The sequence below is a fragment of the Amycolatopsis pretoriensis genome (assembly GCF_900107925.1).
GTDB lineage: Bacteria > Actinomycetota > Actinomycetes > Mycobacteriales > Pseudonocardiaceae > Amycolatopsis > Amycolatopsis pretoriensis.
Window position 1 is genome coordinate 1 of record NZ_FNUJ01000007.1, and the last position, 55808, is coordinate 55808.

At 72.7% G+C, this 55808-nt stretch carries 54 protein-coding genes and 1 pseudogene (1 of these 55 running past the window's edge); 36 read left to right on the forward strand and 19 right to left on the reverse strand.

Features of this window, described 5'->3' with window-relative positions:
• The coding region (locus BLV96_RS29710) for a cytochrome b family protein (protein WP_482746377.1) at nt 1-894 on the forward strand (894 nt) is incomplete at its 5' end.
• A gap of 51 nt (nt 895-945) precedes the next feature.
• Here the strand turns inward: BLV96_RS29710 and BLV96_RS29715 are convergent.
• The 3 genes from BLV96_RS29715 to BLV96_RS29725 are packed head-to-tail and all read right to left on the reverse strand — an operon-like array spanning nt 946 to nt 2179.
• The gene (locus BLV96_RS29715; RefSeq protein WP_086684652.1) at nt 946-1131 is read right to left on the reverse strand and encodes a YdeI/OmpD-associated family protein; all 186 of its coding nucleotides are present in this window, start codon (nt 1129-1131) and stop codon (nt 946-948) included.
• The gene (locus BLV96_RS29720) at nt 1128-1409 is read right to left on the reverse strand and encodes an Lrp/AsnC family transcriptional regulator (protein ID WP_086684649.1); all 282 of its coding nucleotides are present in this window, start codon (nt 1407-1409) and stop codon (nt 1128-1130) included. Before BLV96_RS29720 ends, BLV96_RS29715 begins: the two co-directional genes overlap by 4 nt.
• A 41-nt stretch (nt 1410-1450) precedes the next feature.
• The gene (locus BLV96_RS29725; protein ID WP_086684646.1) at nt 1451-2179 is read right to left on the reverse strand and encodes a maleylpyruvate isomerase family mycothiol-dependent enzyme; all 729 of its coding nucleotides are present in this window, start codon (nt 2177-2179) and stop codon (nt 1451-1453) included.
• Between the two features lie 45 nt (nt 2180-2224).
• On the opposite strand from BLV96_RS29725, the gene BLV96_RS51290 reads away from it, so the two are divergent.
• Nucleotides 2225-3112, forward strand: coding sequence for a MerR family transcriptional regulator (locus tag BLV96_RS51290; protein WP_091389669.1), 888 nt, complete (start codon nt 2225-2227; stop codon nt 3110-3112).
• Between the two features lie 506 nt (nt 3113-3618).
• Here the strand turns inward: BLV96_RS51290 and BLV96_RS29735 are convergent.
• Nucleotides 3619-5322 (reverse strand): DEDD exonuclease domain-containing protein, encoded by a 1704-nt coding sequence (locus tag BLV96_RS29735; RefSeq protein ID WP_091389672.1) that lies wholly within the window; start codon nt 5320-5322, stop codon nt 3619-3621.
• Between the two features lie 97 nt (nt 5323-5419).
• Between BLV96_RS29735 and BLV96_RS29740 the strand changes: the two genes are divergently transcribed.
• From BLV96_RS29740 to BLV96_RS29755, 4 genes are all read left to right on the forward strand, one after another.
• Nucleotides 5420-6820, forward strand: a complete 1401-nt coding sequence (locus BLV96_RS29740; RefSeq protein WP_091389675.1) for an NYN domain-containing protein — start codon at nt 5420-5422, stop codon at nt 6818-6820.
• A 68-nt stretch (nt 6821-6888) separates the two neighbouring features.
• Nucleotides 6889-7143: a hypothetical protein gene (locus tag BLV96_RS29745; protein ID WP_086681350.1), complete on the forward strand. Its 255-nt coding sequence runs from the start codon at nt 6889-6891 to the stop codon at nt 7141-7143.
• 423 nt (nt 7144-7566) lie between these two features.
• On the forward strand, nt 7567-8619 hold the full coding sequence (locus BLV96_RS29750; RefSeq protein WP_167379780.1) for a C40 family peptidase: 1053 nt from the start codon (nt 7567-7569) through the stop codon (nt 8617-8619).
• A gap of 78 nt (nt 8620-8697) precedes the next feature.
• The gene (locus BLV96_RS29755) at nt 8698-9855 is read left to right on the forward strand and encodes a glycosyltransferase family 4 protein (protein ID WP_086681344.1); all 1158 of its coding nucleotides are present in this window, start codon (nt 8698-8700) and stop codon (nt 9853-9855) included.
• On the opposite strand, the gene BLV96_RS29760 is transcribed toward BLV96_RS29755, so the two are convergent.
• Nucleotides 9852-10475, reverse strand: coding sequence for a nucleoside/nucleotide kinase family protein (locus tag BLV96_RS29760; RefSeq protein WP_086681341.1), 624 nt, complete (start codon nt 10473-10475; stop codon nt 9852-9854). The two genes, BLV96_RS29755 and BLV96_RS29760, sit on opposite strands and share 4 nt — an antisense overlap.
• Nucleotides 10476-10539: 64 nt before the next feature.
• Here BLV96_RS29760 and BLV96_RS29765 point away from each other — a divergent pair, with 64 nt between their 5' ends.
• The 11 genes from BLV96_RS29765 to BLV96_RS29815 all read left to right on the forward strand — a co-directional run bounded on the left by BLV96_RS29765 (nt 10540) and on the right by BLV96_RS29815 (nt 23713).
• Nucleotides 10540-10956, forward strand: a complete 417-nt coding sequence (locus tag BLV96_RS29765) for an SRPBCC family protein (protein ID WP_208608359.1) — start codon at nt 10540-10542, stop codon at nt 10954-10956.
• A 19-nt stretch (nt 10957-10975) separates the two neighbouring features.
• Nucleotides 10976-12175, forward strand: a complete 1200-nt coding sequence (locus BLV96_RS29770) for a cytochrome P450 family protein (protein WP_086681335.1) — start codon at nt 10976-10978, stop codon at nt 12173-12175.
• Nucleotides 12176-12291: 116 nt separating this feature from the next.
• Entirely contained in the window at nt 12292-13614 is a 1323-nt protein-coding gene (locus BLV96_RS29775) for an SdrD B-like domain-containing protein (RefSeq protein ID WP_086681332.1), read from the forward strand.
• 18 nt (nt 13615-13632) lie between these two features.
• Nucleotides 13633-14913: an adenosylmethionine--8-amino-7-oxononanoate transaminase gene (locus BLV96_RS29780; protein WP_086681329.1), complete on the forward strand. Its 1281-nt coding sequence runs from the start codon at nt 13633-13635 to the stop codon at nt 14911-14913.
• 217 nt (nt 14914-15130) lie between these two features.
• Nucleotides 15131-17362, forward strand: coding sequence for a bifunctional SulP family inorganic anion transporter/carbonic anhydrase (locus BLV96_RS29785; RefSeq protein WP_086681327.1), 2232 nt, complete (start codon nt 15131-15133; stop codon nt 17360-17362).
• A gap of 201 nt (nt 17363-17563) precedes the next feature.
• Entirely contained in the window at nt 17564-19738 is a 2175-nt protein-coding gene (locus BLV96_RS29790; RefSeq protein ID WP_086681324.1) for a SulP family inorganic anion transporter, read from the forward strand.
• Nucleotides 19739-19961: 223 nt separating this feature from the next.
• Nucleotides 19962-20681, forward strand: coding sequence for a dethiobiotin synthase (gene bioD, locus BLV96_RS29795; protein ID WP_208608383.1), 720 nt, complete (start codon nt 19962-19964; stop codon nt 20679-20681).
• 72 nt (nt 20682-20753) lie between these two features.
• On the forward strand, nt 20754-21767 hold the full coding sequence (gene bioB, locus BLV96_RS29800; RefSeq protein ID WP_086681319.1) for a biotin synthase BioB: 1014 nt from the start codon (nt 20754-20756) through the stop codon (nt 21765-21767).
• A complete protein-coding gene (gene bsaP / locus BLV96_RS29805) occupies nt 21754-21960 on the forward strand; it encodes a biotin synthase auxiliary protein BsaP (RefSeq protein ID WP_086681317.1) in 207 nt (68 codons plus the stop codon). Before bioB ends, bsaP begins: the two co-directional genes overlap by 14 nt.
• A 56-nt stretch (nt 21961-22016) precedes the next feature.
• On the forward strand, nt 22017-22613 hold the full coding sequence (locus tag BLV96_RS29810) for a DUF2567 domain-containing protein (protein ID WP_086681315.1): 597 nt from the start codon (nt 22017-22019) through the stop codon (nt 22611-22613).
• A gap of 65 nt (nt 22614-22678) precedes the next feature.
• Nucleotides 22679-23713, forward strand: coding sequence for a M48 family metallopeptidase (locus tag BLV96_RS29815; RefSeq protein WP_091389679.1), 1035 nt, complete (start codon nt 22679-22681; stop codon nt 23711-23713).
• Between the two features lies 1 nt (nt 23714).
• Here BLV96_RS29815 and BLV96_RS29820 read toward each other — a convergent pair whose 3' ends face one another.
• Both BLV96_RS29820 and BLV96_RS29825 read right to left on the reverse strand, forming a co-directional pair.
• Nucleotides 23715-24431: an LON peptidase substrate-binding domain-containing protein gene (locus BLV96_RS29820; protein ID WP_086685005.1), complete on the reverse strand. Its 717-nt coding sequence runs from the start codon at nt 24429-24431 to the stop codon at nt 23715-23717.
• Nucleotides 24432-24471: 40 nt separating this feature from the next.
• On the reverse strand, nt 24472-25104 hold the full coding sequence (locus tag BLV96_RS29825) for an NUDIX hydrolase (protein ID WP_086685008.1): 633 nt from the start codon (nt 25102-25104) through the stop codon (nt 24472-24474).
• A gap of 113 nt (nt 25105-25217) precedes the next feature.
• Between BLV96_RS29825 and nadA the strand changes: the two genes are divergently transcribed.
• The 4 genes from nadA (at nt 25218) to BLV96_RS29845 (ending at nt 29992) form a co-directional block, all read left to right on the forward strand.
• Nucleotides 25218-26228, forward strand: coding sequence for a quinolinate synthase NadA (gene nadA, locus BLV96_RS29830; RefSeq protein WP_086685011.1), 1011 nt, complete (start codon nt 25218-25220; stop codon nt 26226-26228).
• Complete coding sequence (locus BLV96_RS29835) at nt 26225-27868, forward strand: L-aspartate oxidase (RefSeq protein ID WP_086685015.1); 1644 nt, start codon at nt 26225-26227, stop codon at nt 27866-27868. The genes nadA and BLV96_RS29835 overlap by 4 nt, the downstream gene beginning before the upstream one ends.
• On the forward strand, nt 27865-28758 hold the full coding sequence (gene nadC, locus BLV96_RS29840; protein ID WP_086685018.1) for a carboxylating nicotinate-nucleotide diphosphorylase: 894 nt from the start codon (nt 27865-27867) through the stop codon (nt 28756-28758). The genes BLV96_RS29835 and nadC overlap by 4 nt, the downstream gene beginning before the upstream one ends.
• 73 nt (nt 28759-28831) lie before the next feature.
• The gene (locus tag BLV96_RS29845) at nt 28832-29992 is read left to right on the forward strand and encodes a S8 family serine peptidase (RefSeq protein ID WP_091389683.1); all 1161 of its coding nucleotides are present in this window, start codon (nt 28832-28834) and stop codon (nt 29990-29992) included.
• Nucleotides 29993-30071: 79 nt separating this feature from the next.
• Here the strand turns inward: BLV96_RS29845 and BLV96_RS29850 are convergent, their stop codons facing one another.
• The 6 genes from BLV96_RS29850 to BLV96_RS29875 all read right to left on the reverse strand — a co-directional run bounded on the left by BLV96_RS29850 (nt 30072) and on the right by BLV96_RS29875 (nt 34274).
• Nucleotides 30072-30449, reverse strand: a complete 378-nt coding sequence (locus BLV96_RS29850) for a hypothetical protein (RefSeq protein WP_091389686.1) — start codon at nt 30447-30449, stop codon at nt 30072-30074.
• Nucleotides 30446-31786 carry an alpha/beta hydrolase gene (locus BLV96_RS29855; protein WP_086678246.1) on the reverse strand — a complete coding sequence of 447 codons (1341 nt, stop codon included), beginning with the start codon at nt 31784-31786 and terminating at the stop codon, nt 30446-30448. The genes BLV96_RS29850 and BLV96_RS29855 overlap by 4 nt, the downstream gene beginning before the upstream one ends.
• 25 nt (nt 31787-31811) lie before the next feature.
• Nucleotides 31812-33125, reverse strand: a complete 1314-nt coding sequence (locus BLV96_RS29860) for a WXG100 family type VII secretion target (RefSeq protein ID WP_086678247.1) — start codon at nt 33123-33125, stop codon at nt 31812-31814.
• A complete protein-coding gene (locus BLV96_RS29865) occupies nt 33122-33508 on the reverse strand; it encodes a hypothetical protein (RefSeq protein ID WP_086678248.1) in 387 nt (128 codons plus the stop codon). The genes BLV96_RS29860 and BLV96_RS29865 overlap by 4 nt, the downstream gene beginning before the upstream one ends.
• Before the next feature lie 100 nt (nt 33509-33608).
• Nucleotides 33609-33911, reverse strand: coding sequence for a hypothetical protein (locus tag BLV96_RS29870; protein ID WP_020644701.1), 303 nt, complete (start codon nt 33909-33911; stop codon nt 33609-33611).
• Nucleotides 33912-33929: 18 nt separating this feature from the next.
• Nucleotides 33930-34274 (reverse strand): WXG100 family type VII secretion target, encoded by a 345-nt coding sequence (locus tag BLV96_RS29875; protein ID WP_086856673.1) that lies wholly within the window; start codon nt 34272-34274, stop codon nt 33930-33932.
• Nucleotides 34275-34490: 216 nt separating this feature from the next.
• Between BLV96_RS29875 and BLV96_RS29880 the strand changes: the two are divergent.
• A pseudogene (locus tag BLV96_RS29880) lies at nt 34491-35191 on the forward strand (hypothetical protein).
• Nucleotides 35192-35221: 30 nt separating this feature from the next.
• On the forward strand, nt 35222-36652 hold the full coding sequence (locus BLV96_RS29885; RefSeq protein ID WP_086678249.1) for a class I adenylate-forming enzyme family protein: 1431 nt from the start codon (nt 35222-35224) through the stop codon (nt 36650-36652).
• Here the strand turns inward: BLV96_RS29885 and BLV96_RS29890 are convergent.
• From BLV96_RS29890 to BLV96_RS29900, 3 genes are read right to left on the reverse strand one after another with little or no spacing between them, the layout of a single operon-like run.
• Nucleotides 36649-37134 (reverse strand): nucleotidyltransferase domain-containing protein, encoded by a 486-nt coding sequence (locus BLV96_RS29890; RefSeq protein WP_086678250.1) that lies wholly within the window; start codon nt 37132-37134, stop codon nt 36649-36651. The two genes, BLV96_RS29885 and BLV96_RS29890, sit on opposite strands and share 4 nt — an antisense overlap.
• The gene (locus BLV96_RS29895) at nt 37131-37574 is read right to left on the reverse strand and encodes a YdeI/OmpD-associated family protein (RefSeq protein WP_086678251.1); all 444 of its coding nucleotides are present in this window, start codon (nt 37572-37574) and stop codon (nt 37131-37133) included. Before BLV96_RS29895 ends, BLV96_RS29890 begins: the two co-directional genes overlap by 4 nt.
• A gap of 55 nt (nt 37575-37629) precedes the next feature.
• A complete protein-coding gene (locus BLV96_RS29900; RefSeq protein WP_425266202.1) occupies nt 37630-38334 on the reverse strand; it encodes a S1 family peptidase in 705 nt (234 codons plus the stop codon).
• 173 nt (nt 38335-38507) lie between these two features.
• On the opposite strand from BLV96_RS29900, the gene BLV96_RS29905 reads away from it, so the two are divergent.
• Nucleotides 38508-38981, forward strand: a complete 474-nt coding sequence (locus BLV96_RS29905) for a hypothetical protein (protein ID WP_086678253.1) — start codon at nt 38508-38510, stop codon at nt 38979-38981.
• On the opposite strand, the gene eccCa is transcribed toward BLV96_RS29905, so the two are convergent.
• On the reverse strand, nt 38982-42908 hold the full coding sequence (gene eccCa, locus BLV96_RS29910; RefSeq protein ID WP_091389690.1) for a type VII secretion protein EccCa: 3927 nt from the start codon (nt 42906-42908) through the stop codon (nt 38982-38984).
• A gap of 143 nt (nt 42909-43051) precedes the next feature.
• On the opposite strand from eccCa, the gene BLV96_RS29915 reads away from it, so the two are divergent.
• The 7 genes from BLV96_RS29915 to BLV96_RS29945 are packed head-to-tail and all read left to right on the forward strand — an operon-like array spanning nt 43052 to nt 49070.
• A complete protein-coding gene (locus tag BLV96_RS29915) occupies nt 43052-43828 on the forward strand; it encodes a hypothetical protein (protein WP_086684478.1) in 777 nt (258 codons plus the stop codon).
• Between the two features lie 30 nt (nt 43829-43858).
• The gene (locus tag BLV96_RS29920) at nt 43859-44935 is read left to right on the forward strand and encodes a hypothetical protein (protein ID WP_091389693.1); all 1077 of its coding nucleotides are present in this window, start codon (nt 43859-43861) and stop codon (nt 44933-44935) included.
• Between the two features lie 2 nt (nt 44936-44937).
• Nucleotides 44938-46299, forward strand: a complete 1362-nt coding sequence (locus BLV96_RS29925) for a WXG100 family type VII secretion target (protein WP_086674667.1) — start codon at nt 44938-44940, stop codon at nt 46297-46299.
• Nucleotides 46299-46769, forward strand: coding sequence for a hypothetical protein (locus tag BLV96_RS29930; RefSeq protein WP_208608360.1), 471 nt, complete (start codon nt 46299-46301; stop codon nt 46767-46769). The genes BLV96_RS29925 and BLV96_RS29930 overlap by 1 nt, the downstream gene beginning before the upstream one ends.
• Nucleotides 46766-47086, forward strand: coding sequence for a YbaB/EbfC family nucleoid-associated protein (locus BLV96_RS29935; protein ID WP_086674669.1), 321 nt, complete (start codon nt 46766-46768; stop codon nt 47084-47086). The genes BLV96_RS29930 and BLV96_RS29935 overlap by 4 nt, the downstream gene beginning before the upstream one ends.
• A complete protein-coding gene (gene eccD, locus BLV96_RS29940; RefSeq protein ID WP_086674670.1) occupies nt 47086-48456 on the forward strand; it encodes a type VII secretion integral membrane protein EccD in 1371 nt (456 codons plus the stop codon). The genes BLV96_RS29935 and eccD overlap by 1 nt, the downstream gene beginning before the upstream one ends.
• A 14-nt stretch (nt 48457-48470) precedes the next feature.
• Nucleotides 48471-49070 (forward strand): DinB family protein, encoded by a 600-nt coding sequence (locus tag BLV96_RS29945; protein WP_086674671.1) that lies wholly within the window; start codon nt 48471-48473, stop codon nt 49068-49070.
• Between the two features lie 90 nt (nt 49071-49160).
• Here the strand turns inward: BLV96_RS29945 and BLV96_RS29950 are convergent, their stop codons facing one another.
• Nucleotides 49161-50207 carry a type VII secretion protein EccE gene (locus BLV96_RS29950; protein WP_086674672.1) on the reverse strand — a complete coding sequence of 349 codons (1047 nt, stop codon included), beginning with the start codon at nt 50205-50207 and terminating at the stop codon, nt 49161-49163.
• Between the two features lie 140 nt (nt 50208-50347).
• Here BLV96_RS29950 and eccB point away from each other — a divergent pair, with 140 nt between their 5' ends.
• From eccB to BLV96_RS29965, 3 genes are read left to right on the forward strand one after another with little or no spacing between them, the layout of a single operon-like run.
• Nucleotides 50348-51769: a type VII secretion protein EccB gene (gene eccB, locus BLV96_RS29955; RefSeq protein WP_086674673.1), complete on the forward strand. Its 1422-nt coding sequence runs from the start codon at nt 50348-50350 to the stop codon at nt 51767-51769.
• Between the two features lie 11 nt (nt 51770-51780).
• On the forward strand, nt 51781-52473 hold the full coding sequence (locus BLV96_RS29960) for a response regulator transcription factor (RefSeq protein ID WP_208608361.1): 693 nt from the start codon (nt 51781-51783) through the stop codon (nt 52471-52473).
• Nucleotides 52470-53126 carry a response regulator gene (locus BLV96_RS29965; RefSeq protein ID WP_086674675.1) on the forward strand — a complete coding sequence of 219 codons (657 nt, stop codon included), beginning with the start codon at nt 52470-52472 and terminating at the stop codon, nt 53124-53126. The genes BLV96_RS29960 and BLV96_RS29965 overlap by 4 nt, the downstream gene beginning before the upstream one ends.
• A gap of 76 nt (nt 53127-53202) precedes the next feature.
• Here BLV96_RS29965 and BLV96_RS29970 read toward each other — a convergent pair whose 3' ends face one another.
• Nucleotides 53203-53997, reverse strand: a complete 795-nt coding sequence (locus BLV96_RS29970) for a carbon-nitrogen hydrolase family protein (RefSeq protein WP_086674676.1) — start codon at nt 53995-53997, stop codon at nt 53203-53205.
• Between the two features lie 83 nt (nt 53998-54080).
• Between BLV96_RS29970 and hisD the strand changes: the two genes are divergently transcribed.
• Both hisD and BLV96_RS29980 read left to right on the forward strand, forming a co-directional pair.
• Entirely contained in the window at nt 54081-55403 is a 1323-nt protein-coding gene (hisD, locus tag BLV96_RS29975) for a histidinol dehydrogenase (protein WP_086674677.1), read from the forward strand.
• On the forward strand, nt 55403-55808 hold the 5' portion of the coding sequence (locus BLV96_RS29980; RefSeq protein ID WP_086674678.1) for a histidinol-phosphate transaminase. Its footprint extends 695 nt past the window's final position; the window shows 406 of its 1101 coding nt (coding positions 1-406); its start codon is at nt 55403-55405; its stop codon lies beyond the right edge, outside the window. The genes hisD and BLV96_RS29980 overlap by 1 nt, the downstream gene beginning before the upstream one ends.

Here is a 55808-nt window from a genome sequence, read left to right on the forward strand (position 1 = left end):
CGGATCATGCCGTACTTCGCGTTGAAGGGCGGGGCGTTCTTCACCCTGGTCATCGGGGTGCTGGCGCTGATGTCGGGGCTGTTCCAGATCAACCCCGTGTGGAACTTCGGCCCGTACAACCCGGCGCAGGTGTCGGCGGGCTCGCAGCCCGACTGGTACATGGCCTGGGCGGACGGCATGCTCCGGATCTGGCCCGCCTGGGAGGTCTACCTCGGGAACTACACGATCCCGGCGGTGTTCTTCCCCGGCGCGATCGGCATGCCGGTCCTGATCGGCCTGTTGCTGGCCTACCCGTTCCTCGAGCGGAAGCTGTCCAAGGACACCGCCCACCACAACCTGCTCCAGCGGCCGCGGGACGCACCGGTCCGCACGGCGCTGGGCGCGATGGCGCTGGGCTTCTTCATGGTGATCGAGCTGTCGGGCTTCAACGACATCCTCGCCGACCAGTTCGACATCTCGCTGAACGCGACGACGTGGGCGGGCCGCATCGGCGTGCTGCTCGTGCCGCCGGTGGCGTACTACCTGACCTACCGGCTTTGCCTGGGCCTGCAGCGGGCCGACCGCGAGGTGCTGGAGCACGGCGTCGAGACGGGCATCATCAAGCGGCTGCCGCACGGTGAGTTCATCGAGATCCACCAGCCGCTGGCCGGCGTCGACAGCCACGGCCACGCGATCCCGCTCGAGTACCAGGGCGCTTCGGTGCCGAAGAAGATGAACAAGCTGGGCTCGGCCGGTGCGGCCGTCCCGGGCACGTTCTGGTCGCCGGACCCGGCCGAGGAGACCGCCGCGCTGCAGCGGGCCCACGGCAACGGGCACGGCAACGGCCACTCGGTCACCCAGGGCGAGCCGGGCGAGTTCGAGAGCATCGAGAGCGCCAAGCGCTCGGAGCACTGAGTTCCGCACACGACGAAGGCCACCTCCCGCGGGAGGTGGCCTTCGGTCGTTTCAGGAGTGGTCGCGCAGGCGCTGTACGGCCTTCTCCGCCCTCGAGAGGCGCGTCGCGGGCTTCTTGGCCTCGGCCACCCACTGGACGTACTCGCGCCGGTGTGACGGGGGCAGGGCCTCGAACGCGGCCTCGGCGTCCGGGGCAGCGGCGAGGGCGGCGGCCAGCTCCTCCGGGAGCTCGCTCAATCCTCGGCGCCGATGGCGAAGGCCTGCTCGGTGTCGGCGCGCGAGTACGACCGGAACGCGATGTGCGTGACGGTGTCCAGCACGCCCGGCACCTTCCCGATCCGGCCCGGGATCAGGTCGGCCAGCTCCTCGTGCGCGGACACCTTGACGGTGGCGATGAGGTCGACGTCCCCGGCGCACGAGTAGACCTCGCCGACGCCGTCGATGTCGGCGATCGCCTGCGCCGCGTCCGGGATAGCTTCCGCCTCTACCTGGATCAACACGATCGCGGTGATCACCTGGGGTCCTCCAAGGCTCGTCGTCGGGTTCGCCCGCGATCCTAGGCCGCGGTGTGCGCCAGCCAGTGTTCGGCCAGGGCCCGGTCACCGGTCAGCGTGACGTCGTCCAGGGGCCGGCGCCGGGTGAGGACGAGCAGCAGGTCCCGGACCGGCCCGGCCAGCGTGACGTCGGCGTCGGCGCCGTCGCGGGTCCAGGTGATGCCGTCGGGTTCGCGGGTGATGCGCCAGGTCCGGTCGCCGTCGGTCAGCCGGAGCGTCTGGCCGGTGCCGTGCAGCTGGGCGAAGTCCGGTTTGAGGCCGGCCGTGATGGGGTTCGCGAGCATCTCCAGCCACTCGGTGATCACGTCTTCGGCCAGGTCGGGGACCACTTCGAAGGCGGTGCCGGTGGCCAGCGCGGCGTCGGCGTGGTGGACGGTGGTGTCGTTGAGCATCCGGCGGAGCCAGAACCTCGCGTGCTGCTCGCCGAAGAAGGTCCACACCGGCGTCTCGCCCGCGTCGAGGACCGTCTTGGCGAGGTCTTCGGCGCCTTGGCGGAGCCAGTCGGCCCAGTTCTCGGGCGCGTCGGCGTCGTGGGGGTCGGGAACCGGCGACGGGCCCGACCGGACGATGCCGGCGGACCAGCGGTGGGCCTGGCCGATGTGGCCGACGAGCACCCGCAGCGGCCAGTCCGGGCAGGTGGGGACGCGGGTGGCGGGGTCGGCACCGGTGACGGTGGTGGCGAAGGCGGCGGTGCGGTCGAGCAGCGCCTCGGCGAGCCTGGTGGTGTCCATGGGCCGTACCGTAGGAATTCCACCCGGCTGGAGGTTCGACCGAAGGTGACCGAAGACACACTCGGGATCGGCGACCTGGCGCGGCGGACCGGGGTGCCGGTCCGCACGATCCGCTTCTACTGCGACGAGGGGCTGCTGGAGCCCGCCCGCAGCGTCGGCGGCCACCGGCGGTTCGACACCGGGACGGTCGAGCGCCTGACGCTGGTCCGCCGCCTGCGTGCGCTGGGGCTGGGGCTGCGGTCGATCACGGAGGTGGTGACCGGGGCGCGGTCGCTGGACGAGGCCGTGGCCGCCGAGCGCGTGGCTCTGGACCGCGAGGTGGCGACGCTGGCGTGGCGGCGTTCGGTGCTGCGCGCGGTGGAGGAGGCGTCGCCGGCCGACCGGGCGGCCCGGCTGGAGCTGTTGACGGCGGTGCAGGACGGGTTCGCGGCGCACGAGACGCTGGTCCGCTTGTGGCACCCGATGACGACGGGCCCTATCCCGGGGGAGACGGCTCGGATGTTCCTGGACATCAGCGCGCCTCGGCCGCCGGAGCGGCCGTCGACGGGGCAGGTGGTGGCGTACGCGTCGCTGGTGGTGCTGGCGGCGGACCGCACTTTGGCGGCGCACGTGCGGGCGAGCACGCTGGCGGGGCATTCGCGGGTGGCGGATCTGGGGGAGCTGCACGCTGCGGTGGGGGCGGCGTGCGCGCTGGTTTCGCCGGGGACCTCGCCGGCGCCGGGGGAGGCGCTGGACCGGTTTGTGGCTGCGCACGCGGCGGCGTGGGGGGCGGGGGATACGCCGGAGTTCCGGCGGGCGTTGAACGTGCGGACGGCTCCGGACCGGGATGTGCGGCTGCGGCGGTATTGGCGGTTGGCGGGGGAGGTTTCGGGGGAGCCGATGGGGGTTGCGCACACGTGGTTGCTGGATGCTTTGGACCGCTCGGTGGTTTGAGTTTGCCGCTGGGGTGCGGTGCGGTCTGGTGGGTTCTCGCCACCCCGATGCCCGATTGTGACTACGGCCGGCGGTACCGCGTCAAGGCGGGAAAGCGTGCCTTGACCCGGCACCGCCGGCCGTGTTCGGGCTTCGGATCGGGGTTGCGGGGAGGTCTGGTCTCGATGATCCTCCGTTGCGCTTCCGGCTTGCGGTTTTTGGCCTTGCCTCACAAACTTCTGGCCCTCTGACGCCCGCCTTCAGCCGTCTCTCGTCCGGCTCCCCGCCCGCAGCCTTCGGCCCTCTGGCCCCGGCTCTGCGGGTCGCCGCTTCCGGCTTTCCGGCCCCTGGCTTTGTGGGTCGCCGCTTCCGGCCCTCTGGCCCCTGGCTCTGTGGCTCCCCGCCCCGGCCTTCCGGCCCCCTGGCTCTGCGGCTCCCCGCCCCCGGCCCTCCGGCTCCCCGCGCCTCCGGCCCCGGCCAGACTCCCGGCCCCAGCCCTCCCTGCCCCCGACCCCGCACCCGGCTTCTCACCCCACGTGCTCCAGCGAGTGCGCGCTCGACACCAGGTCCAGCCATCCCCGCCACCCGGCCACCGCCGCCGGTTCCGCCCATGGTCTCGTCGTTCGGACCAACCGGACCCCCGGCCGGGCCAGCCACCTCAACAGCACCCCCACCTCCTCCGGTGGTGCTCCGTTCAACGGGCCCGGGTCCGGCAGCACCGTCTCCGCCGAGGCCACCAGCGCCTCCACCACCGGCATCGGTGGCACCCCGCGCCGTGCCACCCCCGCCGAAGCCAGGCGGCCGTAGCGGATCACCGACAGTTCCCAGCCGCCCGCTCCGTCTGGGCTCGCCGCGATCAGCTCCGCTATCGAGGCCAGTGCCGTCTGGCGGTGCGCTCGCCCCAACGCTCGGATCAGCCCCGCCAGCTCGTCGCGGTGGCGGGCCGCCTGCTCGTAGTGCTGCCCCTCCGCCAAGCGCTCCACCTGGGCCGCCGCCACGTGCAACGCGCCGCCGTCCAGGCCCGCGATCAGGCCCGATGCCGACTCCACCGCCGGCACGTACGCCTCCACGCTCTGCCGGCCCGCGCACGGCGCTCCGCACCTCCCCAGCTCCGCCAGCACGCACGGTGTCCCGTTCGCGGTCCGCGGCGAGATCCGCTGGGTGCACGTGCGCAGTCCCGATGCCCCCGCCAGGGTGTCCGCCGTCGCGCGGGCGTCCGCCTGGTTGCGGAACGGGCCCAGCACCCCCGGCCGCGGCAGGCGGACCACCGACAGCCGCGGGAACGCCTCCTCCGTCAGGCCGATCCACCAGCCCTGGTGCCGGTTCTTCGACCGCCGGTTGTACGCCGGCTTGTGCGCCGCGATCAGCCGCAGCTCGCGCACCTCCGCCTCGAGCGCGTGCGCGCACACGACGTGGTCCACGCGCTCGGCCAGCCCGACCATCTCGCGGATCCGGCTGCGCCCCTCCGAACCCGTGAAGTACGTCCGCACGCGCCGCCGGAGGTCCTTCGCCGTGCCGACGTACAGGACCTCCTCCTTCGGCCCCCTGAAGAGGTAGACGCCCGGTGCCGACGGCAGGTCCGCCGCCAGGTGCCGCTTCGCGCGCTGCGCCACCGTGACCTCGGGCAGGTACCCCATCAGCTCCTCGAGCGAATGGACGCCCAGGTTGCCGACGCGCTCCAGCAGCCCGTGCAGCACGTCGACGGTCGCGCGGGCGTCGTCGAGCGCCCGGTGCGTCGGCCGCGTCCGGGCGCCGAACAGCAACGCCAGCGCCGTCAGGTTGTACCGGCCGACCTCGTCGCGGGGGACGACCCGCCGCGCCAGGCGGACCGTGCAGACGACCGTCAGCTTCGGCCATACATAACCGTGTCCTTCGCACGCCGCCCGCATGTGGGACGTGTCGAACCCCGAGTTGTGCGCCACCAGCACCGAACCGCCGATGAACTCGAGGAACGCCGGCAGCACCTCCTCGATCGGCGGCGCGTTGTAGACCATCGCCTGGGTGATGCCCGTCAGCGAGACGATCTGCGGCGGGATCACCATCCCCGGGTTGACCAGCGTCCCGAACTCGCCCAGCACCTCGCCGCCGCGCACCTTCACCGCGCCGATCTCCGTGATGCCCGACGGGCCGGGGGCCGCGCCGGTCGTCTCGAGGTCGAACACCACGAAAGTCGTGTCCCGCAAGGGGGTTCCGAGCTCGTCGAACGCGAGCTGGGCCTGGATCGAACGCATGTGCGGAAGAGTAAGGGCAGGCACCGACAGTTTCGGGTCGTGCCCGGTCCGTGTGCCGCGCGGGGCACGATGCGGGGGCGGGGCCTACCCTGGACCAATGCACCCGCAGCCGCTCGTGCCGGAGCCGCCCGAGGACCCCGCCGGTCCGTCGGGTGTCGCGTCGCGCCCGGAGCAGGCTCCGGAGCAGGTCGAGGAGGCCGTCGAACGGCCCGAGCCGGCCACCTGGCCCGCGCTGCCGGAGCCGGTGCGCGACCGGATCGCCGAGCTCTCGGCCGCCGCCGTCGCCAAGCTGCCCGCCACGGACGTGCCCCGCCAGCTGCGGCCGGTCGCGAAGTTCGCCCCGGCCAAGCGGGCGAAACTGGGTGGCGCCGCGCTGCTCACCGCGCTCGGGGAGTCGGCGCAGTTCCGCACCGCCGTCATCGAGTGGCTGCGCGAGCACCGCACCGACGCGCTCGACCCCAACGCGGCCGATTCGGTCGCCGCGGCGGCCGCCGCCGTGTTGCTGGGGGAGTCCGGTGCGGCCGGACGTGTCCGGCTCGTCGCGAAGAACGCCGAGGAAAACGCCCTGCGCGCCGAACGCGACGCCGCGCTGGCCCGCAATCAGCGCCTCGAAGCCGAACTCGCGCAGTTGCGGGTCGAGCTCGCCGAAGCCAAGAGCGCCGCCGAGAACGCGCGTGGCGAGCGCGAGGGCGAAGTCGAGAAGCTCTTGAAGCGCCTTCGCGAGCAAGGTGTCCAGCTTCGCCAGGCCAAGGACGCGGCCGAAACGGCATCGGCGGACGCCCAGCGCGGAGCCGGCGCCCGCGCGGAAGAAGTCGCCGCCCTCAACGCCCAGCTCGAACGCGAACGCCAGCGCGTCGCCAACGAACGCGCGCGGGCCGAACGCGCGGCCGCGGACGCCGACATCGCCCGCCAGTCCGCGCGCGAAGCCCGCGAAGCCGACGAAGTGCGGCTGGCGCTGCTCATCGACACGATCGACGGCGCGGTCACGGGGTTGCGCCGCGAGCTGGCCCTCGGCGCGCGCGGCGCCCGGCCGGCCGACATGGTCCGCGGCGCCAGCACCGGCACCGGCCAGGGCGGCAAGATCGCCGACGTGTCCACGTTGGACCGCTACCTGGCGCTGCCGAACGTGCACCTGATCGTCGACGGCTACAACGTCACGAAGACCGGTTACCCCGAACTGGCGCTGGCCGACCAGCGCGACCGGCTGATCCACCAGCTGTCCGCCCTGGCGGCGCGCACGTCGGCCGAGGTGACGGTGGTGTTCGACGGCGCGGGCGTGCTGTCGGTCCCGGCGTCGGTGCCGCGCGGGGTCCGGGTGCTGTTCTCCGACCGCGGGGTCCTGGCCGACGACGTGATCCGCAACATCGTGGCGGCCGAACCCGCGGGCCGGCCGATGGTGGTGGCGACGTCCGACCGGGCGGTCGCGGACTCCGTGCGCGGCGGCGGGGCCCACCCGACGCCGTCCGCGGTGCTGGTCAGCCGCCTGTCGAGGGTCTGATCCCCCGAAATTGTCGGTGGTGGCGCCTACCGTCCTCCCCAAGTCAGTTCCGACGTGAGGAGGATCCCGTGCACGACACCCCCGAGCTGTCCGAAGTGGACGTCTCGCACATTTCGGTTTCCGACATCGAGAACACCGTCGTCGTCGACTGCGACCGCTGCGTCGTGCGCGGGATTTCCTGCCACGACTGCGTCGTGAGCGTCCTGCTCGGCGCGCCGCCCGCGGTCGTCTGGGACGCCGATGAACGGCGGGCCATCGACGCTCTCGCGGACGCCGGGATGGTGCCGCGGCTGCGGCTCGTCGAGGAACGGTGGAGCGCCTGACAGGCCCGTTTCGTGTCGGCGCGCCGAGTGGTCGATCGGGTCCGATGAACGGTCGGTGACCGAAATGCCCGCGGAGAAACCCCAGCGTGTAACGCCCATCACAGGTTTTCTCCCGCCCAGGTCCGATCGGGTTTCGGGGCGCTACGGAGAGTTTTTGCCGAAGAGGTGGTGGACGAGCAGGCGGTCTTTTCGTAACCTGTCCGAGATCTCGTGGCCCCTGGCCGTCGATAAGGGCGGCGACACGGGATCGCCGCCGGACGCAGCTTTGTCGGGAAGCTGGGAACCGGAACCACCACCGCGGTCGCAGCTGTTGCGGAAGAAGACGGCTCGCGCGCGGTGCGGGACAGCGGCGAAGAGGAACCCCCGACCTCTTCGCGCCCCGGTCCCCACGGCGGCCGAGACGCAAAGGAGACCCGCGCGACCGTGCAGTCGCATCCAGTTAGGCGCGTGGTTTCAGGTGCCCTCGCAGCGGCTTCGGTGATCACCCTCGTCACCCTCGCCCAGCCGACGGCCACCGCCGCCCCAGTCCCCGTCCTCCAGGCCCCGCCCACCGGTTCGGACGCCCTCGCCCAGTACCGCGACCTCGCGGCCCAGGCCGAAAAGCTCAACGAAGACCTGCTCAAGGCCCAGGACGACCTGAAGGCCAAGCAGGGCGAGCTCGACAAGGCCACCGGCGACGTCACCGCGGCGAAGGACCAGGCCGCCGTGGCGGCCGGGAACCAGAAGAAGTACCAGACCGAGGTCGACAAGTTCGCCGGCGCGTCGTTCACCAGCGGTGTCCAGCTGAACAAGCTGTCCGCGCTGCTGGCCGGCACGTCCACTCAGGACTTCCTGGACCGCTCCTCCGCCCTCGAGGTCATCGCGACCGAGAAGAACGGCGCGATGGGCAACCTCAGCGGTGCCGTCCAGCAGGCCACCGACGCCACGAACAAGGCCTCGGACGCCGCCAAGCGCGCGACCGACGCCCGGGACGCCGCGGCCAAGCTGACCGACGACATCAAGGCCAAGCAGAAGACGCTGAACGACCAGATCGAGCAGCTCAAGGCGGCCAACAAGAGCCTGAGCGCGCTCGACAAGGCCCAGCAGAAGGACACCGGCGGCTCGCCGACCGGGCTCAAGGCCCCCACCGCGGCCGCCCAGACCGCGCTGGACGCGGCGCTGAGCAAGCTCGGCCGCCCGTACGGCTGGGGCGACACCGGGCCGAGCTCGTTCGACTGCTCGGGCCTGATGCTGTGGGCCTACAAGCAGGCGGGCATCACGCTGCCCCGGTCGAGCCGCGAGCAGTCCACCTTCGGCGCCGCGGTGCCGCGGGACCAGCTCCAGCCGGGCGACCTCGTGTTCTACTACTCGCCCGTTTCGCACGTCGGCATGTACATCGGTGACGGCAAGATGGTCCACGCGCCCGACACGGGCGACGTGGTGAAGATCTCGCCGCTGCAGAGCCAGTACGCGGGCGCCCGGCGCCCGACGTCCTGACCCGAGCACACGAAGGGGCGGTACCGCACACGCGGTGCCGCCCCTTCGCCGTGTCTGAGGGCCGCTAGCCTCTGAAGCGTGCTCAAGACCCTCCTCGTGACCAACGACTTCCCGCCGCGGCCCGGGGGGATCCAGAACTACCTGAACTCCCTCGCCACCCGGCTGCCGTCGGACGACCTGGTCGTCTACGCGCCTTCGTGGGAGTCGCGGACCGGGTCGCACGAGGAGTTCGACGCCGAGGCGCCGTTCGAGGTCGTCCGGCACCCGACGTCGCTGATGCTGCCGACGCCGGACGTCCTTCGCCGCGCGAAGCAGATCATGCGCGCGAGGGACTGCGAAGCCGTCTGGTTCGGCGCTGCCGCACCGCTCGCGCTGCTGGGGCACTCCCTGCGACAGTCCGGCGCGCGGCGGATCGTGGCGTCCACGCACGGCCACGAGGTCGGCTGGTCCATGCTCCCCGGGAGCCGGCAGGCGTTGCGGCGCATCGGCGACACCGTGGACGTCGTCACCTACGTCAGCCGCTACACCCGCGGCCGGTTCGCCGCCGCGTTCGGCGCGCTGGCCGGGCTGGAGCTGCTGCCGTCCGGAGTGGACACCGAGCTGTACAAACCGGACGCGGGCGGGCGCGCCGAAATCCGGGCCCGCCACGGCCTTTCCGACCGCCCGACCGTCGTGTGCGTGTCGCGGCTCGTCCCGCGCAAGGGCCAGGACCAGCTGATCCGCGCGCTCCCGAAGATCCGTGACCGCGTCCCGGACGCCGCCCTGCTGATCGTCGGCGGCGGCCCGTACCGCAAGGCGCTGACCGGGCTGGTCACCGAACTCGGCCTCGAGCGCGACGTCGTGCTCACCGGGTCCGTGCCGTGGGCGGAGCTGCCGGCGCACTACGCCGCGGGCGACGTCTTCGCCATGCCGGCCCGCACCCGCGGCAAGGGCCTCGACGTCGAGGGGCTGGGCATCGTCTACCTGGAAGCCTCGGCGACCGGCCTGCCGGTGGTCGCGGGCAACTCCGGCGGCGCGCCCGAAGCGGTGCTCGACGAGGTCACCGGGCACGTCGTCGAAGGCCGGGACGTCGACCAGCTCGCCGAGACCGTGGCCAGCCTGCTGGCCGACCCGGTGCGCGCGCGGCGGATGGGCGAGGCCGGGCGGGCCTGGGTGACGGAGAACTGGCGCTGGGACACCATGGCCGGGCGGCTGGCCGGGCTGCTGGACGGCGACCCGGTGGCCGTCGTCCGCTAAGGCGTGTAGAGCGCGGGGTGCCGCGGGTCGTCGACGCGCACGACGACGTCGGCCAGCGCGCTCGGGTCCACCTCCTCCTCGTACCGCTCGTACGTGGGCACCGCCCAGGCGTCCGGCACGCGGCGGCGCAGGGCCGCCGGGGAGAGCCACAGGTGCACGGCCAGGTCGAAGGCCAGGCCGGCGCCGAGCAGCAGTTCGCCGTCGACGAGCACGACCCCGCCCTCGGGCACCGGCACGCGCGCGGCACGGGTCGCGCGGTCGCGTTCGGCGTCCCACAGCGACGGCAGGACCTCGCCCGAGCCGTTCTCGCCCAGCGGGTCGAGGACCTCCCGGCGCAGGGCGCCCACGTCGAGCCAGTCGGTGTAGCGGGCGTCGGGGTCGGTGCGGCCGTGCTCGAAGCGCAGCGACGCCGGCCGCAGGAAGTCGCGCGCGGACACGCGCAGGGCCGCGCGGCCGCGCAGCCGCAGGAGGTCGACCAGGGCGTCGGCGAGTTCGGTGGTTTCCGTCGCACCCGCCGCGCCGTCGACGGCGACGGCGATCCGCCGGCGGCCGGTGAGCGTGTCGACGCGGTCGGTCAGTTCTTCGGCCAGGACGGCGGGGGAAATGGGGCGGTAGCGCACGGTTGACGATCCTGCACCCGTACCGGGGACCGGTTTTGTCGTACCCCGGTGGGAGGATGGCGGCATGACTTCTTCAGTGGGGAAGACCGCCGATGTGGGGTGGAACATCGGCGTTTCGCGCGTCTTGCCGTACCCGGCCGAAACGATCTGGGACTTCCTGGTGAGCCGGGAAGGCGTCGAGATCTGGCTGGGCCCGGGCGTCGACCTGCCGCGGGAGCCGGGGGCGGAGTACGAGACGGCGAACGGCACGGTCGGGGAGATCCGCGGCTACGTCGAGAACGACCGGGTGCGGCTGACCTGGCGCCCGGGCGACTGGGACCACGACTCGACGGTCCAGGTGCGGCTGAGCGGCGCGACGGGCACCAAGACCACGCTGCGGTTCCACCAGGAATGGCTTTCGGGCGCGGAGGAACGCGAAGAACAGCGGGCATACTGGCAGGACGTGACCGAGCGCGTGGTGGCGGCACTCGCCGAGCGCTGAGGCGGACCCAGGGGGCGGAATGACGACCGTGGAAGTGGCCGAGGACTTCGCGCAGGACGCGCACCTGTTCGCGGAGATGCTGCGCGCCGGCGGGCCGGTGCGCCGCGTGCGGATGCCGCGCGGCCTGGACTGCTACGTCGTGACGGACTTCGCGCAGGCGCGGGCCCTGCTGGCGGATTCCCGGCTGCACAAGGACAACCGGCGCGCGTACGAGCTGTTCGAGGCCAAGTTCCCGGCCGGGGCGACCAACCAGGGCGGCTTCGGCGAAGCGCTCGGGCGGCACATGCTCAACACCGACCCGCCGGACCACTCGCGGCTGCGCAAGCTGGTGAACAAGGCGTTCACCGGCCGCACGGTCGCCCGGCTGCGGCCGCGGATCGAGGAGATCACCACCGAGCTGCTCGACGCGCTGGCCGGCCAGGAGCGGGCCGACCTGCTCCCGTCGTTCGCCGCGCCCCTGCCGATCACCGTCATCTGCGAGCTGCTGGGCGTCGCCCCGGAGGACCGCACGGAGTTCGCCGCCTGGTCGAAGACGCTGCTGAGCGCGTCGTCGCCGGAGGACGCGCAGCACGCGGCGCAGAGCATGCACGCCTACCTCACCGGCCTGGTCGAGCAGAAGCGCGCCGAGCCGGCCGAAGACCTGCTGTCGGACCTGGTGCACGCGAGCGACGACGGCGACTCGCTGTCCGGCGACGAGCTCATCTCGATGGCGTTCCTGCTGCTGGTCGCCGGGCACGAGACCACGGTCAACCTGATCGCGAACAGCGTCCTGGCGCTGCTGCGCGAGCCGGAGCAGCTGGCGCTGCTGCGCGCCGACCCGTCCCTGATGCCGGGCGCGGTCGAGGAGTTCCTCCGCTTCGACGGCCCGATCCACCTGGCCACGCTGCGGTTCACCGCCGCGCCGGTCGAAGTGGGCGAACTGACCATCCCGCAGGGCGAGTTCGTGCTGATCTCCCTGCTGGGCGCGAACCGCGACGGCGAGCGGTTCCCGGAGCCGGACCGCCTCGACGTCACGCGCGCCGCGGGCGGCCACCTGGCGTTCGGCCACGGCATCCACTACTGCGTCGGCGCGCCGCTGGCCCGCCTGGAGGCCGAGATCGCCCTGGCTGGTTTGCTGGCGCGGTTCCCGGACCTCGCGCTGGACGCGAAGGAGAGCGACCTGGTCTACCGGTACAGCTCGCTGGTGCACGGATTGGAGGCGCTGCCCGTTCGCTTGTGACGTGCGTCACCCGGCATAGGCCGCAAGGCCCCTTCGCGCGTGAAAGCGCCGAAGCCCGCGCGGGAGGTGCGGGCCGAAGGTGAAGGGGAGTCACCTTGAAGGCCAGATTTTTCGCAATGGCGCTCGCCGTGCTCGTGGCGGTCGTCGGCTGGGCGGTTCCGGCCGCCGCGGCCGGGTACGACCTGCGGGGTACGGCGGTGGTCGAGGACGGGCTGTACCTGCCCGGCGATCACGTGACCGTCAAGTACACGATCACCAACGTCGGCGACACGACCGTCTACCGCGCCCACGGTTTCGCCGGGGTGGTCGACGGCACGTCGTTCTTCGTCGAGTCGGGGTGGGGCGATCTCGGCAGCTCGGGGGGCGCGGACTTCGCGCCGGGCGAATCGCGGGAGTACGCAATCACCGGGAGCATCGGTCACCCTTCGGCCGGCCCGGCGAAGCTGCGGTTGTCGGTGGATGTCATAGACGGCGTGACACCGCCTCTGGCCGTGGCCGACGTGACCATCCCGGTCGCCGAAGGCAGCAGCGCGATCGGCGGTCAGGTCTTCGGCGACGCCGACCAGGACGGTGTCGCCGACCCGGGAGAAGGGCTCGCCGGGGCGCACGTCCAGCTGTACGGCTACGGCGTGCGCGAGACCGCGACGACCGGGCCCGACGGCCGGTTCTCGTTCCCGGACCTCGCGCCGGGGGAGTACAGCCTGTACACCTCCGACGCGCCCGGCGGCTGGCTGACGCTCGGCGGATCGGGGACGGTCCGGCTCGACGGGACGGTGCCCGTCGTCGACGTGCCGCTGCGGGCGGTGCGTCCGTTGTCCGAGACCCTGCGCGCGAAGCTCTCGCTGGACAAGGAGAGCTACCACGCGGGCGACCCCGCGGTCATGACGGTGAAGCTGGTCAACACCGGCTCGCGGGTCGTCTCCGGCCTCTACGGCTCCTGTGACGGCGTCGGCTACGGCCGCGACCTCGCCATCACCTCGGCCGGCTGGGGCGAACTGGACTACTTCGGTGCCGGAGCCACGATCCGGCCGGGGGAGACCCGCGTGTTCCGGGTGCCCGGCACGGTTCGCGACGTCTCGGGGAGCTGGGGGTTCCTCGAGCAGTACTGCGACTTCGGCAACGAGAAGGCCTACGCCGGCGCGCCCGTGGGCCGGGACACCGCGAAGGTGACCGGGCGGACCGGCACGAGCACCGGCCGGATCGTCACCGAGGCCGGTGACGGCCTGGCCGGCCAGGTGGTCAAGGCGACCGACGTCGACACGCATCGGGTGCTCACCGCGACGACGGGCGCGGACGGGACGCTCACCTTCACCGGTCCCGCGGGGCGCTACGAGCTGTCGGTGCGCGGCCCGTGGGTGCTCGACGGTCCGTCTCCGGTCTACGTCGTCGCCGCGCCCCTGAACGGCAACGGCTGGGTGTTCACGAGGCACCCGGCCTGAGGAGGTTAGGGTCGGCGGATGGACCCCGCCGACCTCCTCGCCCTCGACGCCCAGCACGTGTGGCACCCCTACGCGCCGATGCCGGCGAAGGTGCCCTCGCTGCTGGTCGCCGAGGCGAGCGGGGTGCGGCTGAAGCTCGCCGACGGCCGCGAGCTCGTCGACGGGATGTCGTCGTGGTGGTCGGCCATCCACGGCTACCGGCACCCCGTGCTCGACGCCGCGCTCGCCGCCCAGGCCGGCCGGATGAGCCACGTCATGTTCGGCGGCCTGACGCACGAGCCCGCGATCACCCTCGCGAAGTCCCTCGTCGACCGCACGCCCGAAGGGCTCGAGCACGTCTTCCTCTGCGACTCCGGCTCGGTGTCGGTCGAGGTCGCCGCGAAGATGTGCCTGCAGTACCAGCGTTCGCGCGGGCTGCCGGAGAAGCGGAAGCTGCTGACCTGGCGCGGCGGCTACCACGGCGACACGTTCACGCCGATGAGCGTCTGCGACCCCGACGGCGGCATGCACTCGCTGTGGCGCGGCGTCCTGCCCGAGCAGGTCTTCGTGCCCGCGCCGCCGGCCGGCTTCGACGCGCCGCCGGACCAGTCCTATGTGGACACGCTCGCCGACGCGATCGGCGCGCACGCCGGGGAACTGGCCGCGGTCATCGTCGAACCGGTCGTGCAGGGCGCGGGCGGGATGCGGTTCCACAGCCCGGCTTACCTGCGCGCGCTGCGGGAACTGACCGAGGCGCACGACGTCCTGCTGATCTTCGACGAGATCGCGACCGGCTTCGGCCGCACCGGCGCGCTCTTCGCCGCCGAGCACGCGGGCGTGACGCCGGACGTGCTCTGCGTCGGCAAGGCGCTGACCGGCGGCTACCTGAGCATGGCGGCGACGCTGTGCACGCCCGAGGTCGCCGCGGGCATCTCCCGCGGCACGCTGCCGGTCCTCGCGCACGGGCCGACGTTCATGGGCAACCCGCTGGCCTCGGCCGTCGCGAACGCCTCGCTCGGCCTGCTCGCCGGCGACGCGTGGCGCCACGACGTCAGCCGGCTCGAGAAGGGCCTGCTCGACGGCCTCGCGCCGGCGCGGGACCTCGGCTCGGTGGCCGACGTGCGGGTGCTCGGCGGGATCGGCGTGCTGCAGCTCGACCACCCCGTCGACATGGCCGTGGCCACCGAAGTCGTCACCGAGCACGGTGCCTGGCTGCGGCCGTTCCGGGACCTCGTCTACGCGATGCCGCCGTACGTTTCGACTGAAGACGACCTCGCCGTGATCACCCGCGCGATGCTCGCGGTCGCGGAAAAGGCGTGAATTCAGCACATCGGGTGTGACCACGGGCACAGCCAGACCCGAAGGTCCCTCATCGTCGCGCTGAGTGCCGGAGCAAGATCCACACCACGCGATCGGCGGAGGTTGCCGCGGTGTTTTCGCCTGAACGGTCCGGCGAACCGAGCCGGTCCGTACCGGCGAAAACGCGAGAAATGCTTGCGTAGCGGACTTTTCGCGTGGTTTCGGCGATCCTGCCCCCATGATCGAGATCGTTCGCGGAGAACACGACACCGGCCCCCCGAAGACCCCGCGGTTCCTGGAGAACCTCAAACACGACGTCCTCGCTTCGGTAGTCGTCTTCCTCGTCGCCGTCCCCCTGTCCCTCGGCGTGGCCTTCGCCGCCGGGGCGCCGCTGCTCTCGGGCCTGATCTCCGCCGTCGTCGGCGGGCTGGTCGCGAGCCTCTTCGGTGGATCGCCGCTGCAGGTCAGCGGCCCGTCCGCCGCCCTCACCGTGGTGCTGGCCGACACGATCGCCACCCACGGCTGGGCCGTCACCTGCGCGATCACCGTCGCCGCGGGCCTGCTCCAGATCCTCTTCGGCCTGACGCGCCTGGCCCGCGCCGCGCTCGCCGTGTCGCCGGCCATCGTGCACGGGTTGCTCGCCGGCATCGGCGTCACGCTCGTGCTCGGCCAGCTGCACGTCGTGCTCGGCGGCACGGCCCAGGGTTCCGCACTGGCCAACGTCCTCGCGCTGCCGGGGCGGATCGCCGCGCACCACGACCAGGCCGTGCTGATCGGCGTCGTGACCCTCGGGGTGCTGCTGGCCTGGCCCCGGCTGCCGAAGGCCGTCCGCCGCGTGCCGGCACCGCTGGCCGCGGTCGCTTTGGCCACGGGACTCTCCGTCGTGAGCGGCATGTCCCTGCCGCGCGTCGACCTCCCGGCCGGGCTGCCCGCGCTGAACGTCGTCCCGCGGCTGCCGGACGGCGGCTGGGCCGGCTTCGCGGTCGCCGCCGTCACCATCGCGCTGATCGCCGGCCTGGAGAGCCTGCTGTCCGCGGTGTCGGTCGACAAGCTGCGCGGCGGCCCGCGCACCGACCTCGACCGCGAGCTCGTCGGGCAGGGCGCGGCGAACGTCGCCGCCGGCGCGCTCGGCGGGTTCCCGGTCACCGGCGTCATCGTGCGCAGCATGACCAACTACGAGGCGGGCGCGCGCACCCGCGCGTCGGCGATCCTGCACTGCGCCTGGATCCTCGCCGCCTGCCTGCTGCTGACCGGCGTGCTGCGCCTGATCCCGCTGGCCGCGCTGGCCGCGTTGCTGGTGTACGTCGGGACGAAACTGGTGAACCTCAACGGGCTCAAGGAAGTCCGCCGCCACGGCGACCTGCCGGTGTACGTCGTCACGCTGGCCGGCGCGGTCGCGGTCAACCTGCTCACCGGTGTCGCCGCGGGGATCCTGCTGGCGCTCGCGATGATGCTGCGGCGGATGATCTTCTCCGGGATTCACGTCGAAAAAGACGGCGACCGCCACCGCGTCGTCATCGAAGGCGCGCTGACGTTCCTGTCCGTGCCGCGGCTGACCCGGGTGCTCGCCGACGTCCCGTCGCACGCCGAAGTGCGGCTGGAGCTGCTCGTCGACTACCTCGACCACGCCGCGTTCGACTGCCTGCGCGGCTGGCAGCAGGCGCACGCCGGGCCGGTGACGGTCGACGAGATCGGGCACCCGTGGTTCGAGCGCGGCACGTCGGGCGCGCCGACCGTGCGCCGCAGCGTCGCCGCGCGCGTCGTCCCGCGGTGGCTCGCGCCGTGGTCGCAGTGGCAGGCCGAGCACGTCGTGCTGCCGGCCCAGCGCACGGCCAGTTCCCTGTTGTGCCGCGGGGCTTCGGAGTTCCAGCGCCGGACCGCGCCGCTGCTGCGCGACACGTGGAGCGGGCTGGCGAACGGGCAGCAGCCGCACACGCTGTTCATCACCTGCGGCGACGCGCGGATCGTGCCGAACCTGATCACGACCAGCGGGCCGGGTGACCTGTTCACCGTGCGGAACATCGGCAACCTCGTGCCGCCGGCCGACGGCGACGACTCGTCGGTCGGCGCGGCGATCGAGTACGCCGTCGGGGTGCTGGGCGTCGCGGAGATCGTGGTGTGCGGGCATTCCGGGTGCGGCGCGATGAAGGCGCTGCTCGGGCAGGCGCCGGACGGCCTGGTCCAGCTCGGCAGCTGGCTGCGGCACGGCGAGGCGACGGTGCGGCGGCGTTCGCGCGAAGCCCCGCTGCTGCTCGGCGGCGAGCGGCCGGCCGCCGAGGCCGACCAGCTCGCGCTGCAGAACGTGGTGCAGCAGCTGGAAACCCTGCGCGGCTACCCGGTGGTCGCGGCGGCGCTGGAGAGGGGCGGGCTGCGGCTGACGGGGATGTACTTCGACGTCGGTGCCGCGCAAGTGTCCCTTTTGGACGATGCGGCCCGCGGGTTCGTTCCGGCGGGCGCGCTGGAGCACTGAGCGCCCGGGGGCCGCTTCCGAAAGCGGGAGCGGTCCCCGCAAACCCTTGTGTAGTACGAGATTCAACTGTCATCCGACAGAAATGATCTTGTGAACGGCGCGTTAACGACCTGTCCGATTTGTGTCATTCAGGCTAAATATGGCCAGTTGTTCACCCGATCGAGTGGTGCATAGCGGACATTTCACACGATTTCCGGTTGCATGGTGATCATGAGACCCCTCGCCGTGCTCCGCCACGACCTGCCGGCCTCACTGGTCGTCTTCCTCGTCGCAGTACCCCTGTCCCTCGGCATCGCCCTCGCTTCGGGCGCGCCGGTCGCCGCTGGGCTGGTGGCCGCCGTCGTCGGCGGCATCGTCGCCGGCGCGCTCGGCGGCTCCGCGCTCCAGGTGAGCGGGCCCGCCGCCGGCCTGACCGTCGTCATGGCCGAAACCATCCAGACGTTCGGCTGGGTCGTCACCTGCGCGATCACCGTCGCCGCCGGAGCGCTCCAGATCCTGCTGGGGCTGAGCCGCATCGCGCGCGCCGCCTTGGCCATCTCGCCGGCCATCGTGCACGGCATGCTGGCCGGCATCGGCGTCACGATCGTGCTCGGCCAGCTGCACGTCATCCTCGGCGGCAAAGCCCAGAGCTCCGCGGTCGAGAACATCGCCGAGCTGCCCGGCCAGATCATCGCCCACCACGACTCCGCCGCGCTCATCGGCCTGCTCACCATCTCGATCCTGCTCGTCTGGCCGCGGCTGCCGAAGGCTGTACGGCGCGTGCCAGGGCCGCTCGCGGCGATCGCCGTCGCCACCGTCCTGTCCGTCGTCACCGGGATGACCCTGCCGCGCGTCGAGCTGCCCGGTGACCTGCTGAACATCCACCTCGTCCCCCAGCTGCCGGACGGCGGCTGGGGCGGCTTCGCGCTCGCCGTCGTCACCATCGCGCTGATCGCCAGCGTCGAAAGCCTCCTCTCGGCGGTCGCGGTCGACCGCCTGCACACCGGCCCGCGCGCCAACCTGGACCGCGAGCTCGTCGGCCAGGGCGCGGCCAACATGGTCTCCGGCGCGCTGGGTGGGCTGCCGGTCACCGGCGTCATCGTCCGCAGCTCCACCAACGTGGCGGCCGGCGCGACGACCCGCGTGTCCGCGGTGCTGCACGGCGTGTGGGTGCTGCTGTTCGTGGTCCTGCTCGCCGGGCTGATCCAGAGCATCCCCCTGGCCGCGCTGGCCGGGCTGCTGGTGCACGTCGGCGCGAAGCTCGTGAATCCCGGGCACCTGAGGACCGTCCTCGCCCACGGTGACCTGCCCGTCTACCTGCTCACCCTCGGCGGCGTCGTCGTGTTCGACCTGCTCACCGGCGTGCTCGCCGGCATCGGGCTGGCTTTGGTGCTGATGCTGCGGCGCACGTTGTGGTCGGGGATCCACGTCGAGCACGAGGGGGACGCGTGGCGCGTGGTCGTCGAAGGCGTCCTGACGTTCCTGTCGGTGCCGCGGCTGTCGAAGATCCTCGGCGGCATCCCGGCCGGGGTGCCGGTGCGGCTGGAGCTGGTCGTCGACTACCTCGACCACGCGGCGTTCGAGAGCCTGCACACCTGGCAGGAGGCGCACGAGCGCGCCGGCGGCACGGTCGACGTCGACGAGGTCGGCCACCCGTGGTTCGGCGAAGGCAAGGCCGGGCGGCCGACACGGTCCCGGCTGGCCGCGAGCCGGGCGGTGCCGCGCTGGCTGGCACCGTGGTCGGAATGGCAAGCGGTGGAAGGGATCCCGGCCCAGCAGACCCGCCGCGGCGCGACGGAGTTCCACCGCCGCGCGGCCCCGCTGCTGCGCGACACGCTGTCGGGCCTGGCGGACGGCCAGCGCCCCCGCACCCTGTTCATCACCTGCGGCGACTCCCGGATCGTGCCGAACCTGATCACGACCAGCGGCCCGGGCGACCTGTTCACGATCCGCAACATCGGCAACCTGGTGCCACCGGGGCAGGCGGACCCGTCGATGAACGCGTCGATCGAGTACGCGGTCGGCGTGCTGGGGGTCGAGGAGATCGTGGTGTGCGGCCATTCCGGCTGCGGCGCGATGGCGGCGCTGGCCGAGGGACCGCCCCCGGGACCGCTGTCGGTGTGGCTGCGGCACGCGGAACCGAGCGCGCACCGGACGGGATCGGCCACTTTGGACGGTGGGGTGCCGGACCGCGAGGGCGATCGGCTGGCGTTGCACAACGTGCTGCAGCAGCTGGAGCACCTGCGGGAGTACCCGTCGGTGGCGGCCGCGGAGGCGGCGGGGAAGGTCCAGCTGACCGGGATGTACTTCGCGGTCGGGACGGCGCAGGTGTACCTGTTCGATTCGGCGGAGCGGACGTTCCGGCCGGCGGGCTCGGTGGTGGTGCCGAGGGCTTGATCCGGGCGGCCCGGGCCCGGCTGGCTGGTCCCGGGCGGCTGGTCCCGGCCGGCGAGGTCGCGAATGACCCATTCGGGACCTCCGACGTCCCGAATGGGTCATTCGCGGCACCCGCGGCCCGGAAACCGGCGCTGACCTGGGTGTCTTTCGGTGTCGCCGCTTCGGTTCCGGTGCCCGCGGTGCACGCCCCACCCCCGGGTCACTAAGTTGATGGTCCGTGACCATGCTGGTGATGACGGGGACCGGGACCGGGGTCGGCAAGACGATCACCACGGCGGCCATCGCCGCCCTGGCGGTGGCCGGCGGGCAGCGCGTCGCCGTCCTCAAACCCGCCCAGACCGGCGTCCTGCCCGATGAGCCCGGGGATCTCGCCGATGTCCGGCGCCTCGCCGGCCGGGACGTCACCACCCGCGAGCTGCGGCGCTACCCCGACCCCCTCTCGCCCGAAGCCGCCGCGCGGCGCAGTGGCCTGCCGACCCTCGATCCCGGGGAGATCGCGCGGGCCGCGTCCGACCTCGACACCGGGCACGACCTCACCCTCATCGAAGGTGCCGGGGGCCTGCTGGTCCGCTTCGACAAGGCCGGCTCCAGCCTCGCCGACGTCGCCTGGTCGCTCGGGTCGCTCGTGATCATCGTCGCCGAGGCCGGGCTCGGGACGCTCAACGCCACCGCGCTCACCGCCGAGGTCGCCACCAAACGGGGGCTGACCGTCGCCGGCGTCATCATCGGGTCTTGGCCCGCCGAACCGGACCTCGCCGCGCTGTCCAACCTCGAAGACCTGCCGGTCGCCGCCGGGGCGCCGCTGCTCGGCGCGCTGCCCGCCGGGCTCGGGGACGCCTCGCCCGAGGAGTTCCTGTCCGCCGCGCGGGCCGGGCTCTCGCCGTGGTTCGGCGGCGAATTCGACCCCGAGCTTTTCGCGGGATGCGCTTCCGCCGGGAAGTGACCTGCGTCGCTGTCGTCCCGGCGTGCCTTCGTGCACGATGAGGGACGCTTCCACCACGACCAAGGAGCCGCCGTGACCGCAGTCCCGGACACCGATGTCCTCGCCTACGCGCGCGAGCACGTCCTCGAAAACGGCGTCGGCCTGGGCGAAGCCGAAGTCCTCGAGGTGCTGCGGCTGCCCGACGACCGGCTGCCCGACCTGCTCGCGCTCGCCCACGACGTCCGGATGCGCTGGTGCGGGCCCGAGGTCGAGGTCGAGGGCATCATCAGCCTCAAGACCGGCGGCTGCCCGGAGGACTGCCACTTCTGCTCGCAGTCCGGCCGCTTCCCGACGCCGGTGCGCTCGGCGTGGCTCGACATCCCGAACCTGGTCAAGGCCGCCCGGCAGACCGCCGAGACCGGCGCGACGGAGTTCTGCATCGTCGCCGCCGTCCGCGGCCCGGACAAGCGGCTGCTCTCGCAGGTCCGCGAGGGCGTGAAGGCGATCCGCGAGGACGGCAACGACATCCAGATCGCCTGCTCCCTCGGCATGCTCACGCAGGAGCAGGTCGACGAGCTCGTCGAGATGGGCGTGCACCGCTACAACCACAACCTCGAGACGGCGCGTTCGCACTTCCCGGCCGTCGTCACCACCCACACGTGGGAAGAGCGCGCGGACACCCTCCGGATGGTCGCGAAGGCGGGCATGGAGGTCTGCTGCGGCGGCATCATCGGCATGGGGGAGACGGTCGAGCAGCGCGCGGAGTTCGCGGTGCAGCTGGCCGAGCTGAGCCCGCACGAGGTGCCGATGAACTTCCTCATCCCGCAGCCGGGAACGCCGTACGAGAACTACGAAATCGTCGAGGGCAAGGACGCCCTGCGGACGGTCGCGGCGTTCCGGCTCGCGATGCCGCGCACGATGCTGCGCTTCGCGGGCGGGCGCGAGCTGACGCTCGGCGACCTCGGCGCGGAGCAGGGCATGCTCGGCGGCATCAACGCGATCATCGTCGGCAACTACCTGACGAACCTGGGCCGCCCGGCCAGCGCGGACCTGGAGATGCTGGACGAGCTCAAGATGCCCATCAAGGCGCTCAGTGACAGCCTCTGACGCACCCGCTTTCTGCGTCTACTGTGGACAGGAGGCGCCGGGTGGGGCGGACCACCCGGCGTGCCACAACCCCCGCACGGCGCTCGAGCCGCCGCGGTACTGCACGTTCTGCGCCCGGCGGCTGGTCGTCCAGGTGAGCCCGCTCGGCTGGACGGCCCGCTGCAGCCGGCACGGCGACACGGCCGGTGGCTGACGCCCGCTTCGCACCGACCGGTTACCCTCAGTCGCACGCAGCAGGAGGGAGTCCGGGTGAGTGAGTCGTCGGGACCCGCGCACCGGCCGTCGGCCGTGGCCGGTCCGTGGTCGGTGCCCGTGCTGGTCCGGGAACGGCGGCCGCGCGTGGTCGTCAAGGCCGACCTGCTGCCCGCCGTGAGCGTGCTCGGCACCCTCAGCCTGCTGAGCTTCCCGCTCGCCTTCGCCTGGTCCCGCCTCGCGCCGCCCGAACGCGTCCGCATCGTCGCCGCAGACGGCACCCAGAGCCCCCTCGAACTCGAAAGCTGGCACCGCTTCGACGACCTCGCCGTCTTCGGCCTGATGACGCTCGGGCTGGGGATCGTCGTCGGCATCGTCAGCTGGCTGCTGCGCGAACGCCGTGGCCCGGTCGTGCTCGTCGCCGCCGTGCTCGGGGTCGCCCTCGCGTCCGCGCTGGCGATGCTGCTCGGCGTCGGCTGGGCGAACAGCCACTACACGATCGCCAGCGCCCCCGCGCTCGGCTCGGTCGTCGAACTCGCGCCGCGCCTGGAGTCGTGGTGGGTGCTGCTCACCGGCCCGCTCGGGGTGACCATCTCCTACAGCCTGCTCGTCACCTGGAACGGCCGTGACGACCTGGGCCGGAGGCTCGGCTAGTCCTCCACGAACGGGTGAACGCCGTCCCCTAGGCTGTGCCCCCTCGACCACAGGGGGTTCCAGCAGTGACCGAAGACATCGAGGTTTCGCGCCACCACGTCGTCCGCTTCCCGGGGATCAGCCCGCGCGCCTACGAGCACCCCGTGGACCGCGGCGCGCTCGCCACGCTGCGGACCGTGCCCGGGTTCGCGCAGGTCGTCAAGGCCATCTCCGGCTTCTACAGCGAGCGCGGCGAGCGGCTGATGGCGCTGGCCTCGTCGATCCGCGTCGGGCCGAAGCAGTACCCGGAGCTCGACCGCCTGCGCCACGAGTGCGCCGAGACGCTCGACCTGCCTTCCGTGCCGAACCTGTTCGTCTACCAGGACCCGCGCGTCGTCGCGGAGACCGTCGGCATGGACGAGCCGTTCATCCGGGTCAGCACCGGGCTCGTCGACCTGATGAGCCACGAGTCGCTGCGGTTCGTGCTCGGGCACGAGATGGGGCACGTGCTGTCCGGCCACGCGGTCTACCGCACGATCATGGTGCGCCTGGTCATGCTGCAGATGTCGCTGTCCTGGACGCCGGTGAGCGCGCTCGGCATCCGGGCGGTCATCGCGGCGCTGCGCGAGTGGTTCCGCAAGGCCGAGCTGTCGTGCGACCGCGCCGGCCTGCTCTGCGGCCAGGACCCGACGGCCGCGCTGCGCGCCCAGATCCAGGTCGCGGGCGGCATCGACCCGGCCCGCATCGACATCCCGTCGTTCCTGCGGCAGGCGAGTGAGTACGAGTCGGTCGAAGACGTCCGCGACAGCTTCCTCAAGCTCAGGTTCGTCGAGACGGAGTCGCACCCGTTCGCGGTGGTCCGCGCGGCCCAGCTGCAGAAGTGGGCGGCGTCGGAGGAGTACCGCGCGATCCTGGCCGGCGACTACCCGCGCCGCGACGACGACGCGCCGACGTCCGACTGGAAGGACGACCTCAAGTCGGCCGCGAAGTCGTACAAGGAGTCGTGGAACTCGTCCACGGACCCGCTGACGAAGGCGTTCAGCGACGTCGGCGAAGCGGTTTCCAGCACCGCGGGCAAGGTGTGGAGCAAGTTCGGCAACGGCAACGGGTCCGCGGACTGACTCAGTTCAGGCTGGCCGGGCGGCTGAGATCGGTGAGCTCGCCCGGCGGCAGCGGCACCGCGCCGAGGGTGTCCAGGAACCCCGCCTCCCGCGTCAGCAGGCGGCACGCGATCCGCAGCCGGCGCAGGGGGTGGCGTTCCTCCAGCAGCCGCTGACGGTCTTCCAGGGGCAGCAGGCAGTCCGCCGCCAGCCGGTAGGCCAGGTCGGCCAGTTCCGTGTCCGCCTCCGGCGGCTGCCAGTCGTCGCTGCGCCACGCCGTCTCGCAGTAACGCCGGTGCGCCGTCCGGGCGACCACCGCGAGGCGCTCGGCCATGTCGCCGGCGGGGGCCACCGGGTCGTCGTCGACCCACTCCACCGTCGCGATCAGGTAGGGCGCCGAGACGCAGTCGAGGTTCGTCAGGCGGAAGCGGCGCCGGGCCTGCGACACGACGTCGAACCGGCCGTCCGGCAGGCGTTTCGCCTCGCGCAGCACCGTGCTGCAGCCGATCTCGTACAGCTGGTCCAGACCACGCACCTCGCGGGTCAGCGACGAGCGCAGGGCCACCACGCCGAACTCGCGCCCGGGCACCGTGCCGCTGACGAGGTCCGCCGTCAGCTGGCGGTACCGCGGCTCGAAGATGTGCAGCGGCAGCTTGGCCCCCGGGAGCAGAACGGTCTGCAACGGGAACAACGGCAGCAAGGTCGTCGTCGCGTCGCTTTCCGGTTCCGGCTCGGTCACGGCTCCACGGTAAGGGGAGAAGGCTTCCCGCGCAGGATGGTCACCGGTTCGGCGGCTTGAACACCGCAAACGGATCGGTGATCTGCATGCCCTTGCCGGCGAAGGAGAACAGGGCTGCCGGACGCCCGCCCGCGCGGCCCGGCGGGGCCGTGTGACCAGTGGGAACCAGCAAGCCGCGCCGAGAGAGGACGCGCTGGAGGTTCGTCGCCGAAACGCGATAGCCCAGCGCCGCCGAATACAGCCCTCGCAACGCGGAAATCGTGAATTGGTCGGGCGCCAGCGCGAACCCGAGGTTGGTGTAGGAGAGCTTCGAGCGCAGCCGGTCGCGGGCGCGCAGCACGATCGCCTCGTGGTCGAACGCCGTGCGCGGCAGCTTCGCGACGTCGTGCCACTCGGTGTCCTCGGGTACTTCGGGGTCGACGTCCGACGGGACCAGTGCCAGGAACGCCGTCGCCACCACGCGCGGACCGGGCACCCGGTGCGGGTCGCTGAACACCGCGAGCTGCTCGACGTGCTTCAGCTGCCGGACGTCGACCTTCTCCTTGAGCTGGCGTCGGACCGACGTCTCGACGTCCTCGTCGAGCCGCAGCCGCCCGCCCGGCAGCGACCAGCGGCCGAGGTGCGGGTCGAGCGCGCGGCGCCACAGCAGCACCCGGAGTGTGTCCGAGCGCACTTGAAGGACCGCTCCCAAAACCTCGTGGGCCAGGGGGGCCTGGGTGTTAAGATGACTTCGCACGGTTTTCGATTATAAGGCGAAAACCGGAGACGGGTCCAGGAGGGCCACCTATGACTTCGACGCTCGAACAAGACCTCACCCCCTACGGCGGCGTGGAGGCGAACGCGGCCTGGGCCGAGGAGGTGCGGCGCCTGGCGAAGCAGCGTGACGCGGTGCTGCTCGCGCACAACTACCAGGTGCCGGAGATCCAGGACATCGCCGACCACACCGGCGACTCCCTCGCGCTCAGCCGCATCGCGGCGAGCAGCGACGCGTCCACCATCGTCTTCTGCGGCGTGCACTTCATGGCCGAGACCGCGAAGATCCTCGCCCCGCAGAAGACCGTCCTGATCCCGGACGCGCGGGCCGGCTGCTCGCTCGCCGACTCCATCTCCGGCGCCGAGCTGCGCGCCTGGAAGGCCGAGCACCCGGGCGCGGTGGTGGTCTCCTACGTCAACACCACGGCCGAGGTGAAGGCCGAGACCGACATCTGCTGCACGTCGTCGAACGCGGTCGACGTCGTCGCCTCCATCCCCGCCGACCAGGAGGTTCTCTTCCTGCCGGACCAGTTCCTCGGCGCGCACGTGAAGCGCGTGACCGGCCGGGAGAACATGCACATCTGGGCGGGGGAGTGCCACGTCCACGCCGGCATCAACGGTGCCGAGCTGGCCGAGCGCGCCGCCGAGAACCCGGACGCCGACCTGTTCATCCACCCCGAGTGCGGGTGTGCGACGTCGGCGCTCTACCTGGCCGGCGAGGGTGCCGTGGCGCCGGAGCGGGTCAAGATCCTCTCGACCGGCGACATGGTCCACGAGGCCCGCGACACCCGCGCGAAGTCGGTGCTGGTGGCCACCGAGATCGGCATGATCCACCAGCTCCGCAAGGCCGCGCCGGGCATCGACTTCCGCGCCGTGAACGACCGCGCGTCCTGCCGGTACATGAAGATGATCACCCCGGCGGCGCTGCTGCGCTGCCTGCGGGACGGTCTCGACGAGGTCCACGTCGACGTCGAGACGGCCGCCCGCGCGCAGGCTTCGGTGCAGCGGATGATCGAGATCGGGCAGCCTGGCGGCGGGGAATGACGCCGCCGGTTACTGATTCACAGGCGAAAACCTCGGTCTGGGAAGCCCGTGCGGACCTCGTCGTGGTCGGCTCCGGCGTCGCCGGGCTGACGGCGGCGTTGCGCGCCCAGGCGCTCGGGCTGCACGTCCTGGTCGTCACCAAGGCGGCGGTCGAGGACGGCAACACGCGCTGGGCCCAGGGCGGCGTCGCCGTGGTGCTGGAAGACCAGCACGACCTCGACGACTCGGTCGCCAAGCACGCGGAGGACACGTTCACCGCGGGCGCCGGGCTGGTCGACGAGGTGGCGGCCCGGTCGATCCTCGACGGCGGCCCGGCGGCCGTCGCCCGGCTGCGGGCGGGCGGGGCGACGTTCGACTCTTCGGGTGACGGCCTGCTGGCCCGGGCCCGCGAGGGCGGCCACAGTGCGTTCCGCGTCATCCACGCGGGCGGCGACGCCACCGGCGCCGAGGTCGAACGCGCCCTGGTCGCGCAAGCCGGGCAGGCGCGGGTGCCGGTGCTGGAGCACCACATCGCCGTCGACGCGCTGCGCACGCCGGGCGGCCGGGTTGCGGGCCTCACCGTGCTCGACCGCAATGGCGTTCCCGGCGTCGTCCGCGCGTCGGCCGTGCTGCTGGCCAGCGGCGGGATCGGGCAGCTCTACCAGGCGACGTCGAACCCGGAGATGGCCACCGGCGACGGGATCGCGCTCGCGCTGCGGGCCGGGGCGGCCGTGGCGGACATCGAGTTCGTGCAGTTCCACCCGACCGTCCTGTACACCCCGGGCGCGCGGGGACGCCGCCCCTTGGTCACCGAAGCCGTGCGCGGCGAGGGCGCGACGCTGGTCGACGCCGCCGGCGCGCCGGTCATGGCGGGCGTGCACCCGCTCGGCGACCTGGCGCCCCGCGACGTCGTGTCGGCGGCGATCACCCGCCGGATGGCGACCGCGCCGGGTGGTGTCGACGACCACGTCTTCCTCGACGCGACCGGGATCGCCGGGTTCGCGGCGCGGTTCCCGACGGTGTCCGGGGCGTGCGCGGCGCTGGGGCTCGACCCGGCGTCGGACCCGATCCCGGTGGTGCCGGCGGCGCACTTCTCGTGCGGTGGCGTCGTGACCACTGTGGACGGACGCTCGTCGGTGCCGGGCCTGTACGCCGCGGGCGAGGTCGCGCGGACCGGGCTGCACGGCGCGAACCGGCTGGCGTCCAACAGCTTGCTCGAAGGCCTGGTCGTCGGGCAGCGCGTCGCGGAGGCCGTCGCGGCGGACCTCGCGGCCGGGTTGCTGGCCGATCCTTCTCGGGGACGGCTGCCGTCGTGGACCACCGCGCCGGCCGCGGCGCGGGATTCGCTGCAGCGCGTGATGAGCCGGTACGCGGCGATCGGCCGTGACGCCGACGGGCTCGCCGCGGCGGGTTCGGTCATCGATCTGTCGACCCAGGACAGTCCGTTGTGGACGCACGCGGCCGTCGAAGACGCGGCGCTGACCGTGGTGGCGCAGGCGTTGCTCGCCGCGGCCGTCCGGCGCACCGAGTCGCGCGGCTGCCACGTGCGGTCCGACTTCCCTTCGCTGGACGAGGGTTGGCGACGCAGCCAGCTCATCCGGCTCAGTCCGTCCGGCCAGCCCGTGCTGGCCGACCCGATCCCCTTGGAGGGCGTGGCATGACGTTCCCGATCTCCGAACCGGTCCTGCGCCTGATCGCCGCTTCCGGTCTCGACGTCGAAGACGTGAAGCGGGTGGTGTCCACGGCACTCGGCGAGGACCTGCGTTACGGGTCCGACGCGACCACCGAGTCGACGGTGCCGGCCTCGGCCGTCGCGGTGGCCGAGCTGACCCCGCGCGTCGACGGCGTCGTCGCCGGGCTGCCCGTGGCACTCGCGGTGTTCGACATGGTGCTGGGCGACGGCTACGAAGTGCTGGCCGGGCGCGAAGACGGCGAGCGGCTGGTCGCGGGCGAGCCCGCGCTGGTGCTGCGCGGCCCGGTCCGCGGGCTGCTGACCGCCGAGCGCACGGCGCTGAACCTGCTGTGCCACCTCTCCGGTGTCGCCACCGCGACCGCCGCCTGGGTGTCCGAAGTGGACGGTACCGGCTGCGCGATCCGCGACTCCCGCAAGACGTTGCCGGGACTGCGGCTGCTGCAGAAGTACGCCGTCCGGTGCGGCGGCGGCGTGAACCACCGGCTCGGGCTGGGCGACGCGGTGCTGATCAAGGACAACCACGTCGTCGCCGCGGGTTCGGTGACCGCGGCGCTGGACGCGGCCCGCGCGCACGCGCCGGAACTGGCGTGCGAGGTCGAGGTCGACACGCTTTCCCAGCTGGAGGAGGCCCTCGCCGCCGGGGCGGACGAGGTGCTGCTGGACAACTTCACGCCGGACGAGTGCCGGCGCGCGGTGGCGCGCCGCGACGAAGTTTCGCCGAAGACGCGGCTGGAATCCTCTGGTGGGCTCACCCTCGACCGTGGTAAGGCCTACGCCGAGTCCGGTGTGGACTATCTCTCGGTCGGCGGGCTGACCCACTCTTCACCCGCGTTGGATCTGGGCATGGACCTACGCTGACGCGCCTTTCCCGGGTAAACTGGCGGTGGCGGAAGTCCTTTTCCGCCACCGTCTTTCGTTGCGGGGGGATCGGGTGCGGATACCGGCGGTTCTGGCGGTCGCGGGCCTGCTGACGCTCGGATCGCCCGCGTTCGCCGTCGCGGCGCCCGAAGCGCAGTGCGCGAACCCCTCCGGCACCTACACCGGCGACGTCCCGTGGGGCCAGCGGCTGGTCGACCCGGCGCGGCTCTGGCCGTTGACGCGCGGCGAGGGGCAGCTGGTGGCCGTGATCGGCACCGGCGTCGACGGGCAGAACACGCAGTTCGGGCCCGGCCAGCTCGAAGGCGGCAACGGCACCGAGCGCACGGACTGCGACGGCCGCGGCACGATCGCGGCCGGGATCGTCGGCGCGCAACCGGACTCGTCGACGACGTTCGCCGGCGTCGCCCCCGGCGCCCACCTGCTGCCGATCCGCTACACCGACGGAGCTTCGCGCGACGGCGGCGACCCGGGCGCGCTGGCCGGCGCGATCGACGCGGCGCTGGACCGGCACGCGGGCGTCATCCTGGTCGCGGTGCCCGCGGCGTTCGACAGCCCGGCGTTGTCGGGTGTCGTCGCGCGGGCGCGTGCGGAAGGCGCGGTGGTGGTTTCGGCGGCGTCGGCGACGCAGCAGGGCGCGCGGTCGTACCCGACGGCGACGTCCGGCGTGCTGTCGGTCGGCTCGGTGAACCCCGCGGGCGAGCCGGTGCAGACGGAGGCGGGGGACTACGTCGGCGTCGCGGCACCGGGAGCCGAGCTGGTCAGCACGTCGGCCGGCGCGGGCGGCGCGGTGGCGCACCGCTGGCCGGTGACGGACCCGGGCCTGGCGGCGGCGTACGTCGCCGGAGTCGCGGCGCTGGTCCGGGCGTACCACCCGAACCTGACCGGCGACCAGGTCGTGACGCGGTTGGAGCTGACGGCCCACCGGCCGGCCGCGGGAGGCCACGACCCGCGGCTGGGCTGGGGAGTACTGGACGCGTACGCGGCGGTGTCGTCGACGTTGCCGGCGGACATCGCGGGCCCGGGAGCGGCGGTGCCGCCGGTCGCGGAACCGGCGGTGGTTCCGGCGGGGGCGCCGGCCGAGCACCGCGCGGACGTACCGGCGGGGACGATCGCGTTGGCGGGAGTGGCTTTGGCGGCGGCGGCCGGGGTGGCGGTCGCGGCGGTGCGGCGGGGGCGGAAGCGGAATTGGCGGGCTTCGCGGTTCACCCCGTAGCGCACGCTGAAGGTGCCCTTCGGTGCATGTGGTGAGCTGAAGGTGCCCTTCAGCACACGAGACGCACGGAAGGTGCCCTTCAGCCCGCCGCGGCGGCCGGGACCGGGCGGGTCGAGCCGATGATCGCCACCGCGTGGCTCGCCCGTGCGACGTGCACCGTGAGATCCGCCCCGTCCCGGCTGAACCGCGCGATCAGCTCCCGCGGTGTGCTCCGGTCGTAGGCCTGCCACCCGCGCTGCTCCAACGTCGGCAAGACCACCTCCGCCAGCCGCCGCTCCGGCTCGCCCGCCTGCTCCAGCCGCACGCCGTACTGCCAGCACAGCAGATTGCCCGGCTGGGTCGGGTCGCAGTCCAGCTCGCCGTTCACCGTCTGGTCGGCCGCCGTGCCGAACGCCTCCGCGACGCTGTCGATCACGTCCGTCAGCTCGCCCGCCAAGCGGTCCAGCTCGGAAGTCATCGCAGCACACCTCCGTCGTTCAGGAACTCCACGCCGTGCTCGAGGATGCCATCCGGCCGGAACGTCCCGTCAAGGGTCACCGGCCCAGCCGTCATCACCCGGTAGATGTTCGTCCACGACTCCGAACCCGGCTTCAGCACGTCACTGTGCGAAGACAGGCCCCACAGCTGATCACCGGAGGCCGAGCGCCCGGTCTCCAGGTCCGTCACCCCCGGGAACGTGTCCGGGTCCGCGCCGTGGCCGATGCCGGTCCACTCCAGGCCCCACGCGTTGCCCTGGGCGACCTCGATCGGGTCGAGCGGTGCCGTCATCGAATACCGCTGGACGCCCGCCTGGCTCGCCGGCAGGTCCGCCGGCGACCAGACGCCGTGGCCCATGCCCGCCGACTCCACGTGCAGCACGCGGTCGACGTCCAGGCCGTGCGTCTCGGCCAGCCCGACCGTCGCGCCGCCGTAGCTGTGGCCGATCGCCGTCAGCGTGACGTCGGAGCCCGCGTGGCTCGCGATCTCGCCGCGCAGGTCGTCGGTGAAGTTCTTGAGGTCCGGGGCCATCGCCTCCGCGTAGCTCGCGGAAGGGCCCTGCGCCACCGGGTTCTGCGGGAACACCCCGTCGGCCCAGACGACCATCGCCGTGCGGCCCGTCGGGTCCGCGGCCACCAGGCTGCGCCCGAGGCCGGCGTACGCGTCGAAGTTGGACATCTGCGTGTTGACGCCCGGGACGAACAGCCCGACGTTGCGCGTCCCCGGTTCGATGTGCCCGACCAGCTCGGCGATCCGGCCGTTGCCCGACGGGTCGAACTTCAGGATCTGCCGGTTGTTCGCGAGGATGTCCTCGTACAGCGAGATCCGTGCCTGCGACCGCTTGATCTCGTCGGCGTCGGTGAGCGACGCCAGCCGCGAACGTTCGGCGGTCAGCGCGTCGGTGACCTTCGTGCGGTTGGCGGCGATCGCCTGCGCCCACGCGCCGGTGTCGGCCGAACCGCCGATGCCGGCCGGGTTTCCGGCCTTCGGCAAGGGATCCTCGGGCATGAGCGCCCGGTACATCGCGGCGATCTGCGCGTCGGTGCGGCGGTAGCCGGCCGCGGACGCGGTCAGTCCATTTTGGAGTGTCCGGAGCCGGGACACGCCCGACTCGAGCTTCGAACCCAGCTCCGTCATGGTCTTCTCGAACGTCTTGGCCGCGGCCTTGGCCTCCTCGACCTGACCGAACGCGGTGGCGGGCACCTTCTCACCCGCCACCGCCTTTTGCGCCGTCTCCAAGGAACCGGCGCGGGAGCCGAACTCGCCGGCCACGGTGTCGAGGCGGGCCGGGGCGACGCGATAGCCGGCAGCCGTCACGGCCCGCCTCCGTTCGTAGAGTGGTTCAGTACGCTTCGGGCTCTTCGCCGATGACCGGCGGCGCGACCGGGGCCGACTGGCCCCAGACGTTCTCCGTCTCCACCAGCCACGCCGGGATCCGGCGCCCGGAACCCATGTCGCCGCCCCCGCCCATGCCCATCGGCATCATGGGCATCATCGGCATCGCGCCCTTGGCCGCCGACGCCGCCGCGGCTCCCGCCGCGCCGCCCGCGAGGCCGGACAGGGCGTTGCCCGCGCCGCCGTCGCCGGCCAGGCCGGAGTGCGCCGCCGGGCCGTCGGCCCCGCCGCCGATGCCGGCGCCACCGGGGATGCCGCCGGCCCCGCCCAGCGAAGGCGCGTCGCCGCCGCCGATCGGGATGCCGCCGCCGGCGCCGCCCTCGACGCCCGCGCCACCGCCGCCGAGCTTCGTGCCGGGCGCTTCTTCCTTGCTGTCCTTGGGGTCCTTGCCGGTGGCCCACGACGGCACCTTCGGCATGATCGAGCCGAACCGGCCGAACGCGGCGGCCGAAGCCGCGGCGAGCCCGGCGGTGAACATGTCGCCGAACAGCGGGTTCGACGTCGGCACGGACGTCCCGGGCTGCTGCGGGGTCCCGGTCGAGGGCAGCGGGTGCCCGTCGGTCGGGGTGACGACGACGCCGGGATCGGTGACGCCGTTGCCGACGAGCCCGGGCGAGCCCGCGCTGCCGGCCCCGCCGCCGGCGGGGAGCGTGGTCGGCGTCTGGACGGCGTTCGGCGACGCCGGGATCGACTCCTCGGCCACGGTGTACTCGCCGGCCAGCTCGGTCATCACCGCGACCGCTTTGGCCTGCGCGTTGCCCGCGGCGTTGGCGGCGGACTGCTGCGCCTCGACGTTCGCGATGGCCTGCTGGCGCTGCTGCGCCGCGGCCTGGACGACGGCGGGGGAGGAGTCCGGCGGCAGCAGCGGCGGGTTGACCGCGAGCGCGACGTCGGCGGGGGAGACGTCCGGCACCGAAACCGGCGGCGGCATCTCCTTCTTGGCCTTGACGAGGGCGTCGGCGGCGTCGTCGAGCATCACGTTCATCGCCTCGGCGGTCTGCGCCACCTTGGAGATGCCGTTCGCGAGGTCGACGATCATGTGCTGGTACTGGTCGGCCGCGCCGCCGGTCCACTGGTCCTTGAACTCGGTCAGCTCGCCGTTGAGGTTGTGGGCCTGCTCGTGCAGGTGCAGCGCGGCGGACTTCCACTTGTCGGCGGCGTGGCGCGCGCTGTTCGGGTCGCCGGCCTGGAGCATCGCGTAGAGCTGCTGGTGGCTGTACGCGGCGAAGTTCGTGTGCGCGGTGTTGGTGTGCTTCGTCATCCCTTGCGGCTCCCGTCCGAGTCACCGAGGCCCAGCAGGCCCAGCACGGGGTCGAGCAGGTTCGTGACCGCGCCCGAGTGGTGGAGGTCCCCGGCCACCGCCTGGTCGGCGTTCTGGTAGCCGTCGGCGACCGTGGTGGTGACGTCCTGGGCGAACCCGATCGCGCTGCGGACCTGGTCGAGCAGGCCCTGCATCTCCGACACGGCGGCGCGGTGGGCGTCGGCCAGCGACCCGGCCTCGCCGAACTCGCCGAACAGCAGCGGCTCCTGGCCGAGGGTGAGCAGGAAGTCGTTCGGTTTCGACATCGCGTGGATCTGGGTTTCCAGCTCCCGCACGAAGTCCTTCAGCGATTCCAGGTGGACGTAGTACGACTGGTCTGGCATCGGTCCCGGCTCTCTGGGCGCGCGGCGGACATGGGGAAAGCCGGTCGACCGGTGCGAGCGGGGGGTTTCCCGCACCGGCCGACCGACGTCTGGGCGCGGATCAGCCCGCGAACAGTCCCTGGTTGCGGTTCTCCAGCGACTGCTGGAGGTCGTGGGCCTCGCCGACCTTGCCGCCGAACTGCGCGATGATGGCGACGATGTCCGCGGTGGCCTGGCGCAGCCGGGTCTCCGACTGGCGGGCGGCGTCACCGGCGGAGCTGCCGGAGGCGTACCAGGTCGCGGTGATCGGCTGCAGGTTCTGGTGCAGCTGCTCCAGCTGCGACGTGAGCGCCTTGGCCTTGGCGGCCAGGGAAGCCGAGCTGTGCTGCAGCGCGGCGAAGTTGATTTCGACGACGTCAGCCATGGTGGGCGTCCTCTCGGGTCAGGGGTTGAGGCGGGGGATCACGCCCGAGCCCTCGAGGGAGTTGCCGACCCCCTGGAAGCTCTGGTGGACGTCGGCGTCGCCGCGGCCGTAGTTCTGGTGGCTGGTGTGGACGAGCTGCGACATGGTGTCGAGCTCCTTCACGGCCACGGTCATCTTCTCCTGGAGCCGGCGCTGCAGGTCCCAGAACGCGACAGCCTGGTCACCCTTGTAGTTGCGCAGGGCCTCGGTCAGCTCGGACTCCAAGCTGGCCATCGTGGACTTGGCGTTCGTCGCGGTTTCCTCGAAACCCTGGACGGCGCGCGTCATGGCAGCGGAATCTGCCTGGAATCCCGGACTGGACATCGACGGGCCACCTCCTTCCTGAAGCGAATTCCCCTGGCGCGGTGGTCCGCGCGGTGTGAAAGTCACGCTAGAAAAGAGGCCTGTGTGGTCAAACGGCACAACTGCCGGTCGCGGTGACGGCACTATTACCCACAGGGGGCCGGTGGGGGCTGCCCCACCCCCGGCCGGGGGCGTGCTCCAGCGCCCGCAGGCGTGGTCCCGGCCAGGCTGTATGCCATGGCAGACAAGGGAAATCCGCTGGTCACGCTCCGGTCGTGGCACCGTCCGCTGGTGGTGCTCGCCGGGGTGATGGGGGTGCTGTGCGCGGCTTCGCTGCTGGGGCTGCTCGTCGATGATCGCACGCTCGTCAACGCCCCGATCTGGCTCAAGCCGTTCAAGTTCTCGGTTTCGGTCGGCACGTACGCGCTGACCCTGGCCTGGCTGCTGACGCACGTGCGCCGCGGTCGTCGTCCTGCTGCTGTTCCAGCGCCTGCCGGACCGCGCGCTGACCTCCGCGCTGCGCTGGGGGACCGGCCTGGCACTGGCCGGGATGGCCGTCGCGATGCTGATGTTCTCGCCGTCCCCGGCGCAGCAGGCGGTGCTCGACGCGGTGGCGAGCCCGCGACGTTCGGCGCGCACTCCGTCGGCGTCGAAGACGGCGGCCCCGGCCTGCCGGTGCTGCCGCTGGTCGCCTTCGGCCTCCTGCTGCTCGCCCGGCGTTCGCCTCCGACGTCGTCCGGCGCCGGCTGGTCCGGATCGCCGGTGCGGGCTACGCGGGGCTGTTGGTGCTGCTCACCTGGCAGGCGCAGCGCGGCCAGTCGATCGTCCACTCGGACTTCTGGACGCTCACCGCCGCCACCGTCCTGGTGGGTGCGGTCGCGGTGGCGGCGGCCGTGGTCCGGCGGCCTTCTGCCGAAATTCTGAGATCCGCCCGGTAGACCGGACGCCCCGGGCGAAAGGCGGTCGAGATGGTCCACCCGCAGGCACTGCTGGACGAGCTGGGGCGCGCCCCGGACGTTCCCGCGTTCGAACACGGCTCGCGCGTCACGTCACGCGGTGAGCTGCGGGAACTGGCCGGCCGGTTCACCGCGGGCCTGCGGGCGGCCGGGCTCGGGCCGGGTGACGGCGTCGGCATCGCCACCGCCGTCACGCCGGAGGGGTTCGCCGCGATCGTCGCCGCGCACGTGCTGGGCTGCCGGGTCGTCGGGATCCGGCCCGGGCTGCCGGTGCCGCAGCTGCGGCACATCGTCGGCGACGTCGACGCGCTGGTCGTCGACGCCGCGTCCGAGTCGCCGGAGCTGCTGGGCACCGTCGCCGGGGTGCCGATCCTGCGCGTCGGGCCCGAACTGCTCGCCGCCTACGAGGAGCCGGTGCCGCAGGGGCGCCCGGAGGACGTCGCCACCGTCGTGTTCACCAGCGGCAGCACCGGGGTGCCGAAGGGCGTCGCCTACAGCTACCGCGCCCTGACCGAGGGCCGGGTGTGGCAGCCGCCGGTACCCGGTTCGGCCCACGAACGGCTCGGTGCCGGGTTCGCGCGCTACCTGCTGTTCGGCACGCTCAGCAGCGCGGTGATGCTCGAACAGCTGGGGGTGTGCCTGCTCGCCGGCGGGACCGCGGTGGTCCCGGAGGAGCTGCCGGACTTCCCGTGGGTGCTGCCCCGGCTGCGGATCTCCGCGGCGCTGATGACCGTGCCGCGCCTGCACCAGGTGCTCGAGGTGCTGCGCGAAGAAGACGTCGACCTGAGCTCGCTGCGGGTGCTGATCGTGGCGGGGTCGCCGGTGCCGCCGCACCAGCTCGCCGAGGCGGCCGAGCGGATCGGGCCCGCGATGCACCACGCGTACGGCCAGACCGAGACCGGGATGCTGACGATCTGCCCGGCCGGTGAGGGGCTCGGCTCGGTCGGCCGGGCCTGCGACACGGTGGAGATCGAGAGCCGCGACGGCGAGATCTGGGTGCGCACGCCCTCGGCGTTCGAGGGCTACTGGCGCGATCCCGCGACGACGGCGGAGGTGCTGCGCGACGGCTGGGTGCGCACCCAGGACCTCGGGTTCCTGGACGAGGCCGGGTACCTGCACCTGTCCGGGCGCGCCCGCGACGTCGTGATCGTCAACGCGATCATCCACTACACCGGCCCGATCGAGCGGGCGATCGCCGCGCACCCGGACGTCGACCAGGCGTACGTCGTGGCGGTGCCGGACCCGGTGACGGGCGAGGCGGCGCACGCGTTCGTGCTGCCGGTCCCGGGCCGCGAGCCCGACCTCGGCGCGGTGCGCAAGGCGGTGGCGGCGGAGCTGGGGGAGGCGGCGGTGCCGGCGCGGTTCAGCTTCGTGGGCGCGGTTCCCGTCGCACCGTCCGGAAAACCGGACAAGGCCGCGCTCCGGCGGTCCATTGTGGACTAGAAGTGGGTGTCGACGCCGAAGGCCTCGCGGAGGTGGCGCATGTCCGCGAGGTCGTGCGGCCGCGGCTCGTAACCCTGGTGGAAGAAGACCTGCTGCGCCACCGAAATGCACGGCACGGGGACGCCGAGGAGCCGGCCGGTGACGAAGCAGTCCGCGGGGTAGGGGAAGGTCGCGCCGCGGTCGTCGGCGGCCTGGACGGCGGAGCCGTCTTCGGCGAAGACCAGCGGGTGCAGGTCGAGTTCGGTAGCGCCGTCGGAAAGGACGAACCGGACCGGGCGCAGGTCGCGCGTCTCGCGGTAGCCCAGGGCGGCCAGCGCCTCGAGGACGGCGGGTTCCTGGTCCCGGCGGTGGAGCAGGTCGAGGTCGCGGTGCTCGCGCGTCCGGTGGCCCAGGAGGGCGTCGACACCCCAGCCGCCCGCCAGCCAGACCTCGGCCGGGCGCACGGCGTCGAGGACGCGCAGGACCGCGGCGGCGTCGGTCACTTGCCGGCGCGCAGGTCGGTGATCACCTTGGCGACGCGCCGCTGCCGCGTCTCGGCCGTCTTCGCCTGGCCGATCGGCAGCACGAACCGCTGCTTCGCGCTGTAGGAGAGGCTTTCGAACCGGGCGCGCGCGGTGGCGTCGGCGGCAAGCGCTTCCCCGAGGTCCGCGGGGATCTCCAGTTCGCGCGGGGCGGTGTCCAGCGCGATTTCGACGTCGACCTCGTCCCCGGCGGCGACCCCGGCTTTCTCGCGGTTTTCGGCGCTCAGCGGCACCAGGTACTGCCCGCCGCGGCTCGCGACGGTCGTGCGGCAGGTGTGCCCGCCGAGCGTCACGGTGACCGCGGGTTTCTTGCCGGCGCCGAGCGCTTCGACGACGGCGTCGGGCACCGGCAGCCCGGTCGCCGTCTTGCCGCCGAGCAGGACCTGCGTGCGGAACTCCATGCCCGCGAGTATGCCGCGGGCCGGCCTCCCGGGCGGAGAGGCCGGCCCGGGTGGGTCAGACGCCGGCCGTGCTGCGGATCCAGCTGCGGCTCGACGCGATGCTCGCGTAGTTCTGCGTGCCCTGGGTGTTCGAACCGGAGTTTTCGCCCGTCGAGCACACCCCGACCTGGACGCCGCCCGAGAGCTGCGGGCCGCCCGAGTCGCCGTGCCACGCCGAGCCGTTGACGCCCTGGCTGGCGATGGCCGTGCCGCCGAACGCGTCCGAGCTGAGGCCCGTCACGCGCACGTTGGCGGTCTTGAGGGTGGTCGACGGCGGGCTGGTGCCCTGGGTGCGGCCCCAGCCGTAGATCTGGTTGGTCGACCCGGTCGGCGGGTTCCCGGTGCCGAGCTTCATGAAGGTCGTGTTCACCGCGGTCGTCAGGTGCAGCAGGGCGATGTCGCCGTTGGGCGAGGCCTTCTGCTGGTCGACGTTCGCGTTCGTGCCCTGCTGGAGCGTCACGTTGCCGACCTTGACGTGCATGCCCGGCGAGTTCAGGCAGTGCCGGGCGGTGAGCACCCACTGCGGGGCGATGATCGTCCCCGAGCACTCGAAGCCGCCGTAGGTGGTGACGTTGTTCCAGTAGATCTGGGCACCCCACGGCGCGGAGGAGACGGTGCTCCCGCCGATGATGTCCTGCTGGGCGTCCGCGACACCCGCGGAGACCAAGCCCAACGCCGCGGCGGCGGCACCCACCGCGGCAACAGCCCTCGACATACGCATGAAAATGCCCTTCGCCAAGGTGATCCGGATGTCGGCCCCGAAACCGGGCGACGAGCAACAAAGTAGGTTTCGTGAGTGGTTCCCGGGTACCTACCGAAGTCGGTAACTTGCCGACGGTGACTGGTGTCTTGGCCCGTCGGCGCGGCCATTAGAGTTCCGCGCGAGGGGGAGACATGACTGGGCACGACCCTGAGCTTTTCGACGAGCTGATGCGCGAAGAACGCCGCCGCGCCCGGCCTGCGACCGGCCGCCGCGTGGTCGCGGGGCTCGTGGCTTTCGGAGTGCTCATGCTCGCCGGCGGGCTCGCCTACCGAGCCGCCAACCGAGGTGAGCAACTGCCCGAGGGCACGGCGCACGGGCTCGACGTCACCGCGGGCCAGTGCTTCTGGTCCCCGACGGGTACGGGCGAGGTCGACGTGCTGCTGAGGTCCTGCACCGAGGGCCACACCGCGGAGGCGTTCGCCGTGCTTCCGCTCCCGGAGGGCGCCGACGCGCCTTACCAGGCGACGCTGGATCGCTGCACCGCCGCCGCCCACCCGATTTCCGGCGCACGCGTCCAGGTCATGACCCCGCACCTGCAGAGCAGCGAGCACCAGGCGGTCTGCTACTACCGCTTCGGCGCCGAGATGACCACGCCCGCGCGCTGATCAGCTCTCCGCCGGTTTGGTCCACGCCACCTGGACCAGTCCCGTCCCGTGCCGGCGGGACACCAGCGTGCCCCGGCCCGGCGGCTGCGGTGACGGCTTCACGTCCGCCAGCAACGCCCCTTCGTCCTTCGTTCCGGACATGATCAGCCCCGGCGACCCCAGCTCCCGCAGCCGCTGCAGGACCGGCTCGAACAACGCCCGCCCGGCGCCGCCCGAACCGCGCACGATGATCACGTGCAGCCCGATGTCGCGCGCCTGCGGGAGGAACTCCAGCAGCGGCTGCAACGGGTTGCGCCCCACCGTCGCCACCAGCTCGTAGTCGTCCACCAGCACGAACAGCTCCGGACCGCGCCACCAGGACCGGTTCCGCAGCTGCTCCGGCGTCACCGACGGCCCCGGCAGCCGGTTCCGCATGGCGGTGGCGCACTCCGCGATCAGGTCCGTCAGCTTGCCCTCCGCGCCCGCGTACCCCAGCAGGTGCGGCTCGGACACCGCGCCCAGCAGGCCACGCCGGTAGTCCGCGACGATGAGCGCCGCCTCGTCCGGGCTGTACTTCGACGTGATGCCCTGGGCCAGCGCCCGCAGCAGCGACGACTTGCCCGACTCCACGTCGCCGAACGCCACGAAGTGCGGGTCCGCCGCGAAGTCCAGGTGCACCGGCCGCAACGTCGACTCCGCGATGCCCAGCGTGACCTGCTTGCCGGGGGCCGCCGGCAGCCCGTCCAGCGGCACCTCCGGCGGCAGGAGCCGGACCTGCGGCGCACGCGGGCCCTTCCAGGCCTCGGAGATCCGGCGCACCAGGTCGACGCCGCCGGCGCCGATCGTCTCCGGACGCTGGTCGCCGTCGATGCGGGGCAGCGCCGCCAGGAAGTGCAGCTTCTCCGCCGTGATGCCGCGGCCGGGGCGGTCGGCCGGGACGTTGACCGCGACCTTGCGGTCGATCGAAGAATCCATCGGGTCACCGAGGCGCAGCTCGAACCGCGTCCCGATCGCGTCCCGCAGCTGCGCGCGGACGCCGATCCACTGGTTGAGCGAGACGATCACGTGGATGCCGAACCCGAGCCCGCGCGCGGCCAGTCCGGTGATCTGCTCTTCCAGCTGCTCGTACTCCTGCCGGATCGTGGTCCAGTTGTCCACGAACAGGAACACGTCGCCGAACTCGCGGCCGTCGGTGCTTTCGGTGAACTCCGCGCGGCGCTGCCGGAACGTCGTGATCGACTCGATCCCGTGCGCGGAGAAGTACTCCTCGCGCTGTTCCAGCAACGTCGTCAGCTCGGCGACGACCCGGCGGCAGCGCTGCGCGTCGCGGCGGGTGGCGTAGCCGGACGTGTGCGGCAGCCCGGCGATCGGGGCCAGCGCGCCGCCGCCCATGTCGAGGACGAACAGCTGCACCTCGGCCGGGGTGTGGGTCAGCGCGAGCATGCCCGCGATGTCCTTCATCAGCGTCGACTTGCCGCTCTGCGGGGCGCCGACGATCAGCGCGTGCCCGCCCGCGCCGGAGAAGTCGGCCCACAGCATGTCGCGGCGCTGCTCGAACGGCTTGTCCACCAGCGCGACCGGGATGGTCAGCTTGCCGTTGCCGCCCCAGCCGAGCGGGCACAGGCCGCGCGCGGCGTCCTCGCCCAGCGGCGGCAGGAGCTGCTCCAGCGTCGGCGGTTCGGCCAGCGGCGGCAGCCAGATCTGGTGCGCGGCCGGCCCGCGGCCGTCGAGGCGCGAGAGCATCGCGTGGATGATCGTCTCGCCGGTGCCATCGGCCTTCGGGGCGTCTTCGACCTCGGTCGTCACCGGGATCTCCACCGGCGCCAGGGAGAACGGCAGCACGCCGAGCTCCTGCCCGTCTTCGCGCACGACCGTGCTGCGCGGCGGCAGTTCCCCGGAGACGTACGCGGCCTTGAGCCGGATCAGCGAGTCGGTGTCGGCCTTGAGGTAGGCCGACCCCGGCACCGGCGGCAGGTGGTAGGCGTCGGCGACGCCCAGCACCGCCCGGCTTTCGGCCGCCGAGAACGTCCGCAGGCCGATCCGGTACGACAGGTGGGAGTCGAGCCCGCGCAGCCGGCCCTCCTCCAGCCGCTGCGACGCCAGCAGCAGGTGGATGCCCAGCGACCGCCCGAGCCGGCCGATCGCGACGAACAGGTCGATGAACTCCGGCCGCGCGGACAGCAGCTCGGAGAACTCGTCGATGATGACCAGCAGCGACGGCAGCGGGTCCAGCGGCGCGCCGTCCGCCCGCGCCTTCTCGTAGTCGCGCACCGACGCGTAGTTCCCGGCCGCGTGCAGGAGTTCCTGGCGCCGCAGCAGTTCGCCGTTCAGCGCGTCGGCCATGCGGTCGACGAGCGCGAGGTCGTCGGACAGGTTCGTGATGACGGCGCAGGTGTGCGGCAGGCCGGTCATCCCGGCGAAGGTCGCGCCGCCCTTGAAGTCGATCAGCGCCAGGTTCAGCGTCTCCGACGAGTGCATCACGGCCAGCGCGGTGACCAGCGTCCGCAGCAGCTCGCTCTTGCCGGACCCGGTCGCGCCGATGACCAGGCCGTGCGGGCCCATCCCGCCCTCGGCCGACTCCTTGAGGTCCAGCTCGACCGGCCGCCCGTCCGGGTTGACACCCAGCGGGATCCGCAGCCGGTCGCGGGCCGCGCGCGGCGCCCACGTCACGGTCGTGTCGGTGTCACGCGGGTCGCCGATGCCGAGCAGCCCGGCCAGCCCGAACGTCGAGGACATCGGCTTCTCGCCGACGACCGCGGCCGGGGTGTGCAACGGCGTCAGCATGCGGGCCAGGGCTTCCGCCGCGCCGCGGTCGAGGACGTCCGGGCGGCCGAGGAACCCGAGCCGCTGCTCGGAGGCGTCGCCGACGACCATGCCGAGGGAGTCGGGTGCGGTGTGCAGGCTCAGCAGCCGCTCGGTCGAGTACGTCCGCGGGTGCTCCTGCCCGATCTCGAGGACCGTGACGCCGAGCCGGCCGTCTTCGCCGATCAGCCGGGGCTCGCCGTGGGCGTTGCCACCGTCGACGACGACGATCAGGTGCGGCAGGTCGAGCTCGGCCGCGGCGCGGCGGCTGAACGCGGGGCGCTCGCCGAGGTCGGCGCCGAGCAGCACGGCCAGGCCGGCCGCCGAGTCGGCCGCCAGGCGCCGCGAGCCGACGGCGTCGGTCGCGCCGGCCGCCGTCGCGTGCGGCAGCCACTTCGCCCATTCCCAGTCGTGCTGGCGGTCCGCCGGCACGCACAGCGCGACCCGCAGGTCGGCGGGGGAGTGGAAGGTGACGAGCTGGCACAGCAGCGCCCGCGTCAGGCCCAGCACGTCCGGGCGCCGCCCGGCCACGGTGACCGCGGCGAACGAGCGCAGCGACAGCGCCACCGGCAGGCCGTCGACCGTGGAGTAGGTGCGGATGAAGTGCTTGAGGCTGGTGGAGGACACCGGGTCCAGGTCCTCCAGCGGCACGGTCTGCGGTGCCTTCAACGGCGTCGCGAGCCGCTGCGGCCCGGTGCCCGCGCGGACCTGCGCGAACTGGCCGTCGGCGCGCCGCCGGTCCCACAGCTTCCCGCTCTCGACGTAGGCCCAGAGGTCGGCGGGATCGGGCTGGACGGCGACCATCGCCGCCCGCTGGCCGTCGGCGATGTCCCGGACCTGGGACCGCAGCCCGGAGAGGTAGCGCTGGTAGTCGCGGCGCTCGTCGTTGATCTGCGCCTTCTTCGCCATCCCGCCGCGGCCCAGCGACATCACGACCATGCCGCCCATGGCGCAGATGAACAGCGCGCCGAAGATGTAGGTCATCACCCCGCCGTCGCGTCCGATGTAGACGAACGACATCGCGCCCATGCCGAGCATCATCGGCAGGAACATCATCAGCTGCACCATGCCGCCGGACGAGCTCTTCGGGAGCATCGGCGGCGACTGCAGCACGATCTCGGAGGGGCGCTCGGGCGAGAGGCTCATACTGCAATGCTCCAGCGGATCGGAAGGGCTCTGACCGGTATTTTGGCCACTTGCCGACACGGCGCGGTGGGTACTTTTGCCGTCCGCCCGCTTCCGGGGCCGAACCTACGCTCTGCCGAGCAGCCACCCGCGGAAGGAGAGCCATGGCCGGCGAGTACCGGGCTGAGCCCGAGGCGATGCGCTCTTCCGTCGGGAACGTCGGAGGCATCATCGCCCACGGCATCAACGCGGTTTCCGACCTCGAGCGCCTGGTCGTGCAGCCGATGTCGTTCGCGGGCTTCGGCAGTGCCGTGGCCGCCGCGAACGCGGCCCTGCACTCCAGCCAGGTGACCGCCGTGCGCACGCTCCTGCAGCTGCTGCAGCAGATCAACGGCCTGGTCAAGGCCAGCGCCGACGCCTACCAGGCGGCCGACCAGGCCACCGCGGCCGGCTACGGCGGCGGCCACGACGGCTCGGCCGCGCCGACGTCGTCGATCTGGGGGAGCCCGCACGCCTCGGAGCTCGCCACCCTGGCGATCAACGACAGCGCGGGCGCCCACGGCGAGCCGTCGTCGGTCGGCAACGTGCTGCGCTACCTGGGGGACGCGCGGCTGGGCCGGCTCGGCGACCACCCGATCACCGACACGCGCTTCCACGGGGTCGCCGACTTCAACGACTGGCTGGCCGGTGACGCCGACAACCAGGCGCGCATCGGGCTGATCGAGGTCTACGCCGGCACCGCGCGCACCTTCTCCGACGTCCCCGGCGGCGTGCACAGCGGGGACGTCGTGGTGGTCGAGCCGTTGCTGTTCTCCGACCGCCAGCCGGTCATCGGCGTCGCCGGCGACGGCGGCCGCCTCTACAACCACGGGCTCCTCGACGCCCGCATCAGCGGGCTGGCGAAGGTCAGCGTGTACCGGCCCGCGTCCGTCGTCGCTTGATCGTCCGTCCTTGAATCTCTGTGAGGTCCGATGCTGACTTTCCCGAACTCCAGCGCGATGGACGCGACCGCGTCCTCGGGCGGGCCGATCACCATCCTGCCGCAGATCGTCACCGGCCAGCCGGAGCAGATCGCGAAGCACGTGGTGGACCTGGTCCGCAAGGCCGAGCAGTTCCTCAGCATGTACAACGAGCTGACGAAGGCCGCCGACCAGCTCGGCAAGATCTGGTCCGGCGCCGCGAGCGAGTCGGCGCTGAAGAAGATCTCCGACTCCCTCGACCAGCTCACGAAGATCATCGGCGTGGTGCAGAAGGGCGCCGAGCTGCTCGGCGTCTCCGGCACGCTGATCAAGACCGCGCAGGAGGCCTACCGCGCGGTGGTCTCGGCGGTGAACCCGACGGTCGCCGCGCTGATGTCGAACTGGTGGACCTACGGCGCGGCGGTCGCTTTGTCGACCGCGACCAGCGCGTCGCTGCGGGCGTTCATCACCGCCATCGGCGCGCTGCTCAAGGCGCTCGGCGCGGTCGACCTCGCCCAGCAGATCACCCAGCTCGCGCAGGTCATCGGCCAGATCGAGAAGCTCTTCCACCACGACTCCGGCAGTGCGGGCGCGACGACGCCGTCGATCGGGAACACCCCGGTCACGGCGCCCCAGGCCCCGTCGCCGGTGGCGAGCCCGTCGGGGCAGCAGGCGGTGGCGGGCGGGAGCGGCGGGGGGATCCCGCAGCAGCCTTCGTTCACCGACTACACCCCGCCCGCGCTCGCCACCGGCGGCGGTTCCAGCGGCGGCACCGGTACCGGGACGGCGGTGTCGGGCAACGGCACCCCGCTGAACCCGGCGAACAGCTGGATCGCCGTCGACCCGGCGCAGAACGGCGCGACCGTGCCGACGCAGCCGGCGGTCACCCAGCCCGCGCCGGTCACGCAGCCGACTTCGCCGTCGGTGCCGGTGCACGGCGCCGACGAGGTCGTCATCCACACCAACCTCACCACCGGTGAGTCCACTGTGGAGGCTCCGGGCGGCCAGGACTTCGACCTCGACATCGCCATGGACTACAACGGCAAGCACTTCAGCCAGCACGTCGGCTACGACGCCGCCGGGAACTAGCCATGTGGTCCTCGGGGGTCGTCGACGCGTCGGGCGTGGTCAGCTCCGTGCTGTCCGGGTACCGGCGCGTCCTGGTCGAGTGTCAGAGACGCGTCACCGGTGACCCCGGTGCGCTCAGCGCCGCTTCGCAGCGGGTCGCCACCCAGGCCTCGACGGTTTCGGGCAAGGCTCGCGAGATCGACGAGTCGGCCAAGACGCTGCACGCGGACTGGGACGGCGACGCCTACACCGCGTTCGCAACGGCGTCGCAGACCCTGGGCCAGGAGCTCACCGACGCCGCCGCCAAGCTCGACGACCAGGCGCAGCGGCTCTCGACGGCGTCGCAGCTGGTGCAGTCGGCGAAGGCCGCGGTCGACTCGGTCATCGCGCAGTTCGACCAGTACGCCCAGCAGCTGACCGCGCAGGCGCGCGCGGTGAACTCCGGCTCGGTCGGCGCGTTCATCCAGGCCGCGCGGCAGCTGGGGGAGCAGAGCGTCCAGGCCGCCCGCCAGGTCGTCGACGAGTTCTCCGAGGCCCTCGCCGAGCTGTTCCCGCCCGAGGGCACCCAACGGCTCGAGTACAAGCTGGGCAAGAAGACCTGGGGGCCGCTGGGCTGGCTCAACGGCAGCACGCTCGACGGGCGCAAGCGGCCGCGGGGCGCGCCGTCGTGGTTCAAGAACTCGGGCTGGAAGAAGCTCACCTGGGACGGCCTCGAAGGCACGCGCGCGCCGAAGAAGGCGGACACGCCGTTCGGCCAGCCGAAGCCGGAGAGCGTCAAGGACAAGCTGGGACGCAACACCGAGATCACGTACTACAAGTTCAAGCACGAGCAGGACGGCTTCACCCCGGAGTACGACGGCAAGATCACCTCGAAGGGCTGGGACGTCGGCGCGTCCGGGCACACCGAGCTGGCCGCGGTGAAGGAAGAGGCCGAGCTCAAGGGCGACTGGGGTCCCGCCGCGGCGCACGCCAAGGGCACGGTCTTCGCCGGCGGCGAGGCGAGCGCGTCCGGCACGATCGGGGCGCACGGCGTCGGCGCGCACGCGAACGTCTTCGCCGGCGGCAAGGTCGAGGGCGAGGTGGCCGCGGACGTCGCCGGCATCGGCGTCGGCGCGAACGGGACCCTGCAGTACGGCATCGGCGCGCAGCTCGACGCCCAGGCCACCTACGACGCCGGGCACATCAAGGTCAACTTCAAGGCGGGCGCGGCGCTCGGCCTCGGCGCCGGGGTCGGCGCGAAGATCGACATCGACCTGCCGAAGCTGGGCCACACCATCACCGAGTACGGCGGCGCGGCCGTCGACGCGGTCGGCCACGCCGCTTCGGACGCGGCCGACGCCGTCGGCTCCGCTTGGGACGACGCCGTTTCGTACGTGGGGCTGTGATGACGCTTCCCCTCGACTTCGTCATCCCGGACGGCTGGACCGCCGTCGAGCCGGGCGACTCCGGCGCGGTGTTCGTCGCCGTGCACGACGCCGCACCGGGCGAGTTCGTCCCGAACATCACGGTGAGCGTGCAGCAGCGGCCGGACGAGGCGTCGATCGACGCCGTCGCCGCCGAAGCCGTCGAACGGCTTTCGCTGGTCTCGGCCGGGCTCGAGGTGCTGAGCCGCCGCGACGTCGGCGCCCCGGCCGCGCCCGGCGTCATGCAGCTGCTGCGCCTGCGCACCGGCGAAGGCGACGAGCTGATCCAGACCCAGGTGCACCTGACCGTCCCCGGCGTCACGCCGGCGGAGCGGCTGGTGCTCGAGCTCGCCTGCACGGCCGCGCCCGCGACCGCGCGGCGGCTCTCACCCGGTTTCCAGCGGTTCGTGGGCAGCGTCCACGTCCGCCAGCACGAAGGGACGCAACAGTGACCGATCCGTACGCGGTGCCGGACATGGACGAGCTGCTCGCACAGGTGCGCAAGCAGACCGAAGAGGTCCAGCGGATCCAGCGCACGGTCGAGGCGATGGAGGTCAAGGCGCACTCGCGGCAGAACGAGGTCACCGTCACGCTCCGCGGCGACGGGCGCTTCACCTCGATCGACATCGACCCCCGCGCGATCCGCGAGTACGACGCCCGCAACCTGTCGGAGATCGTCCTCGAGGCGGTGAACGCCGGGCTGCAGAAGCTCGCCGAGGCGTCCAACGCCAAGTTCGCCCCGGTGATCTCGGCCGCGAAGAACGTCTGATGACCGCTTCGTTGACGGGCACGACCCGCCGGGTCACGGTGGTGACGCCGAGGGCCCGGGTGGACGTCGCCCTGCCGCAGCAGTCGACGTTCGCCGAGCTGGTGCCGCAGCTGGTGCGGCTGGCCGGAGCCGCCGGGCAGGCGTCGGCGGAGCATCCGGGCTGGGTGCTTTCCCGGCTCGGAGGTGCGCCACTGGCGCTCGGCTTGAGCGTCGCGGCCGCCCAGATCCGGGACGGCGAAGTGCTCCACCTGACCCCGCGGGAACGCCCGCGGGGTCCGCTGCTGTTCGACGACGTCGTCGACTCGATCGCCAGCGTCGCCGATTCGTCCGGTGGCTGGGGGCCTTCGGTCGCCCGGCGGTCCGGTTTGGTGGCCGCGGTGGTGCTGCTGCTGGCCGGCGGTCTGCTGGTGCAGTCGGCGGCGTCCGGCAGCGTCCTGGCACCGATCGGCACCGGGCTGCTGGCCCTGGTGCTGTTGCTGGGCGGTGGCGCGCTGAGCCGCGCCTACGGCGACGCCGAGGCGGGCGCGGCCGGTTCCTTGGCGGGAGTCGGCGTCGCGCTGCTGGCGGGGATGTCCGTGCTGCCGCCGCACCCGCTGTTCTCGTTGTCGGCGGGCCCGCTGGCCGCGGGGCTCGCGGCGGTGACGGTGTACGGCGTCCTGGCGGCGGTCTCGGTGGCCGACCGGTTGCCGTGGTTCGTGGCGATCACTTCGTCGGCGGGCTTCGGCGCGGTGACGACGGGCGTGGTCCTGCTGGCCGGCGTCTCGCCCGTGTCGGCGGCGGCGGTGGTCGCGGTGCTGGGCACGGCGCTGGCGGCGGTGGCCCCGATGCTGGCGTTGCGCCTGGCCCGGTTGCCGCTGCCCCGGGTGCCGGACGACATGGAGGCGTTCCGCGCGGACGAGCAGCCGTCGCTGGGCACGGAGATGATCGGCCGCACGTCCCGCGCGCAGGCGGTGCTGACGGGCCTGCTGGTCGGCCTCGGGTTGGTGGTGCTGGCATCGTCGGTGGTGCTGGCATCGGGCGGCCCGTGGGACGCGGGCCTGGCGGGTCTGCTGGGCGTGGCGTGGATCCTGCGGTCCCGGTCGTACGCGGGCCGGGTCCAGCGGCTGGTGCTGGTGGGCTTCGGCATTCTCGCGTTGGTGTGCGCGGGAGTGTGGCTGGTGGTGTCGGGCAACCGCACGGTGGTGTTCGCAGCGGGCGGCGCGGTGATCTTGGCGGCGGTGGTGTGTTTGGTTTACGCGACGCGGGTTGCACGTGGGTTGCGTTCGCCTTATTGGTCGCGGCTTTTGGATGTTTCGGAGTTTTTGGTGCTGCTGTCGCTGGTGCCTTTCGTGGGCATGATCGCGGGGGTTTACGAGGCAGTCCGCGGCTGAGATAGCTTCGTCGCATGACCGACTCCGATCCCAAGGACGATCTGCGGCGATACCTGCAGACGGCCCGCGAAGCGCTGGTGTGGAAGCTCGACGGGCTTTCCGAGTACGACGTGCGCCGCCCGATGACGCCCACCGGGACCAACCTGCTCGGTCTGGTCAAGCACCTGGCCGGGGTCGAGCTCGGCTACTTCGGCGAGACGTTCGGCCGGAAGTTCCCGGAGCCGCTTCCGTGGTACGACACCATGGACGACAACCCGGGCGTCGACTTCTGGGCGGCCGAGGACGAGTCGCGCGACGACATCGTCGGGCTCTACCGGCGCGTCTGGGCGTTCGCGGACGAGACCATCGAGCCGAACCCGCTGGACGCGCCCGGCGAGGTCCCGTGGTGGCCGCCGGAGCGCCGCGAGGTGACGCTGCACCGGGTGCTGGTCCACGTGATCGCCGAGATCGACCGCCACGCCGGCCACGCCGACATCATCCGCGAGCTCATCGACGGCGGCGCCGGCCTGCGCGCCGACGCGTCGAACCTCCCCGACCAGGACGCGGACACGTGGGCGGAGTACCGCGAAAAGCTGGAGAAGGTCGCCCGCGCGGCCGGCCCGGCGCGGTCGTAGTGCCCTGGGGCCTGTCCGGCGCGAACCCGCCGGACAGGTCTCTCCGGCGATGAGCCGCACCGGCCGGATCGGGACCGGCGCGGCGATTTTTCAGCTGTCCAAAGCCAAGGGAAGGGTCTGCCGCACGGCAGCCCCGTGCCGGCCGTGCAGCGGAATCGCCGCCGCCACGACCGGCGCCGGGGCACCCGGCCGGGCGCCCACCCGGACCGTCACTTCGGCCTTCTCACGCCCGCCCGGCGTCCGCGTCAGCGTGTACGACGTCGCCGTGAAAGCCGCTCCCGGCACCGAAAAGTCCACCACCCGGGACGACCGCGGCCGGAAGCACACCTGGCTCCCGTTGCCCCACACCCAGGACTTCCAGCGGTCCGGCGGCCCGGAAGCCGCCCCCTGGACGCCCAGCGCCACGCGCAGCTCCTTCGCCAGCTCACCGGCCTCCAGCACGGTGCTCTGGTACCCCGCCTCGGCCAGCGCGCCCATCAGGCTCAGCGCCGCCGACGCCGTGCTCCGCAACGCCCCCAGGTCGCCGCCGCCGCGGGCCAGGGCCGCGATCGGGGCCAGGTCCGGCCGGTACCGCACCGCCAGCCACCGCACCCGCAGCACCTGGTCGCCGCGCGGGATGGCCCACGTCAGCAGCTGCGCCGACGCCAGCGGCACGTCCGTGCGCGCGTAAGCGGAGCGCAACGCCTCCACCAGCGGGCCCGGCGCGCCCGGGCCCTGCGTCAGGCGGACCAGGGCGCTCCAGCCGCCGTCGACCTCGGCGACGCCGAAGCGGTTGCCCGCGCGGTCGACGTGCTGGCGCACCTTGACCGGGCCGGCGACCGACAGCAGCGGGTCGGGGCTCTCGCGGCGCGTGTCGTGGCGCCGCAGCCGGAACGCCGTCCAGGTCAGCGCCCAGCCCGCCAGGTGCCGCCCGGCGAACCGCACCGACGTCAGCAGGACCAGCAGCCCGGCGGCCGCGCTGACACCGATTCGCACCGGCTGCGCGACGCCGTCGACCAGCCACGCGAGCAGCACGGCGATCCCGGCGATCTCCCACAACGCGGCCTGCAGCGGCCGGATCGGCAGCAGCCAGGGCAGCGGCGTGGACGCGGGCCGCGGCGGTGCCGGACGCACGGCGCCGGCGGTTTCGACGGACACGGGCTCCCCTTTCCCCGGGGCTCCGACGCTACTGCCTCCCCAGATGCCGCGTGGGCGTAAAAATTACCCTCCCCGTAGGCCGTCCGGGTGCCTAGCGTCGGGCACTCGGGAGGACGACGCACAGCCGGGGGCCAGTCAGCGTGTGGACGCAGCGGGACCAGATCCAGGCGTACCAGTTCCTCCGGCGCAGGCTCGTCTCCGCTCTCGTCGCGGCCGACGCCAACCACCCCGTCTCGCCCAGCCGCCGGCTCGTGCTCGCGACCGTGCTGGGGCTCGTGGCCGCGCTGCTCGTCACCGCTGTCTTCGGCATCATCGGCCTGCTCAACCCCTCCGGCGGCAAGGACTGGCTGGCCGGCGGCAAGGTGATCGTCGAGGAGGGCACCGGCGCGCGGTTCGTGCTCGGCGCCGACGGCGTCCTGCACCCGGTCCTCAACTACGCCTCCGCGCGCCTGCTGGCCGGCGGCGCCGGCGACGCGACCGTGTCCGTCTCCTCGGAGAACCTCGGCAAGGCCGGCCGCGGCACCCAGATCGGCATCCCGGGCGCGCCGGACTCGCTGCCCGCCGCGAGCGCGCTCGTCACGACGCCGTGGACGAGCTGCAGCCGCACCACCCAGGACGCGCCCGCGTCGGCCGAGCCGCGCACCGCCGTCCTGCTCGCCGCGCCCGCGTCCGGCGTCGAACTGCCGCGCGACCAGGGCGTGATCGTCCGGCTGCCGTCGGGCGACCGGTTCCTGCTCGCGGGCGGACGCCGCTACAAGCTGTCCGACGAGGCCGCGACCGCGCTGCAGTTCGACAGCTACCCGACGATCGCGGTGTCCGCGCGGTGGATCGACACCGTCCCGGCCGGCCGCGACCTGACCGCGTTGCCCGTCGACGGCGCCGGCGACCGCGGCCCCCGGGTGGGCGGCCGCGACTCCCGCGTCGGCGAGGTCCTCGCCGTCGTCGACGCGATGGCCGCGCCCGGCTCGGCGACGTCGTACTACCTGGTGCGCCGGGACGGGCTCGAACCGGTCGGGCAGACCGAGGCGAGCCTGCTGGTCACCACCGAAGCCAACGCGGCGGCCTACGAAGGGACGCCGAAGCCGGTCGAGGTCCGCGCGGCCGACGTCGCCGCCGTGCCGAAGGTCGCCGCGCCCCGGGCCGGGGGCGCCGACCCCGCGGCCTTCCCGGACCGCATCCCCGGCAAGGCGCCGATCACCGGCGGCTCGGTCGCGCTGTGCGTTCAGGGCAGCCGGTTGCTCGTTTCGGCCGAATTCCCGCTTTCCCCTGGTGCCAAGGCAATCCAGGTCGCCACGAGGACCGAAGCACGGGTGGCGGACGAGGTGTTCGTACCTCCGTCGGGGGGAGCCGTCGTCGTCGAATCCGGCTCGGCCACCACGTACCTGGTGACCGACACGGGCCGGAAGTACCCGGTGGTGAACGCGCAGGCGCTGGCCTCGCTCGGCTACGGAAGCGTGGCGAAGTCACCGGTCGCAGGTAGTTTGCTGGCATTGGTGCCGACGGGCCCCGCGCTGGACCCGGCCACGGCCGGGCGGCCGGCTCCGTCGGGTGGAACGGGGTGAAAGTCGTGCAAATGACAGAAGAGCGTTCGACCGGCGACGCAGACCTTGGGCGGGTCCGCGTCGCGGTCATCGAGGACCACCCGTTGTACCGCGTCTCGGTGGAGCGGGTGCTGGCCGAAGCCGAGTTCATCGAGCTCGGCGCGGTCGTGGACTCGGTGGCGCGGTTCCACGTCCACCGGCAGCCGCCGGGCAGCGTGGTGCTGCTGGACCTGGGCCTGCCCGGCGTCGCGGGGGCGGCCGCGGTGCTGGAGGTCTGCGAGCTCGGGCACCACGTGCTCGTGGTTTCCGCGCAGGCCGAACCCGAAGTCGTGCTGGGGGCGATCGCCGCGGGGGCGCGGGGGTTCCTCTCGAAGGACGTCGACGCGGACGAGCTGCTGATCGCGATCAAGACGGTGGCCGACGGCGGTGCGTACGTCTCCGCGGTGGTCGCCGGGATGATCATGAAGGACAACGCGGACCGGCCGGCCGTCTCCGCGGACGTCGAGCTGTCGCCGCGCGAGGAGCAGGTGCTGCGGCTCGTCGCGGCGGGGGAGCGCGACGTCGACATCGCGCTGATCCTCGGCATCGGCGTCCGGACCGTGCGGGGCTACCTCGACCGCATCCGCGACAAGACCGGCGAACGGCGGCGGCCGGGGCTGGTCAAGGAAGCCATCCGGCGCGGCCTGATCGGTGGCTCCGGGCCGCGGCGCGGCGGCCGCAAATGAGCGAGCCCGCCGACGACGCCCCGGCTCCCCGCCGGATCCACGTCGGGGTCATCGAGGATCACCCGCTCTACCGGTACGCGCTCACGCGCGTGCTCACCGAGGCACCCGACATCGAGCTCGGCGCGGTCGCCGACTCGGTGGCCCGGTTCGCGGTGCAGGACCAGCCGGCGGGCAGCGTCGTGGTCCTCGACCTCAAGCTCCGGGGCGTCCAGGACGCGGCCGCGGTCCTGGAGGTGGGGCAGATGGGGCACAAGGTGCTGGTGGTGTCCGCGCACGCGGAACAGCCGGAGGTCCTGGGGGCGATGCAGGCGGGCGCGAAGGGGTTCCTGTCGAAGGACGTCGACGGCGACGAGCTCCTGCGCGCGATCCGCACGATCGCCGACGACAACGCGTACGTGTCGCCGACGCTCGCCGGGATGATCATCCAGGACAGCGAAGAGCGCCACGCGGGCCCGAAGATCGTGCTGTCCGAGCGCGAGAAGCAGGTCCTCCGGCTGGTGGCGGCCGGGGAACGCGACGTCGACGTGGCGGAGATCCTGAACATCAGCGTCCGGACGGTCCGCTCGTACCTGGACCGCATCCGCGACAAGACGGGCGAACGCCGGCGCGCGGGGTTCGTCCGGGTCGCGATCCGCGAAGGCCTGCTCCGCTAGCGCTCAAAGGCGGCACTTTCACGTGAAAGTGCCGCTTTGAGCCGCAAAGCGTAGCTTTCACGTGAAAGCTACGCGTCTAGAGCCGGCGGTTGGCGAGGGCGCCGGTGGCCGTGCGGGCCTTGGCCGCCACCGCGGGGTCCACGTCCACCAGCAGCGTCTCCGGCCCCGCGCCCGCGGCGGCGTGCACCCGGCCGAACCCGTCCGCGACCAGCGAATACCCGATCCCCGTGGGCGCCTTCGGGTTCACCGTGACGCCGGTCGCGGCCGGGTCGGCCTGGCCGCACGCCAGCACCCAGCAGCCCGAGTCCAGGGCCCGCGCCCGCACCAGCACCTCCCACTGCTCGCGCTTGCCCTCGCCGGCGCCCCAGGACGCCGGCAGCAGCACGACGTCGGCGCCGTCGTCGGCCAGCGCGCGGAACAGCTCCGGGAAGCGCACGTCGTAGCAGGTCGCGACGCCGTAGACGACGCCGTCCAGCTCGAACGTGGCCACCGCGGTGCCGGGAGCCACCGTGTCCGACTCGGCGAACCCGAACGCGTCGTAGAGGTGGATCTTGTCGTAGCCGCGGTGCTGGCCGCGGCCGGTGACCAGCAGCGTGTTGCGCACCCGGCCGCCGTCCGCCGGGGTGAACATGCCGGCGACGACCACGACGTCGTGCTCGGCCGCCACCGCGGCCACCGCCGTCGCCCAGGGCCCGTCGAGCTCCTCCGCGACCGGCTCCAGCGGACGCCCGAACCGCGCCATCGTCGCTTCGGGGAACACGACGATCCGCGCGCCGTCCGCCACCGCGGCTTCGACGCCGGAGCGAATCAGCTTCAGGTTCGCCTCCGGATCGTCACCCGAGTTGACCTGGCACAACGCGATTCGCGCCACCGCTGCCTCCTGCATGCTGGGATCGGCCGTCACCGGGGAGTATCGCTGAAAACCCGCTGGGCGTGACCTCGTACCCTGGGAGCATGTTGAACCGCACCGACCTGCGCGGGCAGGTCCCGACCGCCGCCGAACTGCGCGCCACGCTCCCACGCGCCGAATACGACGTGGACGCGGCGCTGCATCACGTGCGCCCGGTGGTCGAGGCGGTCCGTGACCGCGGTGTCGAAGCCGTCCTCGAGTACACCGAGAAGTTCGACAAGGTGCGCCCCGCGTCCGTGCGGGTGCCGCGTGCTTCGCTGACGCAGGCCCTGGCGGAGCTGGACCCGGCCGTGCGCGCCGCGCTGGAGGAGTCGATCACGCGCGCCCGCAAGGTGCACGCGGAGCAGCGCCGCACCGACGTCACGACCGCGGTCGTCGACGGCGGCACGGTCACCGAGAAGTGGGTGCCGGTCGAGCGCGTCGGGCTGTACGCGCCGGGCGGGCTGGCCGTGTACCCCTCGACCGTGGTGATGAACGTCGTCCCGGCGCAGATCGCCGGCGTCGGCTCGCTGGTCGTGTGCTCGCCGCCCCAGGCCGCGTTCGACGGGCTGCCGCACCCGACCATCCTCGCCGCGGCCGAGCTGCTCGGCGTCGACGAGGTGTGGGCGGCCGGCGGCGCGCAGGCCGTCGCGCTGCTCGCGTACGGCGGCACGGACACCGACGGCGCCGAGCTCGCCCCGGTCGACATCGTCACCGGCCCGGGCAACATCTACCTCACCGCGGCCAAGCGCCTCCTGCGCGGCCTGATCGGCATCGACTCCGAAGCCGGGCCGACCGAGATCGCCATCCTGGCCGACGAGACCGCCGACCCGGTGCACGTCACCGCCGACCTGATCAGCCAGGCCGAGCACGACCCCCTCGCCGCGAGCGTGCTGGTGACGACGTCGGTCGAGCTGGCCGACGCCGTCGACAAGGAGCTGGTCAACCGCGTCGCCGCGACGAAGCACAGTTCGCGCGTCGCGGAAGCGTTGGCGGGCAAGCAGTCCGGGATCATCTTGGTGTCCACAGTGGACGACGGACTGCGCGTGGTCGACGCGTACGCCGCCGAGCACCTGGAGATCCAGACGGCGGACGCTCGCGCGGTCGCCGCCCGGGTCCGCAACGCCGGCGCGATCTTCGTCGGCGCGTACGCCCCGGTGTCGCTGGGCGACTACTGCGCCGGGTCCAACCACGTCCTGCCCACCGGCGGGTTCGCCCGCCACTCCTCGGGCCTGTCCGTGCAGAGCTTCCTCAAGGGCATCCACGTCGTGGACTACTCCGAGGACGCGCTGCGCGAGGTCGCCGGCCGCGTCGTCGCGCTGGCCGACGCCGAGGACCTGCCCGCGCACGGCGAGGCCGTCACCGCGCGGTTCGGAGGTGCGCTCTGATGGCGATCGGCGAAGAGGTCACGCTGGAGCAGCTGCCGCTGCGCGAGGACCTGCGCGGCAAGATGCCGTACGGGGCGCCGCAGCTGGACGTCCCGATCCGGCTCAACACCAACGAAAACCCCTACCCGCCGCCGCCTTCGCTCGTCGAAGACGTGGCCGAGGCGGTCCGCGTGGAGGCCGCCGAGCTGCACCGCTACCCGGACCGCGACGCGCTCGAGCTGCGCCACGACCTGGCCGACTACCTGAGCGTGTCGACGCGGGTGGTGCTCACCGAGGCGAACGTCTGGGCCGCCAACGGGTCCAACGAGGTGCTGCAGCAGATCCTGCAGGCGTTCGGCGGTCCCGGGCGCAGCGCGCTGGGGTTCGAGCCGTCGTACTCGATGCACCCGATCATCGCGTCGGGCA

What these genes read in the sequence shown, in the direction of transcription:
- BLV96_RS29790 (WP_086681324.1), top strand. Translation starts at nt 17,564, where the DNA reads ATGGTGATCATGAGACCCCTCGCCGTGCTCCGCCACGACCTGCCGGCC.
- bioD (WP_208608383.1), top strand. Translation starts at nt 19,962, where the DNA reads ATGCTGGTGATGACGGGGACCGGGACCGGGGTCGGCAAGACGATCACC.
- nadA (WP_086685011.1), top strand. Translation starts at nt 25,218, where the DNA reads ATGACTTCGACGCTCGAACAAGACCTCACCCCCTACGGCGGCGTGGAG.
- eccCa (WP_091389690.1), bottom strand. Translation starts at nt 42,908, where the DNA reads ATGAGCCTCTCGCCCGAGCGCCCCTCCGAGATCGTGCTGCAGTCGCCG.
- BLV96_RS29895 (WP_086678251.1), bottom strand. Translation starts at nt 37,574, where the DNA reads ATGGAGTTCCGCACGCAGGTCCTGCTCGGCGGCAAGACGGCGACCGGG.
- BLV96_RS29725 (WP_086684646.1), bottom strand. Translation starts at nt 2,179, where the DNA reads ATGGACACCACCAGGCTCGCCGAGGCGCTGCTCGACCGCACCGCCGCC.
- BLV96_RS29945 (WP_086674671.1), top strand. Translation starts at nt 48,471, where the DNA reads ATGACCGACTCCGATCCCAAGGACGATCTGCGGCGATACCTGCAGACG.
- hisD (WP_086674677.1), top strand. Translation starts at nt 54,081, where the DNA reads ATGTTGAACCGCACCGACCTGCGCGGGCAGGTCCCGACCGCCGCCGAA.
- BLV96_RS29860 (WP_086678247.1), bottom strand. Translation starts at nt 33,125, where the DNA reads ATGACGAAGCACACCAACACCGCGCACACGAACTTCGCCGCGTACAGC.
- BLV96_RS29835 (WP_086685015.1), top strand. Translation starts at nt 26,225, where the DNA reads ATGACGCCGCCGGTTACTGATTCACAGGCGAAAACCTCGGTCTGGGAA.
- BLV96_RS29770 (WP_086681335.1), top strand. Translation starts at nt 10,976, where the DNA reads ATGACGACCGTGGAAGTGGCCGAGGACTTCGCGCAGGACGCGCACCTG.
- BLV96_RS29925 (WP_086674667.1), top strand. Translation starts at nt 44,938, where the DNA reads ATGTGGTCCTCGGGGGTCGTCGACGCGTCGGGCGTGGTCAGCTCCGTG.
- BLV96_RS29740 (WP_091389675.1), top strand. Translation starts at nt 5,420, where the DNA reads ATGCACCCGCAGCCGCTCGTGCCGGAGCCGCCCGAGGACCCCGCCGGT.
- BLV96_RS29900 (WP_425266202.1), bottom strand. Translation starts at nt 38,334, where the DNA reads ATGCGTATGTCGAGGGCTGTTGCCGCGGTGGGTGCCGCCGCCGCGGCG.
- BLV96_RS29765 (WP_208608359.1), top strand. Translation starts at nt 10,540, where the DNA reads ATGACTTCTTCAGTGGGGAAGACCGCCGATGTGGGGTGGAACATCGGC.
- eccD (WP_086674670.1), top strand. Translation starts at nt 47,086, where the DNA reads ATGACCGCTTCGTTGACGGGCACGACCCGCCGGGTCACGGTGGTGACG.
- BLV96_RS29905 (WP_086678253.1), top strand. Translation starts at nt 38,508, where the DNA reads ATGACTGGGCACGACCCTGAGCTTTTCGACGAGCTGATGCGCGAAGAA.
- BLV96_RS29965 (WP_086674675.1), top strand. Translation starts at nt 52,470, where the DNA reads ATGAGCGAGCCCGCCGACGACGCCCCGGCTCCCCGCCGGATCCACGTC.
- BLV96_RS29780 (WP_086681329.1), top strand. Translation starts at nt 13,633, where the DNA reads ATGGACCCCGCCGACCTCCTCGCCCTCGACGCCCAGCACGTGTGGCAC.
- BLV96_RS29920 (WP_091389693.1), top strand. Translation starts at nt 43,859, where the DNA reads ATGCTGACTTTCCCGAACTCCAGCGCGATGGACGCGACCGCGTCCTCG.
- BLV96_RS29885 (WP_086678249.1), top strand. Translation starts at nt 35,222, where the DNA reads ATGGTCCACCCGCAGGCACTGCTGGACGAGCTGGGGCGCGCCCCGGAC.
- BLV96_RS29775 (WP_086681332.1), top strand. Translation starts at nt 12,292, where the DNA reads ATGGCGCTCGCCGTGCTCGTGGCGGTCGTCGGCTGGGCGGTTCCGGCC.
- BLV96_RS29930 (WP_208608360.1), top strand. Translation starts at nt 46,299, where the DNA reads ATGACGCTTCCCCTCGACTTCGTCATCCCGGACGGCTGGACCGCCGTC.
- nadC (WP_086685018.1), top strand. Translation starts at nt 27,865, where the DNA reads ATGACGTTCCCGATCTCCGAACCGGTCCTGCGCCTGATCGCCGCTTCC.
- BLV96_RS29735 (WP_091389672.1), bottom strand. Translation starts at nt 5,322, where the DNA reads ATGCGTTCGATCCAGGCCCAGCTCGCGTTCGACGAGCTCGGAACCCCC.
- BLV96_RS29915 (WP_086684478.1), top strand. Translation starts at nt 43,052, where the DNA reads ATGGCCGGCGAGTACCGGGCTGAGCCCGAGGCGATGCGCTCTTCCGTC.
- BLV96_RS29785 (WP_086681327.1), top strand. Translation starts at nt 15,131, where the DNA reads ATGATCGAGATCGTTCGCGGAGAACACGACACCGGCCCCCCGAAGACC.
- BLV96_RS29875 (WP_086856673.1), bottom strand. Translation starts at nt 34,274, where the DNA reads ATGTCCAGTCCGGGATTCCAGGCAGATTCCGCTGCCATGACGCGCGCC.
- BLV96_RS29870 (WP_020644701.1), bottom strand. Translation starts at nt 33,911, where the DNA reads ATGGCTGACGTCGTCGAAATCAACTTCGCCGCGCTGCAGCACAGCTCG.
- BLV96_RS29865 (WP_086678248.1), bottom strand. Translation starts at nt 33,508, where the DNA reads ATGCCAGACCAGTCGTACTACGTCCACCTGGAATCGCTGAAGGACTTC.
- BLV96_RS29850 (WP_091389686.1), bottom strand. Translation starts at nt 30,449, where the DNA reads ATGACTTCCGAGCTGGACCGCTTGGCGGGCGAGCTGACGGACGTGATC.
- BLV96_RS29960 (WP_208608361.1), top strand. Translation starts at nt 51,781, where the DNA reads ATGACAGAAGAGCGTTCGACCGGCGACGCAGACCTTGGGCGGGTCCGC.